Raw genomic sequence first — 55,830 nt, 5'->3', positions numbered from 1 at the left:
GGTCGGCGCCTGCGGGGTCTGCGGCACCGATCTGCATATCCTGAAGGGTCACTGGCCGAAGCCGCTGCCCTGGCCGTTCACGCTCGGCCACGAGCTCGGCGGCATCATCGTCGAATGCGGCGAGGAGTTCACCGAGGACTTCATGAGCAAGCCGCTCAAGGTCGGCTCGAAGGTGATGATCCCGCCGCTGATGCCGTGCGGGCGCTGCTACTACTGCGTCCACTATCCGCAGACCGCCAACAAATGCCTGACGCCCGTCTATTACGGCCGCTATCTCGGCTTCGACAAGGCGCCGCACATGTGGGGCGGCTGGGCCGAATATGTCTATGTCGATCTCGAGATGCTGCCGGGCACCAAGATCTACAAGCTGCCCGACGACATGTCCCTGCGACTCGGTGCATTGTCGGAGCCGCTGACGTCCTGCATCCGCGCCTTCAACCGCGCGACCCGGGCCGGTGGTTTTTCCTGGGGCGACACGGTGGTGATCCAGGGCTCGGGCCCGATCGGCATTCTCGCGGTCGCCGCCGCCAAGGAGATGGGAGCAGGGCGCGTGATCTGCGTCGGCGCGCCGGAAGAGCCGCGGCTCAAGCTCGCGCGCGAGTTCGGCGCAGAGGCGACTGTGAACATCGAGGAGCTCAAGTCGCCGCAGGAGCGCATCGATCGCGTGCGGAAAATCGTCGGCGGCTTCGGCGCTGACCTCGTGATGGATTGCTCGGGCCATCCCACGGCCGGCCCCGAAGGCATCGAGATGCTGCGCGACGGCGGCACCTATGTCGAGATGGGCCAGTTCACCGACGCCGGCTCGATCGACACGTCGTGGCATCGCATCTGTACCAAGGACCTCAACGTGCTGGGATCCTGGGGCTTTACCGGCAACGACCTGCCGCTCGGCGTCGACATGCTCTACCGTACGCGTGACAAATATCCGTGGCTGAAGATGCAGACGATCTATCCGTTCACGGAAGAGGGTGTCGCACAGGCCGTGAGGGACGCGATGGCGATGAAGACGGTGAAGTCGACCATCGTGCCGTGGCCGGAGCTGGTGGAGTGAGGGCGTGTAGCCCGGATGAGCGGAGCGATATCCGGGAAGCTTGTCGATGATTTCCCGCATGTCGCTTCGCTCATGCGGGCTACACGACGGAGTTTGGATTGAACGACGAAATGACAAACGCACAGACGACCGATCCGGGCCGGCGCTCACCCTTCGGCGCCATCCGCGCGATCGACTACACCGTCATCTTCGTCCGCGACATGGCGGCGATGCGGCACTTCTACGAGGGCGTGCTCGCCTTTCCACTGCTGCGCGAGCTTTCGCCGAACTGGATTGAGTACGGCATCGGCCCCAACACGCTGGCTTTGGCAAGACCGAGCCGGACCGCGACTGACGCGCCGATACCGGCGGGCAGCGCCTCGCTGCAACTGGCTTTCAAGGTCGCCGCAGCCGAGGTCGATCAATGCGCCGACGAGCTCGTGCGGCAGGGCGTGGCGCTGCTCTCGCCGCCGACGGACCAGTCCTTCGGACATCGCACACTGTTCTTTCGCGACCCTGACGGCAATCTTCTGGAGGTCTATGCCGAAATCTGAACCGCGGCAGAGCCGGCCGATGCCCAAAAAGTTCCACCAGGAATTCGCAAGTTATTCACGTCTGGGTGAAACTTAAGTCCCAGTTCCGGCTTTCAGTCCCCGGGAGAGGTATCGTGAAGCGAATCCTGAAACCCGTCACTTACATCCTGGCTGCGATCTACTTCCTGGTGGATGCGGTCTTCATGGCCGTGGCAAGGCCCATCGCGCGCTGGATCGGGCGGCATTTCGAATTCAGGCGGTTGCGCGCCTGGATCAGGTCGCTTCCGCCTTATCCGTCACTCGCCCTGTTTTCCGTGCCCGTCATCATTCTGGAGCCGATCAAGCCCTTGGCGGCTTACTTCGCCGCGACCGGTCAGTTCGTGAGCGGCGCGGCGACATTCATCGTCGGCGAATTGCTCAAGCTCGTGCTGGTCGAGCGCCTGTTCCATCTCACGCGCGACAAGCTGATGCGGATTCCGGCATTCGCCTGGGCGTACGGCAAATTCGCCGAGATGAAAGCGTGGCTGCAGGCAACCGAAGCCTGGCGGGCCATCCGGGCCCTGAGCCGCGCGGCGAAGGACATTGTTGCGCGGGCAAGGGCCAAGCTGGTCGGCAGCTTCAGCAGGCTGGCGACCTCGAGGGATTAGACCAGAGCCAACCGCGTTGCCTCTATGCGAGCTTGCGCGCTGCTGCCGTTGCCTTGTCACCCGTATTCGGCGTGCCGGTCGGCTCGATCAGCATCAGATGAACCTCCTCGCGCGCGACCGGTCGATGTTCGACCCCCTTAGGCACGACATAGAGCTCGCCCGGGCCGAGCGTCACCGTGCGGTCCCGCAGTTCGATGTCCAGATTGCCTTTCAGGACGAGAAAGAAATCGTCGGTGTCGTCGTGCTTGTGCCAGGTGAATTCGCCCTTCACCTTCACCACCATCACGTCGCAATCGTTGAAGGTCGTGATCGTACGCGGCGACCAATAATCCCCAAAGGTCGCGAGCTTGTCGGCAAGCGATATTCCGTCGGCCATGTTTCACCCGTCGCTCTTTCGCGAGGTACGATTTGGGATCGAATGTCCGACGCGACAAGGGCGCGCATCCCGTCAATCGTCCTCCTTCACCACCTTCGCGCCCTCGATCTCCCGTACGATCCGCTCGTCCGGCCCCACGATCCCGAGATCGAACTCGCGGTCCGGCGTGACGAGGATCAGGCGCTGACCGGCGATCACGACCACCGTCATGTCGTTGCGCTCGCCCTCCGCCGCCCATGCGCGGATGTCGCCGGCATAGGGCTCCCTGCGCCAGGCGTTGGGAGAGCCCGGGTCGCAGCGGACTTCGATGCCGTCCTCCGAGGTGGTCAGGACGAGCTTTGAACGGCTTGGCTTCCATCGTTCGTCGAGCAGATCGCTCGCCAGCCACAAGCAGGCGAAGTCCTCGCATTCACCCGGCCGCTCCGTGTAGATCGCGCAGCCGCGGCCGGGCCTGCAATTCCGGCACCAGCTGTTCGCGGGCTTGGCCAGCGCCTCGATGGCCATCACCTTGCAGCAGAGCGTGCAGTGGCCGCAGGCGCGTTTGACGGAGGACGTCACGCGGTCATTCCCATCCGATCCGGTGGGTGTCAGGTTAATGGAGGTGGCTGCGAAAATCCGCTGCAACCTTCAGGCGCGGTTCTATCCGCCAAGCCATGCATCACAGGGCATGGTACTTTGGCAGCACTTGGCGTAAAGAGCCCCCAATCAAATCGCCATCGTGCGGCCAGGCCCATTGCCGCGCACGCCAGCTCAGGTTCGCCGGGTTCATCGCTCCGCGCCTGAATTAACCAAGGTTTCCCATCTCGTGTCTCTTCCGGCCCTGATCCCGCCGCTCGCCCGAGCTTTGGCCGAGCGGAACTATGATTCACTGACCCCCGTCCAGCTCGCCGTGCTCGCCCACGAAGCGACCAGCCGCGACCTTCTGGTCTCGGCCCAAACCGGCTCCGGCAAGACCGTCGCCTATGGATTGGCGATTGCCAAAAATCTTCTCGATGATGCCGAGCAGTTCGAGCAGGCCGGTGCACCGCTCGCCCTGATCGTTGCGCCGACCCGCGAGCTCGCACTTCAGGTTCAGCGCGAGCTGGCCTGGCTGTATGGGCATGCAGGCGGGCGCGTCGTCTCCTGCGTCGGCGGCATGGATCCGCGGCGTGAGCAGCGCGAGCTGGCCGCCGGCGCGCATATCGTCGTCGGCACGCCCGGGCGCCTGTGCGATCACTTGCGGCGCGGCCGTCTCGACATCTCCGAACTCGCCGCCGTGGTGCTCGACGAGGCCGACGAGATGCTCAATCTCGGCTTTCGCGAGGACATGGAATTCATCCTCGAGACCACGCCGGAGACGCGCCGCACGCTGCTGTTCTCGGCGACGTTCCCGCGCGGCATTGTTGCGCTCGCCAGGCAGTATCAGCGCGACGCCTTCCGGATCGAGGTCGCCGGCGACGAGGGCGGTCACGCCGATATCGAGTACCGTGCGATCCGCATCGCGCCCGCCGACGTCGAGCACGCCGTCGTCAACGTGCTGCGCTTCTACGAGGCGCCGAGTGCGCTGGTGTTCTGCAGCACGCGTGACGCCGTCAGGCATTTGCAGGCAGCGCTGTTGGAGCGCGGTTTTGCCGTGGTCGCGCTGTCGGGCGAGCTGACGCAGAACGAGCGGACCCTGGCGCTGCAGTCGCTGCGCGACGGTCGCGCCCGGGTCTGTGTCGCAACCGACGTTGCCGCCCGCGGCATCGATCTGCCGAGCCTCGACCTCGTTATCCACGCCGATTTGCCCAACGACGCCGAGGTCATGCAGCATCGCTCGGGCCGAACGGGGCGCGCGGGCCGAAAGGGGACGAGCGTCCTCTTGGTGCCGCCCGCGCGGCGGCGGCGTGCGGAACTGTTGCTGAACCTCTCGGGCATCGATGCGGACTGGGGTACGGCGCCGCAGGCGGACGAAATCCGCAAGCTCGATCACGAGCGCATGAAGGACGTGCTGTTCACCGAGGAGACGACGCCTGATGATCTGGCGCTGGCGCAGGCATTGCTCGCCGAGCGGTCGGCCGAGGACATCGCCGCCGCGCTGGCGCGGCTTTATCGCGCGCGGCTGCCGTCGCCCGAAGACATCATCGATCCCGGCGAGCGGACCGGCCGGCCGCGCGAGGATCGCGGCCGCGACAGGTTTGAAGGCGGTGACGATCGTCCCGCAAAACCTCGGGCGAAATCCGGAAAAGCGTCGGCGAAGCACGCCATGGCGGAGGGCAGCGTCTGGTTCCGCGCCGCGATCGGACGGCGCAAGAATGCGGAGGCGCGCTGGCTGCTGCCGATGATCTGCCGCAGAGGCGGCATCGACAAGCGCGACATCGGCGCGATCAAGATCATGGACACCACCACCGAGTTCGAGATTTCCGAGCGGGTCGCGGAGTCCTTTGCCGTGAAGATCAAGCGTCCGGACAAGGAGGACAGCATCCGCATCGAGCCGATGACGGAGGCGCCGCAGCGAGAAGAGCGTTCGGAGGAGCGATCACACGCGCCTCGGCGTGAGCGTGGCGACAGCGACCATCGTGAACGTCGCGACGACCGCGTGCGTGAGGCAGGTGGCTTCAAGCAGCGGGACAAGGGACACGGCGAGCGCAGGCCGAAATTCGACGAGGCTCCTTCGTTCGGAAAGAAAAAGCAACACAAGAACAAGCCGGGCCACGCCGAGCCTTCGGTCACGCCTTGGCCGGTGAAGGGCGCGCCCGGAAAGAAATCAAAGAAGAAGCGTCGGGGCTGAGCGGCACCAGACCATGCAGACAGCAATGATGCCGCCGGATTGCGCCGGCGGCATCATCTGAAAAGCCTGTGTGAACTCAGCGGCCGCCGCCGCCACCACCACCACCTCCTCCGCCGCCACCACCGCCGGCGTCACGCAGCGCCGAATTGTAGCGCGGGTCGGTCTGCCTCATGTAAGCGGGCGAGATATCATGGGTGGGACGAACGACGCGACGTCCGCCGCCCTGGTTCGGCAGCTCGATCAGGCCGGCACAGCCTTCGAAGAAGGCGAACTCGCAGCCATAGGTGCGATGCTGCGCCGCGTTGGCGCTGGTCGCGCTGAACGCAGCCGTCGCAGCGAATGCAATCAAGGCAACTTTCGACAATGTGAGTTTCATGGAATTCTCCAGTCTCGGTTCGGCGAGACCGGAACGGCCCGCACAGTCCTTCGACGGGAGCTGGCCGAAAGCGGTTCGAAGGCGCGGTTTCACGCCCGCGTGAGCCGGGATTGACCGGCTGGGCCGTTACGTCGCGGCGAGGTCGCGGAGCATGTAGGTTGCGCCGTCGCCGTAGGATGCGAGTTTCGCGCGCAATTGCGCATCCGCCGGTACCGGCCGAAAGCCGAACCGCTCCCAGAGCGGCCGCGTGGCGTAGACTGAGACCAGCGCGAGCGCCGGGATGCCCGACGCACGAGCCAGCTTCTCGATATCGGCAACATAAGCGCGCGACGCGCCACCGCGGAAATCGGGCAGCACTGCGACGTCATGCACGTAGATGCAATCCGTTTCGTCCGGAAGCCGTTCGAGGAAAGCATCGAGCGGCGGAACCCAGTGCTGCTTCCAGGGATGCGCGAGGCCGTAGCCAACGATCTCGTCGTCCGCAATGAGCGCGCGGCAGCCATCGGGATAGAGCCGCATCTTTTCCGCGAACACCTCGGGGCGTTCGGGAAGGGCGGGATGGATGCGCGCCGCGATCGCGCTGATCCCAGGCAGGTCGGAGGCGCGTGCGGGACGCCAATGCGGCTTGCTCATGTCGGTCCGTCGTTCCGTCTCACTCATTCCAGTTTATTCCGCCGCGCCGGTGCGCGCAGCGAAAAATATCCTTGCCGCGCGCGCAGGAATACGGCGCCTCGCGCGGCGTCCTACCCATGCAAGCCAATTGCATGACAGGAGATACCATGACGTCCTCAATCCGCCTCGCGCTCACGCTCGCCGTGTCGCTCGCGATCGTTCCCGCCGCGTTTGCCGCGCCGCCGACCAAGACCGGCAAGACCGACAAGGGCAACGTGCTCACCGACGCGAAGGGTATGACGCTCTACACCTTCGACAAGGATGCCGACGGCAAGTCGGCCTGCAACGGGCCGTGTGCGACGAACTGGCCGGTGCTGAAGGCCGAGGCGAGCGACGCCCCCGGCGACGGCTACACCGTCATCACGCGCGACGACGGCTCGAAGCAATGGGCCTACAAGGGCAAGCCGCTCTACACCTTCGCCAAGGACCAGAAGCCCGGCGACATCACCGGCGATGGCTTCCTGAACGGTGCCTGGCATCTGGCGATGCCCTGACGGATCCGCGCACAGACCCGGTGCACCGTCTCACGGAGGCAGGCGCACCGGGCCGCACGCGGGCTGGAGCGGCCAGAAATGACGCAAGTCCGGCAAAAAAGATCATGTTGCTAGCGCGATCATTTGCCTCGCAGCATGGGCGCTGCTGCGCTCATTTCAAGTTGGTGCATGCGATCGCAACAACTTTAAAGATGTAAAACGCAGCCTGTGCCGCTTCGCCGCATCAATTGAACAAATTCGCGCTGAGAGTCTGAAAGCGAACCGAACCGGGCACTTTCTTCGGTCATAGTTGGTCCTGCAAGGGGACGGGGGCGGTTATCCGCAGCAACAATCCCACCGCGTTGAAAGTAGCAGTATTGGTGTCCTGGTGCGGCACGCACCTCGACGCTGCGGGGAGTCTTCAATCCGTGATCTAGTTTCGCTTGAAAGGATGAAAGCCCGTGAATGATGCCAATGTGAAAGTCGAGACCAATGCCGCTCCGCAAGACGTGGGGGCCAACGGAAGCGCAAAGCTCCAGTTCGACGTACCGTTCTTCAACATGCAGACGATGTTCGGCAGTTTCGCCGAGCAGGGCGCCACGCGGGCCCAGGCAAATTTTGCGAAGGTGAGGGCGACTTCGGAGGAAGTCACCGCAGCTCTCTGCGATGCCTGTTCGACCAATGCCAGGCGTGCCGCCGACTACGGCATCAAGCTCATCGAAATATCCCACACCAATACGACCTCCACGCTGGACTTCATTTCCCAGCTTGTCGATGCGAGGTCGTTTGCCGATCTCGTCAACCTCTCCACCGCCCACAGCCGCAAGACCTTTGAAGCAACTTCGGCTCAGAACCGCGAACTCTGGGATCTCGCCCAGAAGGTCGCAACCGAAACGGCCGAGCCGATCAAGCAGAGCTTCAACCGGGTATTGCGTAGCGCTGCTTGAATCGAAGCGGTTGGCCGCGCGGATCGGCTGGACGAGCGTCTCCGAAAGAAGAGCAGCCGTCCAGCCGATTGCGGCCTCCCTCACTGTTGACGTGATGCCAAGCTGGAGGAAATCACGATGGGTATGGTGATGATCAAGTGTCCGGAAACCGGAAACGCAATTCCGACGGGCATCGAGATGGATGGCGAGAGGTTTCGGTGCAGCGCGGTGTTCTTTTCGCGCACTTATTGCAGGATGTGCGCAGCGACGCACGAATGGTTCGCCAGAGAGGCGTGGGTCTACGAGACGGTCTTGGCGAACGGCGGGTCCGCGGGGAGGCAGCCAATCCGCGCCGGCGCGGTGTGAAGGACCCTTGGCGCATCCTGCAAAACGATCCGATCGATCCTGCGGCTCATCACCTTGTAGCACTCACAGGCGATGATCTCGAGCCGGTGCCTGTCGATCTCGAGCTGGCCGCGCCGGTTGGACTTGATTGCCCGTGATGAGCGCAACGCGCTCACCACGTGCGTGACCGTGGTGCGGCGGACGCCGAGCAATTCCGACAGCGTCTCCTGCGTCAAGGGCAGGATGTCACCACCATCCGTCCGGTCGTGGATATGCAGCAGCCAGCGGGCGAGGCGCGCCTCGACCGAATGCAGAGCATTGCAGGCTGCGACGTGCTGGAATTGCGTCATCAACGCCCGGGTGAGGATCTGAACCGCAGTTGCGAGAGCAGGACTGCGTTCGAGCGCAATGTGAAATCGTGCGGGCGAGATCTGCAGAGCCGTCCCGGCCACGCGGACGACTGCGGTCATGGGGGAGCGGGTCGGGCCGAGCGCCGTCATGAGTCCGACGGCGCCGTCGTTGCCGATCACGGCAGTTGCCGCCGTCTGTCCGTTCGGCAACTCCATGATGAGGGCGATCGCGCCGCTGCAGGGAAAGGAGAGATGATCGATCTTGTCGCCCGATCGAACCAGGACGGCGTCGTGCTGGAGCTCTACTTTTCGCAAATGGGGGGCAAGCAACGCGAAATCGGCCGGCGGTAACGCAGCTAACAACCGATTACCAACTTTGATCGCGTGCTCCATCACGGGAATCGTCCCTGGACGGACGCCCGGCAGACGCATCTTCACCAATCGAGCTGCGCTGCCGCTTGCCACGGCAAACGAATAAACTCGTCTTAAAAGCTAAGGTTCCTGTGACGTATTCGCAAGCCGGCACGCGAATGCGTTTGATCTTGATCAAACCTTCGAAGATCGGGCCGGCGTGTGCAAGGCTGCGCGTCTGACGCGAGGGCTGCTCCTAGCGCAGCCCCTCATACACCATCAGCCCGCGGGCGATCTGCAGTTTGCGGATCGCGCGCGGCAGCAGCTTCTCCGGCTGGTGCAGGTAGCGCCACGAGGTGAGGGTGAAGGCTGAAAGCGCGCCGCATTCGTCGTCGAACGGCGCGAGCACGCCGGTGACGCTCACCGGCGTATGCGGGCGGGCGTTGAAGGGCAGCAGCAGGAGCTCGAGATGCGCCTTGCTGCCGTCCTCGCGCGTGGCGGTGACGCCGGCAATCGCACCGAGCGTCTCATCGGCGACGATGGTCGCGATTTCCTCGATCTCGCTGCGGCTGGCCGCCGTGAACAGCGCCGCAAAGCTCTGGTCCTTGAGGTCGATCCCGGCCAGCGCGCAGACGCGGGTACCGGCGACGCGGAAGGGGAAGCCAAGATTGGGCTCGCAGGACAGCACGAAGATGTCACCGAGCAGGCCGCGAACCGCGGCCGGATCGATGTCGGCCCGGTCAGGGGCCCGCGCAGTCCCGCGCTTCTTGTCCCAATACGCGAAAAATGCGCGGCTCGACGGATGTTTCATGGCTGACGCTAATCCCGGGGCGCAACCGCGCGGGACAGATCTGTCCCGCTTCAGTGCACCCGCGATCCCTTCTGTTGTTGTGCAGGAGGGGATTTGCAGCGTCCATGCCGCGGGGGCGTTTTCGCAGCCCTTAATGCTGTCTTTGCGTCGTTAACGTTAAATTAACTATGCGCTTTGCGCCTCGCGCGGCCCTGTTATGGTGATCGCGGTCGCAAGCCTCGCCGCTTTTCTCCAGATTCTCGGCGGGGCCTGTACACAGGGCGTCAAACAGTTTGGCCGCGGGCCGGGGAGGGGTGGGGATACACCTTCATTCCCTAGGGCATCGGAAGGCCGACACGGACAGGCAGGGCTTTCCCAGGGCCCTGCCTTTTCCTTTTGTGCACTTGCGCAAGGCCGGCAAACGCGACTATCTCCAAGCCTGTCGCTCCGATCGCGCCTGAAAGCGAAGCTGCCTTGGATTCCCCGCCGCAAGATTCGTCGCCGCAAGGTCCTCAGCCGGCCGCGCCGGCCGTCCATGAGGAGGCTCCGCGCGAGCCGATCCTGACGCTGCCGGTGGCGCTGACCGCCTATATCGCGCTGCTGGCGCTGATCCATCTGCGGGTGCTGCTGCCGCCGGAGCTTGAGAACTGGACCATCGATGTCTTCGGCTTCATCCCGAAACGCTACGACTCCTCGTTGCTCAATCTGCAGATCCCCGGCGGTGCCGGCGCCAAGGTCTGGAGCTTCGTCACTTATTCGCTGCTGCACGCCAATCTGACCCATCTCGGCTTCAACGTGCTGTGGCTGCTGCCGTTCGGCAGCGCGCTGGCGCGGCGTTTCGGCGCGGTCAGGTTCTTCGTCTTCATGGCGGTGACGGCGGCGGCCGGCGCGCTTGCCCATCTCGTCACCCATGAGCATGCGGTGGCGCCGATGATCGGCGCTTCGGCCTCGGTGTCGGGCGCGATGGCAGCCGCGATCCGCTTTGCCTTCGCCCGCGGCAGCTTCCTGTCGTTCAGCCGATCGGATGCCGATACCGCCGCAAAAGTTCCCGCGCTGCCGCTGTCGCGTGCGCTGCGCGACGGGCGGGTGGTCGCCTTCCTCGCAGTGTGGTTCGGCGTCAACATCATCTTCGGCGTCGGCGCGATCGGCGTCGATGCCGAGACCACCAGCGTCGCATGGCAGGCGCATATCGGCGGCTTCTTCGCCGGCCTCCTGCTGTTCGCGTTGTTCGATCCTGTGCCGCGCGTGCGAAGCGATGCTGCGGATGCGTCATCACGGGACGTTTCCGACCGCGTTTGAAGCGGCGCTTGCGGCCCGGCCCGAATTCATCCATCATTCTCTGGAAGAATGTTCCGAAGCTGCAAGCCGCTAGCGGCAATGCTTCGCAAAGCGCGCGAGCGTGAAACCCGCGCCAAAACTGTTAGTTGAAGACTCGCGAACAAGTCCGGACCGCGAAACGCGGACGGATCCGATTCAGGGAGGCGACAATGACGGTACGTTCCATTCTCAACACCAAGGGCCACCAGATCATGAGCGTCGAGCCCGACGCCAAGCTGTCGGCCGTGGTCAGGCTGCTCGGTGAGAAGAAGATCGGCGCGGTGCTGGTGATGAACCAGAGCCGGCTGGAAGGCATCCTGTCCGAGCGCGACATCGTGCGCGTGCTCGGCGAGCGTGGCGCCGGCGTGCTGGAGGAGCCGGTCTCGGAGGTCATGACCCGCAAGGTTGTCACCTGCAAGGAGACCGACACGGTCGCCGAGCTCATGGAGGTGATGACGACAGGCAAGTTCCGCCATCTGCCCGTCATCGACAACGGCAAGGTGGTCGGCCTGATCTCGATCGGCGACATCGTCAAATGGCGTGTCCGCGAATACGAGACCGAGCAGGAAGCCCTGCGCGACTACATCAAGACGGCCTGACGGACCTCACGCGTCCGCCTTACTCGCCCGCTTTGGGCGCGTGGCCCGCGGGCGCCGGCGCGAGCACCTCGATCGCCTCCTGGATCGACGCCAGCGCGCGCTCGGCGGCGCGCGTGCCATGGGCGATCAGGTCCTCGGCGCGGTGGAAGTCGAACCAGCCGAAATGGCCGACCCGCGGCGTGATCAACAGATCGGGCGGATCGCCGGCAAGGCGCGCGCGGGTGATGCGGTCCTGCATGATGTTGAAGGCATCGACCATCACCGAGGAGATGCCGGGCCGTCCGCCACCGCCGAAGAACTCGCGCTTCATGGTCTTCTCGGGCGAGAACAGGCGCGGAAAGCGACGCTTGGTCGGCGTCGCCTCGACCTCGGGCGCGACCGGGGCGGGCGCCGCGCCGTGCGCGTGGATGGTCGTGGAATGGGTGAAGATGTCGCTGGAAAGATTTGCGGCGATGACGATTTCGGCGCCGAGCGCGCGGGCGGCCGAGACCGGCACCGGATTGACCAGCGTGCCGTCGACCAGCCAGCGGTCGCCGATCAGGACCGGTGAGAAGATGCCGGGCAGGGCGTAGGACGCCCGCATCGCGTCGACCATGCGGCCGCGCGTCAGCCAGATCTCGTGGCCGGTGCGGACCTCGGTCGCAACGGCGGCGAACTTGACGGGCAGGTCCTCGATCAGGGTCTGGCCGATCGCCTTCTCGAGCCGGGTTGCGAGCTTCTCGCCGCCGATCAGGCCGGAGCCGTTGAGGCGGATGTCGAGATAGCCGAGGATATTGCGCATGCCCTGCAGGCTGCGCCCCCACTCTTCGAACGTATCGAGCCGGCCGGCTGCGTGGAGGCCGCCGACCACGGCGCCGATGGAGGTGCCGACCACGACGTCGGGCACGATGCCGTTGGCAATCAGGGTCCTGACGATCCCGATATGGGCGAAGCCGCGGGCCGCGCCGCCGCCGAGTGCGAGGCCAATGACTGGCCGGCGGATGCTGCCCAAGCCGACTTTCTCGCCAACCTTTTCGCCGGCCTTCTCGCCGTTGGAGCCGTTCGCGCCGCGGCCCTTCAAGATCTCCAGCACTAAAACTCTCCTACGCTGGGCCACCCACCGCCAGACTAGGCACCCCATTTGCGCTTCGCCATATCAGGGCCGAAGCATGGTTTATGCCGCTTTGGGAAAGGCGCTGGGCAGGAATATGGCGAGGGACGGTTGCCTTAAGTCTAATCACGCAGGCGTCAGCCGGGTTCCATAGATTGCATCGGGGCCGTATTTCCTGGGATATCCGAGGCTTGAATTTGCCGCGTTTTCGGTGAAAAGCAGGGAACATGACACGCGGGGGTGACGGCATCATCGGATGGCGGCGCAGCGGCAGGCTGCTGCCGGCGCTGATCCTTGCCGCGTGCCTTATAACAGCAGGCCAAAACGCTGCGCAGGCGCAGCTTTTCTCCGACCGCCCGCCGCCGGTGCCCCCGGCCTCGGTGCCCGATCCGGGCGGTGCCGTCAGCCTGGCGCCGCCCTCCGGCCCGGGCGCCGGCCCCCCGAGCCTGCCGCCGACCCTGACCCAGCCGGTGACCCCCAGCATGCCGCCGCCCGCGGTCACGACCGTGCCGTCGGCAGCGCCGCTCAATGCGGCCGTGCCCGGCCAGGGCGTGCTGTCGCTGACGGCGAGATACGGCAAGGACTCGGCCCCGATCACCAGCGGCCTGGTCTGGCGCGTGTTCGCCGACCGTCCCGACGAGAACGGCACCTTCAAGCTGATCAAGGAGGACCGCAGCGCCACGCCGAACATCGTGCTGCCGCCCGGCAACTACGTCGTCCACGTCGCCTTCGGCCTCGTCAGCGCGGTGCGCACCGTCAGCCTGAAGGCCGAGACCGATCGCGAATCCTTCGTGCTGCCGGCCGGGGGCCTGCGCATCGAGGGCCGCGTCGGCACCAGCCGCATTCCGCAGAACCAGATCTCGTTCGCGATCTACAAGGGCAGCCAGTTCGAATCCGGCGAGCGTGCCTCGCTGGTGCCGAACGTCGCCGCCGGCGACGTCGTGCTGCTGCCGGAGGGCACCTACTACATTATCTCCAACTATGGCGATGCCAATTCGGTGGTGCGCTCGGACATCCGCGTCCAGGCCGGCAAGCTCACCGACGTCACCATCACCCATCGCGCCGCCGTGATCACGCTCAAGCTCGTCAGCGACCGAGGCGGCGAGGCGCTCGCCAACACCGCCTGGTCGGTGCTGACGCCCGGCGGCGACGTCATCAAGGAATCGATCGGCGCCTTCCCGCGCGTCGTGCTCTCCGAAGGCGAATACCGCGCCATCGCCAAGAACGAGGGCAAGGTCTACGAGCGCGGCTTCAACGTCGTGAACGGCGTCGACGGCGAAGTGGAAGTCGTGGCGCGCTAGTCGCGTGTCCCGGACGCGGTGCGCAGCGCCGCAGAGCCGGGACCCAGAAGGCCGCACGACACAACGCCGTGACATGGGCCCCGGCTCTGCAGCGCACCGCTGAAGGAGCGCAGCGCCGCGTCCGGGGCACGAGAGCGGAGCGCTCACCCTCACTTCCGATACCTCAGCGCCTCCACCAGCACGGCAAATGCCGGCGTCGGCTGCCGCCGGCTCGGGTAGTACAGGTGATAGCCGGCGAACGGCGCGCACCAGTCGGCGAGCACGCGGACCAGCCGGCCGTCAGCGATCTCGCGCTTGACGAGATCCTCCGGGATATAGGCAAGACCCAGCCCCGCCAGCACCGCATTCATCCGCAAGAGGCCGGTGTTGAACACGAGCCGGCCGTCGACGCGCACCTTCATGGCGCGGCCGCGCTTCTCGAACTCCCAGGCATAGATCCCGCCATAAGTCGGCAGGCGAAGGTTGATGCAATTGTGCTCGGTCAGATCCTGCGGCTGCTTCGGCTTGGCCCGTGCAGCGAAATAGGCCGGCGAGCCCACCACCGCCATGCGCATCTCCGGCCCGATCCGCACCGCGATCATGTCTTTCGCAACCTGCTCGCCGAGTCGCACGCCGGCATCGTAACGCTCGGCGACGATGTCGGTGAGGCCATAGTCGACGACCAGCTCGACCTTGATATCGGGATAGCGCGGCAGCAGCTTCGCGAGCGCCGGCCACAGGATGGTCTGTGCCGCATGCTCGCCGGTGGTGATGCGCACGGTGCCGGCCGGCGTGGCGCGCAGCGCGGTCAGCGCCGACAGCTCCGCGTCGATCTCGGCGAAGTGCGGCCCGATATTGCGCAGCAGGCGTTCACCGGCCTCCGTCGGCGCGACGCTGCGGGTGGTGCGGGTGAGCAGCCGCAAGCCGAGCCGCTCCTCGAGGCCGCGCACGGTGTGACTGAGCGCCGATTGCGATAGCCCGAGCTGGGCTGCAGCGCGGGTGAAGCTGCGTTCGCGCGCGACTGCGAGGAAGGCGAGGAGGTCGTTGACGTTGGTGCGGGCCATTCATGAATCCGGATCATGAGTACATGCCGCTTTTATCACCTAATCGCAGGCTTGCGCGCGACCTAGATTCGCAGCCGAACGCGATTTCGAAAGGAGAACATGAGATGCAGACGCGCAAACTGGGCAAGAGTGGTCTTGAAGTCTCGGCCCTCGGCCTCGGCTGCATGGGGTTGAGCTACGGTTATGGTCCCGCGACCGAGACGTCACAGGCGGTCACACTGATCAGGACTGCCTTCGAACGCGGCGTCACCTTCTTCGACACCGCCGAGGCCTACGGTCCCTTCGCCAACGAGGAGCTGCTCGGCGAGGCGCTGGCGCCGTTCCGCGACAAGGTCGTCATCGCCACCAAGTTCGGCTTCAGCAGCGGCAAGGTCGAGGCCGGGCTCGACAGCCGGCCCGCCAACGTCAAGGCGGTGGCGGAAGCCGCCTTGAAGCGGCTCAGGACCGACCGCATCGATCTGTTCTATCAGCACCGCGTCGATCCCGACGTGCCCGTCGAGGACACCGCCGGCGCGGTGAAGGAGTTGATCCAGGCCGGCAAGGTCCTGCATTTCGGCATGTCGGAGGCGGGCGCGCAAACCATCCGCCGCGCCCATGCGGTGCAGCCCGTGACCGCACTGCAAAGCGAATATTCGCTGTGGTGGCGCGAGCCGGAGCAGGAGATCATGCCGACGCTGGAAGAACTCGGCATCGGCTTCGTCCCGTTCAGCCCGCTGGGTAAAGGCTTTCTGACCGGTGCGATCACCGAGAGTACGACGTTCGACGCAAGCGACTTCCGCAATATCGTGCCGCGCTTCTCATCCAGCGCACGAAAGGCCAACCAGACGCTGGTCGAGCTGCTCGGTGAGATCGCTGCGGCGAAGCAGGCGACACCGGCGCAGATCGCATTGGCCTGGCTGCTAGCGCAGAAGCCGTGGATCGTGCCGATTCCCGGCACCACCAAGCTGCACCGGCTTGAGGAGAACCTTGGCGCGGCGGTGGTAACGTTGTCTGAGGCCGATCTCGCCGCGATTGCAGCGGTGCTGGCCAGGGTGGCGGTGCAAGGTGACCGCTATCCCGCCCATCTTCAAGCGCGGGTCGGCCGCTGACATATATTGCGTGCAGGCCCGGTGAGCGTTTGCTTACCGGGCTCCGCGTCTTGTGTTCTGGTTTGAATACGCATGCGAGCGCTATCATGCGGCGCGGAAAGCCAGTTAACACCGGTAGTGTCGGCTTATTCCACGGACGTCGCGACGTCGCCACGGCCGGTGGAAGACACGTAATTCCGATAATCAATTTTATTCTCTTTCCATCCTGCTGCGTTATATGTCGGGCATCCGTCCAATGGGGGACGCCGGAGCAGGCTGATGGCCTGCGAGACCGGAGGAGCAGGGACCAAGCCCGTCGGCATGTTCGAAGTGATCCTTACCAGGCGCAAACGGTTCGGTTGGCGGTGGCAGGTGTGCGACCAGTCCGGCAAGATCTTTGCCGACGGGTTCGAGCGCACCCGGCCGGCCGCCAAATATCATGGCGAGCGCGCGTTGTTCTTCCTGCTGTCGCAAGCCTATTTGCGTAATCCCTTTGCTGCGTCGAGCAAGGACTAGCCGCGCGTAGCTTCGTAGCCCGGGTGAGCGGCTTGTCCGCCGTAGCTCAACGAGCGAAGGCGGAAGCGATACCCGGGACAGCTCGTGTCGCGAATCCCCGATGTCGCTTCGCTCATCCAGGCTACAACACCTTGCGTTGCCTGCCGGGCAAAACACCCCATTTGTCGGTCAACGCCCGACAGCGAAAATATTCCACTTTACCGAAATTCGGAATTGACGGATAGTCCGCGCAACCCGGCCCGAGGAAGAGGGGCGTATCGCGATCGTCACGAACGCGGGCCGGGCGGCGGTGGACGTGAGCCACATCGGCGCGAAGAGCTTCGCAGGGCGGAGAGCCGTGAGCGAAGACCTCGTGCCAACGACAGGTGCGGTTCGCGTACGGCAAAATCGTGTGGTCCTGACGCCCGGGGTCTGTGCGTCAAGTCTTGCGGTGATGTTGCGGCCCGACCGGGCCCGCGCATCAGCTATCGGCAAGGCGACGGGGGCAATAGTGCATCGCTCCCCGGGGAGATCACGACATAAGCCGTAAAACCACTGCGCAGGGAAGGCCGGGATGTCTCCGGTTGCCCTGTTACCCGCTGTGCATCGTAGCGCAATCTACTTTTCGCATGGCGGTCAATGGGAGCCAGCCGGCTCCCGGTCTTCCCTGCGCCCTCTTTCATGTGAGGGTGAGACGACGAAGCAAAGCTCGGGCGGAAGATGCCGCGAGAATGCGAAGGTGTGTCTGCGAACCAGATGCGAATTGAAGAAGCGGCGCACTTGCTCACACTCCGTCATTGCGAGCGCAGCGAAGCAATCCAGAAGTGTATCCGTGAAAAGACTCTGGATTGCATCGCTGCGCTCGCAATGACGATGTGGAAACAGTCGCGCGCGAAAACTCAGGTCTCGTGCCCCGGACGCAGCGCAGCGTCCCCCCGGCGATGCGAAGCATCGTCCGGTGCGACGGCGCGCTGCAGAGCCGGGGCCCATGCAGCCACGAGTGCCTTGGCTTGCTGGGTCCCGGCTCTGCGCCGCACCGCTATGCGCTGCGTCGCGTCCGGGACACGAGAGAATCGCAGTTCAAACACCCGTCATAGTCTCTAACGGCCACTAACCAACACCTGACTTAAAACTGTCATAATCGCTGAATGGAACACGCGCCCGTGCGCTCTTTACACGCCATTAAGTGCACCTGCATTGGATGCGCCCGGAAAGTGCGTTGGGGACTGCGATGACTGCCGCGAAGAAGATGCCGGGAAAACCGGCCGCCGAAATGTTCGACGACATCCCGGTGCTTCAGCGCAAATGGCGTGCCGCGTTGAAGCCGGGTGAGCGGCTGCCGCGCTATGAGGACGTGATGCTCGGCAGCCTCGGCCGGCTCGCCGACCACATCGCGCTCTTGAAGAACGACGGTGCGCTCGAACTGTCGCGCAGCGGCCGTTACGTGCAGAAATGGCTCGGCGAGGAGCGCTGGGACATTCCCGTTGCCGATCTCTCGCCGGATTGCGCCACGGCGCTGGCGGAAGCGGCGGCGAGCGCGCTGGCGAACGGCCGGCCGCATCAGGCGAGCGCGCATTGCGTGCGCGACGGCATGGTCCGGAATTACGATGTGCTGGCGCTGCCGACCGCCTCGCGCTGGGGCGCCACGCTGGTCGGCGCCTATGTCAACGAGCGCGGCGCGCAATACAATCTGCTGGATGCGATCTTCTCCGCGACCGACGATGCGGTGATCTCGCTGGCGACGCTGCGCGACGCCGGTGGCAAGCCGTTCGATCTCCAGATCGTGCATCACAACAAGAGCGCAGGCGTGCTGCTGGAGGCCGCGGGCGCGAGCCTGTTGTGGCGCCGGATCGGCGAGGGCAGCACGCTGTTGGCATCGTCCGACATCATGGAATTCCTGCTCAGGACCGTCTCCGGCGGCCGCGGCGAACAGCTCGAGATCGAGCACGAGGGCCGCCATCTCCGCCTCAGCGCCACTGCCTTCGCCGACGTGGTCTCGCTGACGATCTCCGACGTCACCGCCTTGAAGCGGCGCGACGCCTCGTTCCGCCTGCTGTTCGACAACAACCCGATGCCGATGTGGGTGTTCGACGCCGAGAGCAAGGAGTTTCTCAGCGTCAACGACGCCGCAGTCCAGCATTACGGCTACAGCCGCGCCACCTTCCTGCGCATGAAGCTGCACGAGATCTGGCCGCAGGACGAGTGGGACAGTCACGCCGAGGCGCTCGAAAGCGTCGGCGACACCTATCACTCCTCACGCAACTGGCGCCATCTGCGCGCTGACGGCAGCGAGATCGAGGTGCTGACCTTCGGTCGCCGCGTCGCCTTCGACGACCGCGACGGCTATCTGGTCGCCGTGGTCGACATCACCGAGCGGCGCAAGGCCGAGGCACGCATCGCCCACATGGCGCACCATGACGGGCTCACCGATCTGCCGAACCGCGAATATTTCCAGGAGCGCCTGAAGCAGGCGCTGGACCAGGCGGGTGGCAAGCGCGTCGGCGTGCTCTACATCGACCTCGACCTGTTCAAGAACATCAACGATTCCTTCGGGCATCCCACCGGCGACCGCCTGCTCAAGGAGGTCGCCGGGCGCCTGACCACCGCGGTCCGCGGCGCCAATCTTGCGGCCCGGCTCGGCGGCGATGAGTTCGCCGTGATCCTGGCCGCGGACGTGTCGCCGAACGAGGCCAGTGCCTGCGCGAGCCTGCTGATCGACATGCTGAAGGCGCCCTATGAGATCGACGGGCAGGAGATGGTGATCGGCGCCAGCATCGGCATCGCGCTGTCGCCCGGTGACGGCGTGACGTCGGAGGAGTTGATGCGCAACGCCGATATGGCGCTGTACCGCGCCAAATCCGACGGCGGCGGCGTGCATCATTTCTTCGAGCGCGAGATGGACCTGCAGGCGCAGAAGCGCCGCGACATGGAGCTCGATCTGCGCCGTGCCTTCGTCAATGGCGAGTTCGAGCTGCACTATCAGCCGCTGGTGTCGATCGCCTCCGACCGCATCTCCGGCTTCGAGTCGCTGCTACGCTGGCGTCATCCCGACAAGGGCATGATCTCGCCTGCGGAGTTCATTCCGGTCGCCGAAGACATCGGCCTGATCACCCAGCTTGGCGAATGGGTGCTGCGTGAGGCCTGCGCCGAGGCGGTGAAATGGCCCGTCGACGTCAAGGTCGCGGTCAACCTGTCGCCGGCGCAATTCCGCAGCCGCAACCTGGTCCAGGTCGTGATCTCGGCCCTGGCGCAGTCCGGCCTGTCGCCGAAGCGGCTCGAGCTGGAGATCACCGAGTCGATCTTCCTGGCCGAGACCGATGCCAATCTCGCCATCCTGCATCAGCTGCGCGAGCTCGGCGTCGGCATCTCCATGGACGATTTCGGTACCGGCTATTCAAGCCTAAGCTATCTGCGCAGCTTCCCCTTCGACAAGATCAAGATTGACCGTTCCTTCGTCAAGGATCTGGCGCGGCGTCCCGATTGCGGCGCGATCGTGCGCGCGATCTCCGGGCTCGGCCGCAGCCTCAACATCACCACGACCGCGGAGGGCGTCGAGACCGAGGATCAGCTCGACTGGCTGCGCGCCGAGGGTTGCAACGAGGTGCAGGGCTTTCTGTTCAGCGCGGCGCGGCCCGCAGCCGAGATCGCAACCTTGCTGGCCGAGTTCGGCCAGCGCGCCTCACGGGCGGCGTAGCGCCTCGGGGAAGCAGCCGTAGACCAGCTCCTTGAAGGCGGGCGTGATGCGGCTGCGCTCGTTCTGGGTCTGCTGCATCATCAGGTAGACCATGTCGAGCTTGGGATCGACGCCGAAATAGGTGCCGCTGCCAGAATCCCATTTCAGCTCGCCGATCGAGCCCGCCGGCGGAGGCTTCGCATTGCCGGGATCGGTGCGCACACCAATGCCGTAGCCATAACCAAAACCGTCACCCGGGAAATAGAAATAGTCGCGCCCCACACCGGAGCCGGGGCCGATGTGATCGGTCGTCATGGCCTTGAACGCGGCGGGGCTGAGGTAGCGCTTGCCTTCGAACTCGCCGCCATTGAGCAGCATCTGCGAGAAGCGCTGATAATCGGTGATGGTCGAGAGCAGTCCGCCGCCGCCGGATTCCCATTCGGGATGGGCGAGGCGGTCCCGCTCGCCGGCGAGCAGAACCGGGTCGTTCGGCAGCGGCCGCGCCATCCGCGCGCGCTCCTCCGCAGTCGTCAGCACGAATTTGGTGCCGGTCATGCCGAGCGGATCGAGAATGCGCTGTTTGAGAAATTGGTACAGCGTCTGGCCGGAGATGATCTCGATGATGGCGCCGAGCACGTCGGTGGAATGACCGTAGCGCCACAGCGTCCCGGGCTGGCGCGTGAGCGGCAGCTTGGCGATGCGGTCGGCAAATTGTCGGTTGTTGAACGGGCCGTCGAAAATATTGGCGGCCTGGTAAACCTGCATCACCCAGGGGGCGCCGATATAGTCGTAGCTGATGCCCGATGTGTGCCGCAGCAGATCCTCGATGTTGACAGGACGGGTCGGCGGCTCGAGTTCGACCGTCGAGGTGCCGTCCGGCTCTATGCCAACCTTGGTGTCGGCAAAGAGCGGGACGTATTTCGATACGGGCTCGGTGAGCGCGAGCTTGCCCTCATCGATCAGCATCATCGCGCCGAGGCACGTGATCGGCTTGGTCATCGAGTGGATGGCGAAGATCGTGTCCGGCGTCATCGCGAGGCCGGTTCGCGTGTCGCGCACGCCAAACGTCTTGAGGTAGACCGGCTTGCTGTGCTGCTGCACCAGGATCACGGCGCCCGGCAACCGGCCGCTCCCCACCTCGTTATTGAAATAGGCGGTGATGCGGTCGAGCCCGTCGGGCGACGGGGCAGGGATGGCGGCAGCACGGCCTCGTGCCATCGTGCCGGCGAGCAATGCGGCTCCGACCAGAAATTCACGACGCTTCATCCCTAGCTTCCTCCCTCGGCGGGATCAAAGCCGCAAGATGCCGAAGGCGTCAACAAGCCATCGACCAAAAATCGCGTCACGATTTCCGAAAGGAACGGTCGCGGACGGTCCTCGCTGGGCTTCGTCCGCGTACCCGATAAGGCGCCGCTTCTCGTCCGGCTTGATGCCGTGTGGCGCAATTGGGCGGATTCGCCTACATGGCACGAACGCTCGCGAGGAATTTATCGACCTGGACTTCCAGCTCGGATGCATTCCTGGCGAGGCTGCCGGAGGCGGTCAGAACATTCCCCGCTGCGTCGCTGGTTTCGCCGACTGCCTGATTGGTGCTGCTGATGTTGGTCGTCACCTCCTTGGTGGCCGCGGCTTGCTCTTCAACGGCGCTGGCGATTGCCGTGCTGATCTCGCTGATCCGGTTGATGGTCTGGGAAATCGCCTTCAGCGCTCCGGCCGTGTTGCCTGTCGCGGATTGCATCTCGTTGATCTGGGCGCCGATGTCCTCCGTCGCCTTGGCCGTCTGGCTGGCCAGCGCCTTCACCTCGGATGCGACGACGGCGAAGCCCCTGCCGGCTTCGCCGGCGCGTGCGGATTCGATCGTTGCATTGAGTGCGAGAAGGTTGGTCTGACCGGCGATCTGGCTGATAAGCGCCACCACGTCGCCGATCTTCTGGGCCATTGTCACGAGGCCGGAGACCAGTCGATCGGACTTTTCGGCCTCCTCGACCGCGGCCCTTGCGACCTTGCTCGCCTCGGCGACTTGCCTGCTGATCTCGTTGACGGAGGAGCTGAGCTGCTCGGACGCCGATGCCGCCCCCGCGGATCGCTGGCTGACGAATTCGGCGGTGGAGGACAGCGACTGCGCGGTTGCCTGCATCTCGGAGGAGGCGGAAGCCAGTGTACCCACCAAACTCTTCACGTCTCGTTCAAAATCATCCGCAAGCCGCACATTGGCCGTGACGACCGACCAGTTCAGCATCGCTCCGGTGTAGCTGCCTTTCCTGTCGAACAGGGGCGAAACGCGCAGGTCGAGCGTCTCCGGTCCCAGCTTGATCTTGGCCGCGTGGGGCAGGCGGGTCGGGTCGCCGACGATACGGCGCTGGTGTTGTGGGTTCTTGTGGAAGATGTCGAAGGACTTGCCGACGAGTTCGTCCGGGGCGACTGGAAGCAGGTGCCTCAAAGGCGCGAGCGTCTTGACGCTGGTCTTGTTGACGTAGGTGATATTGAAATCGGTGTCGCACATCATGATATTGAGCGGCATGTTGTCGAGCATCTGCAATTGGCGTTCGGTCTCGGCTTCGAGCTTGGCTTTCTCCGTCGCAAGCTCCCAGGTCAGCATCGGGCCCGTATAGCGGCCGCGCGCATCGATCATGGCGGTGACGGTGAGATCGAGCGTCTCGCCGCCGATCGTGATACGGGCGCGGTGCGGGAGGTTTTTCGGATCGGACAGAAGTCGTCGCTGGTGCTGCGGGTTCTTGTGGAAGATGTCGATCGATTGGCCAATCAGGGCGTCGACCTTGACGGGCAGCACGTGTTCGATTTTCTTGAGGTTGTTCCTGGTCGATTCGTTCACATAGACGATCTTGAAATCGATCATCTCGCAGATCATCACGCTGATCGGCATCCGGTCCAGCAGACCAAACGAGCTGTCAGATTTGAAACGGGAAAGCATGCTAAGACCCCCAATTGAGAATGTTTAAAGTTAAGATGGCATCGGGCCAGGACTGACCCATTTCCGAAACGCGGAATGACTCAACACAACTTGCTACAATGATCGCGCGATCCCCTGAGGCGGGTCGCGACAACTGGACTAATTGACGAGCACTGCTCCGTCACATCGCACGCCGGAAACCCACACGTCCGCTTGCCCGATTCCGACGCCGAGTGCGGCAAGCGTGGCGGCGAGTACCTGGTCGATCGAGCCCGTAGCGCCGGAAAGGATATTGGCGACCGTCGAGCCGGCGCCGGGCAACGGCAGCGCGAGGGGGCCGGCGGTGACTGTCAAGCTCATGTCCCTGAGCAGGCTCGACATCAACGAAGAGGTGAAATTTGTCGTTGTGACTGTCTTGATTGTCTGTGCCTGAATGTCGGCGTAGCTGAAGTCGACCTGCCTTGCCGTGGTATTGCTGATCTCAGCATGAGCGCGGCCGGTGATGGTTACGCCGGATATGTTGACCAGTGTGGCGGGCGGGGGATTGGGCTTGGTCCTGAAATTGGTCATGTCGGCCATCGAGACGTTGCCGACCCAGGCGTCGACGACGCCCGGGGTGACGCCGAGCGTTACAGTTGAGGTGCTGATGTCGGGCCGCCCACAGGAGATGTTGGACAGCGTGGCCGTACCCGATGCCACCTCGACGTAAATCGGCAAATTGACAGACGGAATGCCGCCGCTGCCGGCGAGCTGGATCGTGATCAGAACGCGCGTCTGAGCCGTGTGGACGCTTGCGCCCGGCGCACCGACAGCGAACCAGCCCGAGCCCACGGGATGTTCCCCGACCGTGGCGACCACTGAAACCTGCGTGATCCCAGGCAGGTTGAGGTTCACGCTCGTTGCGATCTGATGATCTCCATTCGCAACGGCGGCGGTGCCGGCCAACAGGCTCAAGAGCGAAATGCTGACTCCGACCTTCGGCTTTTGGCCAAGGGCGAGGCTGCCGTAAGGCCCAAGATCGAGTATCGATCCCGGAGCAATCCGGGTTGTCTGTGCCGATGTGGCCTGCGCGATGCTCGACAAGGTGATCGTGGCCGCGTTGTTGCCATTGGCGGTCTGTTGGGTCGTCAGCATTGCCGCGACGAGATCGGCCACCTTGATGTTGCTGCTCAGGACATTGTCGTAAGTCGGGCCGGTCACATTGGCCCGCGTGGCAACCGCAGAGATGAAATCGAGCGAGTCGATGCGCGCGTTCGCGAGTGCCTGATAGTCCATGGCCGAAAGTGACAGGCTTGTTCCCAGCATTGACCCAAGCACGGCGTTGATCAGCCCGCCGTTGACCGCGAGGAGGCGGGAGCCGATCGCGAACGAAGCGAGGGCCGTGCTCGATGCCGTTGCCGTTGTCTTGATCGTGTATTGGCTCGAACCGGTGATGTAACGGGCGAAATAGAGCGGTGTCTTTGTTTCGAGGGTGACCCGCGCGGCCGTTGGCGTTCCGCTTGCCGGCGTGACGAAGCGCTTGTCCGGCGCTACCGCGGCATTGGCCGTGTAGTTGCCAAGCTCGACGCCGACCAGCGCGTTCGCCGGATAGTTATTGCGCACGACAGTCGCGGAGGCGGCATTGGTCGCGTTGTTGAGGTTGCCGGCAGCGACGATCGCTGCGAGGTCCGCTGCGCTCTGGGCCTTGCGCCTGTCGGCGAAGATCGCGCCGAGATCCACGCCGAGCGCGGCGAAGCCGATGACCAGGGTCATTACGATTGCGCCCATGATCGCAACGTTGCCACGATCGTCGGAGGCAAACCGGCGCGCGAGGTGCTGTGCCAATTTCATCCTAGAACCCTCCATAGGGAATCGCCGCAGAACGAACGATCGTGGACGAGGGAGCCGGTGCCAGTGGAAGCGCGAAGACGATGCTGCCGGACGCGTCATATGTCACGGTCACCACATACACGTTCGCGGAGTTGCTCGATGGAGCGGCGCTGACGACAATTTTGCCTGGATCCAGCAGCGGGTAGGTCGAGGCGTTTGCGGAGACGTAGCCGGTTGCGATCGTGTTGCGCTCGCCGTCGGAGATGCCGGCAACCGAAGAGCGGGCGGCTTCCGCGGCAAGCTGCTGGACCCCGTGAACCATCGTCAGATAGCCGCCGAAGATAACGATCCCAAACAGCATCAATAGAAAGAGAGGCGTGATCAGCGCGAATTCGACGGCGGAAGCACCGCGCAGACAGAGCACGAATCGAAGCATGTCGGACCTCAACCCCTTGTTGTGGCCGAGGATGCGGGCACGCTCGTTACGGCTTATTTTATGGATCGTTCCGTAAATTTGCGGGTGCCATTGCGGGCTCTGGGCCCCAAAAAATTTATGGGGCTATAGAAAGCTTGTTTTAGATCAACACTTCAGAGTTGTAGGGTGTCTCTAACGGAGACAACCTGTGGTTAGGTATTTTAAGGAGATTAATTAAATGAATCAACGCAGGGGGTACGTAAATATTCCTACGGAAATCGTGCGTACCGCGATTGCGATCTCCGAGACCGGGAGCCTGTCGAAGGCCGGTGAACTGTTGGGGCTGAGCCAGCCGGCGATCAGTTCACAGATGAAGAAGCTTCAGAATCTGGTGGGGGGACCGCTGTTTGAGCGGACCTCAACTGGTACGGCCCTCAGCGATCTCGGCAGGCTTGCCCTGCAACAAGCCAGGCGCATGATCGAGGCGAATGACCAGTTAATGAGACTGTCCGGCAATACCGATCGTTCGCAGCCGGTCAGACTGGGACTCAATTCGCTCTTCGCGACCAACTTCTTCAAGGCGCAACAATCTGCCGGCAGTCTTTCCGGCATTTTCGTCCAGGTCGATCAGTCCGGCACCCTCGCTAAAGCCTTGATCGAGGGGTATCTCGACATTGCCTGCATATTTGATCAACAGCGCATGGATAGCGATATCCGTCAAATGATCGTGGCGGGAATTGAAGAGCCGCTTGTCTGGGTCAGGGCGAAGCAGTTTGTGGTAAGTCCGGGATCTCCCATTCCGATCCTGACATGGCCCGGCGACGATTGGATGGTGCGAACGCTCGAACGTCACGAGATTTCATACAAGATCGTCTTCAACAGCCCCGATTTCGAGGTCAAGCTACGAGCCGTGGAAGCCGGCATGGGATTCACCGCCGTGCCGGCCAGCAAGGTGCCCGACACGGTGATCGTCGCCAGGGATTATTATCTTCCTGAATTGCCGACAATACGCCGGATCATGTGCGTTCGAGCGAGTCTCGGCAGCGCGCGTGTGGCTGAACTCACGAAGCAGCTAACATCATTGTTCTTCGAGCCAAGATGAGATCTTCGGCCTTGGAGGCGCGAGCTTTCCGGGCCTAGAATCTGGTCACGATATCGGACAGAGCAGGGCGTGGACGATCCTCGCTTGGCTTGGTCGGCGTGCCGATATGGACGAAGCCGGCGAGCTTTTCGTCCGGCTTGAGGCCGAGCCCGTCAAGCACGTCGCGATCGAAGGCGAACCAGCCGGTCAGCCAGCAGGCGCCGTAGCCGAGCGCGGTCGCAGCCGTGACGATGTTCATGGCGCTGGCACCCGCCGACAATTCCTGCTCGAACGCCGGTACCTTCGGATGCGGCCTGGTGAAGCTGACGATGCCGATCACCAGCGGCGCGTCCATGAGACGCTTGCGCTCGATCTCGACGTCGGCGGCCGGCGCGCCGGGATTCTTCCGCGCAAACACCTTCGCGATCACCTCGCCGGCGCGCTGGCGGGCGTCGCCCTCGAAGATGATGAAGCGCCAGGGCGTGAGCTTGCCGTGGTCGGGCACGCGCGCGCCGATGGTGAGGATCGTCTCGAGCTCGGCCGCCGACGGGCCGGGTCCGGTCATCTCGCGCGGCTTGACCGAGCGGCGGGTCTTCAGGAGTTCGATGGCGTCGGGCACGGGTAGGCTCTCTCATGGGTTCGGTTTGGGCCTCGCATTAGCATGCGATCTCCCCGGCCACGAGACTATACACCCTCGTTTAGACTGATTGTGATTGGCGACGGCCTGATTTCACCATGCGTAACGCACCGCGCCCTTGCCGGCATAGGCGCGCGTCAGGGCCGAGAACTCGCCCTCGAATGTCGCGACGGCCGACCAGCCGCTGGCCCATCGCATCTCGACCGACGTCGTGGTGAGCGCGGAATCGCGCGCCTGCGCGGCGCCAGTCACGGCAAAACTCGCGCCGGGCAGCACCACGAAACTCGCAGCCGCCGTGCGGTCGGGATTGAAATCATGGGTCCAGGCGAGGCGGCCGCGCAGGGTGAGGATGCCGTCCTGCATGGCGAAGGACTTGTCGCTGCGCAGGCCGAGCTCGCTGCGGCCGTCAGTCACGCGTTTGCCGGCGTAGCTCAGCGCAAAGGCCGACGTGCCGGAGACAGCCTGCTCGATATAGGCCGGTTGATCGAACAGGGCTGCTTGCGCGGCGGCGTAGGGCGTCAGGCCAATGCCGCCATTGATGGGCGCGACAAACCGGTAGCCGCCCTCGACGCGGCCCGCCCATGCATTGGCTTTGAAATTGGCGCGGAGGCGATCGACGCCGGAAATGGTCATGGTGCGGTCGGTGGTGATGTCCTGCCAGCCATAGGCCAGCGCAGCGGTGATGAAGGCAGGGCCGTCGGCATGGCGCAGGTAGATGCCGGCCTGGAACAGATCGGAGCGGCCGGAACCGAGATTATTGATGCCGAAACTCGTGCCGCCGCCGGCGAGTGCAAAGCCGGCCACGGTGCGCGGCGACAGCCAGTGCTCTGCACCAACAGCGGTGGCGTAAGTCCGGCTCGTGGCGTCGTTGGAGCCGACGGCTCCGTTGCCGGAGGTGGATTGAGAGCCGCCGAGGCCGGCCGCCCACACGTTCCAGCGCTGCTCGAAATTGCGGGGCGGGCTGTCTGCCAACATCGCGAAGGCGTCGGTCCGCCTGGCGGCGCGATCCTCGTCTGCAAAACCGGTCGCCGCGTTGGCGCCCGCAGCTCCGTGCGTGGCGGGATCGGTGAGCAGGCCCACGAACCGGCCCATCGCGTTGAACGTGGTCTGTTGTACGCCCGTTCCCGTCTCGCCGGATGCCTGGGTCAGGCCCGCCGGTGTCAACGCGCCGTAGACTGCGGGGATGCCGCCGGTGCGATTGAAGAAGCCCGTGAGCGCATTGCCGACGGCCTGCTGATTGCCGTTCAACCCGCCCGGAACCGCGAAATCGAGCACGAGGTTGAGATAGACGTCCTTGGTATCGTAGCTCAATGTCGTGTGAAAGTTGCTCGGCAGATTGGTATTGACGACATCAGGCGCGAACGAGCCGGAGACACCGCCGCTCGCGGTCAGGATCGTGTAGGTCTTGCTGACATAGCTGCCATTGGCGAACACCGCATTCACGGTCGCGCCGCCGAGTGTCGCCGTGCCGTTGACGGTTGCGAACGATGAGCTCGATGGATCGAGCTGCACCCGGTAGATCGCGCCGGATTGCATCACGAGATTGCCGTCGATCGTCATGGACGATCCGGCCGTGCCATTGCCGGGAGCCAGCACGGCACCCGCGTTGATCGTCACCGTCAGGGGATCGACGAGGCCGCTGCCGGTGAGGGTGGCGCCCGCGTTCACCGTGACCGCGGAAGTGGCGGTGATCGCGCCTTCGACGTCGAGCACACCGGCATTCACGATCGTCGCGCCGGTGTAGGAGCTGGTTCCCGTCAGCACCAGCGTTCCGCCGCCGACCTTGGTCAGCCCTCCGGCACCGCCAATGGCACCGGACAGCGTCACGCTGTAGCCGTTGGTATCGAAGGTGCCGCCGCCCGCGTTGAGCGTGATGGTTCGGGCGCTGGCGAAGTCGGCAAGGACCTGCAACGTGCCGCCGCCTAAGCTAAGCCCGCCGGATGCATCGCCAAGGCTGGCGTCAGAGCTGACGGCGAGGGTGCCCTGGTTGATGGTCCAGGGCGTCACCGCGGTCGTCGTGCCGGTCAGCGTCCACGTGCTGCTCCCGGTCTTCACGAAGCTGGAAAAGCCCTGATATTGCGCGCTTGCGCCGATGCTGGAGACATCGAACGTGCTGTCGGTCGATCCGCCGAGCCGGAACGTATCCGTGCCGGTGCCGACGACATTGCCTGTTATTGCCGAGCCGGCCCAGAGCTCCAGCACGTTGCTGCCACCGGTGAAGGTGATGGCATTGGCGCGGGTCGAACCGTCGTTCCATCCCCCGGAAATCGAACCGCTGTTGATAATGGTGAGGTCGGCGCCCACCACGCCGGCGCCGCCCAGGCCGTCACTTCCGTGCGTCGCCGAAGACGAGGCCGTGCCCGCACTGCCCGCATCGCCGCCGATGATGCTCCCCGAATTGATGAGCGTACCTCCGCCGGCGAAGTAGACGCCCGCACCTCCGTTGCCGCCGTCGCCCGCCGCGGATGTCTGGTTGCTGATGGGCGCGTTGCCGCCGTTGCCGCCATTGCCGCCGGCAATGCTGCCGGCATTGGTGAGGACGCCGCTGCCGGTCAGGAAGATGCCATAGCCTCCGTCGCCGCCGTCGCCGGCAAAGCCGTTCCCCGTCGTGGCCGCGCCGCCGTTGCCGCCGGTGCCGCCGTTGACGGTACCGGTGTTGGTATAGGCGAGACCGCTGCCGTTGACGACGACGCCATAGCCGCCGGCGCCGCCGCCGCCGGCGGCGAAGTTGCCGGTCGTCGAGCCGCCGCGCCCGCCGGTCCCGCCGGCGATCGTCGCGGCATTGGTGGTATCCGTGGTCACGACGGCGCCGTGTGCGCCGCCGCCGCCGCCCCCGCCGCCGTGGCTCGAGTCGCCATTGTTGCCGTTTCGGCCGTTGTCTCCTGGACCAGCGCCACCGGCGCCACCGCCGATAGTACCTGTGGAATCCGTCCCACCGGCACCGCCGGTGACCCCGGCGCCGCCGCCGCCGGCGCCACGGGTCCCCAAGGGCGCATCGCCGCCGTCGCCGCCCGTGCCTGTCGCGGAGCTGGTTCCTCCATTTGCGAAGCTGGTGCTTGAGCTGCCGCCGTCGCCGCCGCGCGTCGCCTGCGCGACGGCCGGGCTCGCAGCAGCAAGCGACAACGCCGCCGCAAGCCAGAACGACCGGGCGCGCATCTGCGGTTGTCTTAGAGGTCCGCGGCGGTCGGACCTAACAGCGAACGGCACCTCACCCCCTTCGTGCGAAATCGCATGCGACGCGCCGGTTCAATCGACGCGATTTGCGCAAGACCTACCGATGCGGCGGCGCCCCGAGAACTGCGACTTTTTGGGTGGATTGCGCGATCGGCCGCCACCTGAGGCTTGTGCGCAACACGCAGGTCGTGCCAACGGAGATACGCACACCTGTCCGGTTCGCCTGGAAATGTCCGTCTCGCCGCTCACCCCGTCACCGGATGCCGTCGCCGCGCTGCGTCGCCATCCCTATTTTTCGCGGGCCATGCGGTCGTCGGCGGAGGGGGCGGTCGCGATCTACCGGACCAACAAGCTGCTCAACCTGCTGCTGAGCGATCGGGCGCGGGCGCTGTTCACTCATGTCGCGCTCTATCTGCATTTTGGGGGGAGCGAACCCGGCCTGACCGTCGGTGCGATGAAGGATCTCTGTGTCGAGCTGGGCCTTTGCAGCCGCGGCCGCTGCGAGGCGTTGCTGGCCCTGATGCGCGCCGGCGGATTGTTGATGGCGACGCCAAGTCCCGATCGCCGAAAGCGCCTGCTGGCGCCGACCGAAAAGCTGCTCGCCCTGCATCGGGTACGCTGGGCGCGGCAGTTCGAGGCGATGCGACGCCTGTTTCCGGAAGCTGCGGACTATCTTGCCGCCGTGAGCAGCGACCCCGCGTTCACGAAAGCCTTCGCCGCAGCGCTCGGCCGGCGTTTCGTCGCGGGTCTTCGTGTCCTCGACAATGCCCCGGACCTCGAGCCGTTCGCGGAGCGCAACGCCGGTGTCGTGATCCTGTTCAGCTTGGCGCTGTCGGGGCGGGAGGACGACGCGTTTCCTCCGGCAAAGCCGGTCCAGCTCTCGATCAACGCGCTGGCGAAAACTTTCTCGGTGTCGCGCAAGCACGTCCAGTCGTTGTTGCGGGACGCCGAAGACAGGAAGCTGCTCGTGCGCAGCGGGGTTACGAATAACGAGGTCACGCTGTCGCGGCGCGGCCGCGAGACACTGGAGCAGATGCTCGCGACCATGTTTCTCTATCTCGCGCAATGCGCGGACGAGGCGCTCGGCGCTTGCACGGGAAGCGCCGAGCCGTCGTTGCAGGGTGCAACGGCCGGTTAGGCCGCCGCAGTCGCCCGCATCCGCTTCACATCCGGCGGTGTCGCCTCGTCGACCAGGGCGGCGATTGCCTCGGCGGTCGTCATCACCTTCTGGCCGTCGCTGCCGAGGCGGCGGACCGAGACCGAATGTGTCTCGGCCTCCTTCTTGCCGACCACGAGCAGGGCCGGGATCTTGGCCAGCGAATGCTCGCGGACCTTGTAGTTGATCTTCTCGTTGCGCAGGTCGATCTCGACCCGAAGTCCGGCGCGCCGCGCCTGCTCCAGCACCTGCTTGGCGTACTCGTCGCCTTCCGAGGTGATGGTCGTGACCACCGCCTGTACCGGCGAGAGCCAGAGCGGGAAGTTGCCGGCATAGTGCTCGATCAGGATGCCGATATAGCGCTCCATCGAGCCGCAGATCGCGCGGTGCACCATGACAGGCGGCTTCTTGCCGCCGTCATGGTCGATGTAGAACGCGCCAAACCGTTCCGGCAGGTTGAAGTCGACCTGCGTCGTGCCGCACTGCCAGTCGCGGCCGATGGCGTCGCGCAGCACATATTCGAACTTCGGCCCGTAGAAGGCGCCTTCGCCCGGATTGATCTCGGTCTTGATGTGATTGTTCTGCGTCTGGATTTCGCGCAGCACAGTCGCCATCACGCGTTCGGCGTGATCCCACATCGCATCGGTACCGACGCGCTTGTCGGGGCGGGTCGACAGCTTCACCGTGAGGTCGCCGGTGAAGCCGAAATCGGCGTAGGTCGACAGGATGAGGTCGTTGATCTTCAGGCACTCTTCGGCAAGCTGGTCCTCGGTGCAGAAGATGTGTGCGTCATCCTGGGTGAAGCCGCGCACGCGCATCAGGCCGTGCATGGCGCCCGACGGCTCGTAGCGATGCACCACGCCGAACTCGGCGAGGCGCAGCGGCAGGTCGCGGTAGCTCTTCAGGCCGTGCTTGAAGATCTGGACATGGCCCGGGCAGTTCATCGGCTTCAGCGCGAACCAGCGCTTGTCCTCGGCCTCGTCGCCGGCCGACTGCGCCGCGAACATGTTCTCGCGGTACCAGCCCCAATGGCCCGAGGTCTCCCACAGCACCTTGTCGAGGATCTGCGGCGCGTTGACCTCGCTGTAGTCGCCGGAGAGGCGCCGGCGCATATAGGCGATCAGCTGCTGGAAGATGGTCCAGCCCTTCGGATGCCAGAACACGACGCCCGGACCTTCCTCCTGGAAGTGGAAGAGGTCGAGCTCGCGCCCGAGCTTGCGATGGTCGCGCTTCTCGGCTTCCTCGATCTGCTTCAGATAAGCGTCGAGGTCCTCCTGCTTGGCGAAGGCCGTGCCGTAGATGCGGGTCAGCATCGGGTTGTTGCTGTCGCCGCGCCAATAGGCGCCGGCCACCTTCATCAGCTTGAAGGCATTGCCGACCTTGCCGGTCGAGGTCATGTGCGGGCCGCGGCAGAGATCGAACCAGTCGCCCTGATAGTAGATCTTGATCGGCTCGGTGCCGGGAATGGCGTCGACCAGCTCGACCTTGAAGGCCTCGCCCTTGTCGCGGAACACCTGCTTGGTCTTCTCGCGATCCCAGACTTCCTTCGTAAAAGGTTTGTCGCGCGCGATGATCTCGCGCATCTTCTTCTCGATCGCGGCAAAGTCTTCTGGCGTGAACGGCTCGTTGCGGAAGAAATCGTAGTAGAAGCCGTTCTCGATCACCGGACCGATCGTGACCTGGGTGCCCGGCCACAGCGTCTGCACGGCTTCCGCCAGCACGTGGGCGCAGTCGTGGCGGATCAATTCGAGCGCACGCGGGTCGTCGCGATTGACGAGCTCGATCTTGGCGTCGGCCTCGATGGGATCGTTGAGGTCGGCGAGCGCGCCGTCGAGCGCCATCGCAACCGTGCGCTTGGCCAGCGACGGCGAGATGCCCTTGGCGATATCGAGGCCGGTGATGCCCTTGTCGTACTCGCGACGGGCGCCGTCCGGGAAGGTGAGGGTGACTTTGGGAGCGGGGGTCACGGGCTTCAGGTTGGAGAGGCTGTACTGGAAGCCGGACTCGGATTTGGGCTGGTCGGTCATTGCTTTCTCCTGAGGCTCACTCCTGCGAACGAGCGCAGGTAAGCGGGAACGAGCGATATATCAGGGGATTCGGCCTGTGCAATCCGGCATTTCCAAGAAAGTGGCGCGCAAAACCCGCAGCGCAGCCTCAACTATTTGACGTTGTGCCCTTTAACTCGTCACATGCCACCGCTACATGCGTTTGCATGGAAAATGCCCCTGCCGCCGGCCGTTTCGCGCCAACTGCCCTGATGCTTGGCAATCTCGTCACCGGCTGCTCGGTGCTGGCGCCGGCGGGCATGCTGCCGGAACTGTCGACGGGGCTTGGGATCAGCATCCATGCGGCCGGGCTCCTGATCACCTTCGGTGCGGTGACGCTGTGCATCGGCTCGCCGCTGACGGCGTGGCTGACCAGCCGTATCGAGCGGCGGACTCTGCTCACCACGACGCTGGCGGTGCTCGCGCTGGGCAATCTCGCCTCGGCGTTTGCGCCCGACTATGCGAGCCTCCTCGTCATCCGCCTGGTCATGCTCGCGGTCGGCGCGCTCTACACGCCGCAGGCGGCGGGCACGGCCTCGCTGATCGTGCCGGCGGAGCGGCGCGGCAGCACGATCGCCTATATCTTCCTCGGCTGGTCGCTGGCGGCTGCCGTCGGTCTGCCGTTGATCACCTTCATCGCCAGCCGCTATGGCTGGCGCGCCGCCTATGCCGAGATCGGCGCGCTCGGCTGCATCAGCTTCCTGTTGCTGCTGTTGCGCCTGCCGGCGGGCTTGAAGGGTACGCCGGTGGATCTGAAGACCTGGAGCGCGGTCGGCCGCAGCAGGACGATTTTGCTGCTGCTGGCGATCACCATGCTGCAAATGTCCGGGCAGTTCGTGGCGTTCGCCTTCATGGGCCCGCTGCTGAAGAAGCTGACCGGGGCGAGCCCCGATACGGTCGGCATGGTGTTCGCCATCTATGGCATCTGCGGCTTCCTTGGGGTCGCCATCGCCACGCGTATCGTCGACACCTGGGGCCCTTACCGGACCTCGCTGCTGTTCACCTGTCTCGTGCTTGCGGGCATTGCCACCTGGGCGCTGAGCGCGGGCACCATCGCGTTGATGGCGATCGCGGTCGCGATCTGGGGCCTGGGCTTTGCCTCGACCAATTCGATGCAGCAGGTGCGGCTGGTCGCGGCCGCGCCGCCGCTGGCGCCGGCGACCGTCGCGCTCAACACCTCCGTCCTCTATATCGGCCAGGCCGTCGGGTCCGCCACGGGCGGACTGCTGTTCGCCCGCGAGCTCCTGCATACGATCGGCTTGGTGGCGGTCGGCTTCGTCGTGCTGGCGCTGATCCTGGTGATCCTGACCCGGCCCCGGCCGGCTGCGGCTGCGACGGCCTGAAATCCCGCGGTTTCGTGTGCGCAAGGTGCTTGGCAAACCGCGCGGGAGAGCGTTAGAAGGCCGGTCATGGGGACCAAAGAGAGTTGACTGAGATGAGGATGATTCTGGCGGTTGCCGCGGTGCTCTATTCAGCGTCCGCGTTCGCGCAAGCCGACAAGCCACCGATGGTCGGGGACAAGCCGTTGGTGCAGGTCAAGCCCAAGGGGACCAAAGAGGCGGCGGCCAAGCCGGCCGCGGCGCCAAAGGGCAAGCCGCAATCGATCGCGGCCCGCCTTCAGGCCTGCCTCGAGCTGGATGACGGCACCAAGGACCGGCTCAACTGCTACGACGCCATCATCCCGCCGACGCCGAAGCCGAAGCCGGCGAAGGCCAAGGGCTATGCCGATTGCAAATTCTTCAAGGAAGAGGACGAGCGGCTGGCCTGCTTCAACGGCTTTGCCGAGAGCATTCCGAAGCTGCCCAAGACCTGAACGTCAAGACCTGAAGGATCGGTTGACGTTCAGTCGCTGATCCAGCTCAGCACGGCCCTGAAGGCAACGCCTGGCACTTGCAGCGCGCTGCCTTCGAACTCCGCGGTGTCGCCGTCCTCCCGGCCGGCGAGCGTCAGCGTGACCCGGTCGATGCCGAACAACGCCTTGAAGGACGGATCGTCATTGTAGCGCTGGGTCGAGATCTTGACCTTGATGCTGTCGCCTTCACCCGTGTAGGTGCCGATGAAGGCGAAGGCGGAATTGCCGCCGCGCATCTTGCCATCCATCACATAGACGACGCCGCACCCGGTCCCGTGAACCGTGTGGAAGTCGGCCTTGTACAGTCCCTGACGCACCGCCTGTCCCCGCAGAATCCTATCGCAACCCGGCTGGCAAATTATGGTCGTTGGCAGCGGGCGCAATCCGTTGGCTCCCGGGGACGAAAGCGCATCAACATCACATTTTGATCAGCGGCTGAGACAATTGCAGGCAAGCGCGGGCAAATACCGGCCGGCGCAATATCCTAACGGCCTGACGCAACCCGCGTCAGCGCCAGCGCCGGCGTCGCCGACATCTTCACCAGCACGTCCTTGAGCGGATCCCGTGTCCAGGCGCGGGTCACGTAGTCACGATGGGTGATGCCGTCGCCGGTCTCGACGAACACCACGCTGCCGGGGCGCAAGGGTCCGTCCATGTCCTCGGAGACGCTGATGCCCTTCTGCCTGAGCATGCTCATCAGCTCGCGGTCACGCCGTGCGGTGTAACGGGTGTAGGAGCTGACGAAGAAGCCGGAGCGGTGGCTCTCGATCCAGGAGGCAAACTTGTCCATCTCGCCATAGACGGCGTCGAGCAGCACCACGCCGCGGACGCGATCGCTGATGCCGCCGACTTCGAGGCTCCAGGCCGTCGGCAGGAAGCCGCCGCTATAGCCGACGATGACGATCGGCATGTTGGCGAAGGCGCGCGCGCTGTTGGGATCGCCGGTGAGGCGGGCAAGGTGGTTCGCCGACTCCTCCATGAAGCGCTTGAGGCCGCCGGCCTGCCAGAATTTGCCGGCGCTGGAATCGGCGGCATCGACCGCCATCTGCGGCGCAAGCAGGATGGCATTGGCGCCGGAATCGGTGATCTGCTGCGGCACCAGCTGCCGGTCGCGCACGTCGCGCGCCAGCGTCGCGCCATTGCCGTGGAAGAACACCACGATCACGCCCGGCTTGCGCACGTCGAAATGCTCGGGCACGTGCACCAGCACGCGGCTGTCGCTGTAGGTCTCGTCCTGCCAGTAGACGCGCCCGGAATAGCTGCGGTGGCCGCGGCGGTCGCCCTTGGAGATATTGAGGAACGGCGCGTCGGAGGCGGGGTTGTTGCCGAAATAGGGGAAGGCCGACGACTTCATGCTGACGAGCGTCGTCAGGTCTTCACGCGGCGGACGCTGGTAGGGGACTTGCGGCGCGAGCGAGGCGACCTTGTAGGGCGCCTGTTCCGGTTGCTGCTGGACGGCGCGCTTGGGCGAGAAGTCCGACATCTGCCGTTGCAGGAAACTCTCGCTCGCAGAGGGGAAACGCTCCCTAAACTGCGGGGCGGGGAAGCGGTCCTCGAATGTGTCGGCGCCGGCAACTTGTTGGGTATTGGTCTTGGCGACCACCTGGACATTGGCCTGCGAGTTCGCCGCGAGCGCCGCCGGATCGGGCGCCTTGCCGCATTGAACCAGTGTCAGCGACAGCGGCACCAAGGCTGAGATCAGCCCGCCCCGGAGCGCACGACCGTGCCGACCGGACGACGTCCGATCGGCACGAATGTCAGCTCTCGTGTTTGGAACGGCCCCGACCATCCACCCATGACCCCAAAGTCACGTCCATCGGCAATCTCTAGACAATTGAGCCGACCGGCGTTTAGGCGACGTTAAGCGTCCGGAGAAACTTCCCCACATCCGGAACGTTCAAAAAGGACCATGCAATCGTGTCGTGATTGTGGGGAAGGGGGACGGGATACTCCGGTGCTGGCGCAGCTTTATTGCCCGGGAGCATGCATAAGAGGTGCTAAAATACCGATATCCTCTGCCTCATTTAGCCCTTGTTAACCCTGCTTGAATTGACTGGACCAAACTGCACGATGCTCCCCACGAGGCGAGACGCCTGAGGTTAAGGACCCCGATGACGGCATCAGATGCGGGTACCGAGCCCTGGACAGGCCGGCTGACCGGAGGTGGATCCGGGGTTTCCGTTCTGGTTGCGACCGCCATCGTCGTTGCCGACATGATCGGGGTCGGCGTCTTCACCAGCCTCGGCTTCCAGGTCAAGGACATCCCGTCCGGCTTCTCGATCCTCCTGCTCTGGACCGTTGGCGGCATCGTCGCGCTGTGCGGGGTGTTCTCCTACAGCGAGTTGGGCGCGATGTTTCCGCGCTCGAGCGGCGAGTACAATTTCCTTGGCCGTGCCTATCATCCCGCCTTCGGCTTTCTTGCCGGCTGGGTCTCGGCGACGGTGGGCTTTGCAGCGCCCGTCGCGCTCGCGGCGATGGCGTTCGGCGAATATGCAAAGTCGGTCATTCCCGATCTGCCGCCGATCCCGCTCGCCATCGGCGTGGTGTGGCTGGTCTCGATCGTGCAACTGACCGGCGTCAGGCACTCCTCGACTTTCCAGCTGATCTCGACCATTTTGAAGGTCGTGCTGATCGTCGCCTTCCTGGTCGCCGGCTTCATCATCGGCGTGCCGCAGCCGATCGCCTTCACGCCGCAGCCGGGCGACCTCGCGCATATCGTCAGCGCGCCCTTCGCGATTGGACTCGTCTTCGTGATGTATTCGTTCTCCGGGTGGAATGCCGCGACCTACATCATCGGCGAGATGAATACGCCCCAACAAAGCCTGCCGCGTGCGCTGCTCGCGGGCACGCTGATCGTGCTCGTGCTGTATGTGACGCTGAACGCGGTGTTCCTCTATTCCACGCCGGTCAGTGCGCTCGCCGGCCAGCTCGACGTTGCCAGCGTTGCCGGCACCGCCATCTTCGGCAGCCTCGGCGGCCGGATCGTCGGCGCCATGATCTGCGTCGGCCTGATCTCCTCGATCAGCGCGATGATGTGGATCGGCCCGCGCGTGATGATGACGATGGGGGAGGACATTCCCGCCTTGCGCGTGTTCTCGAAGCGGTCGGTCAGCGGTGCGCCGGCCTATGCCATCCTGTTTCAGCTTGGGGTCGCGACCCTGCTGCTGTTCACGCGCAGCTTCGAGGCCGTGCTCGACTTCATCCAGTTCGCGCTGTTGTTCTGCTCGTTCTTCACGGTCGCCGGCGTCATCAAGCTGCGCATCACCGATCCCGATCTGCCGCGGCCCTATCGCGCCTGGGGATACCCGGTCACGCCCCTCGTTTTCCTGCTCGTGACCGCGTTCATGATGTACTACCTCTTGACCGAGCGGCCGGTGCAGTCGCTCTCGGGGATGCTCGTCATGCTCTCGGGCCTGTTGATCTATGCTGTTTTCCGCAGGCGGCCGGTTGCCGCTGGCAATTCATCACACCGCGAATAGACATGTTTCGATCCATGAGAATTGCGGCCGTCGCTCTTGCCATGTTGGCCGCAGCCGTCTCGTCCGCACGTGCCGCCGACGTCACCTTTGACGATACCGCGCGCTTCCTCGCGGGTATGCCGCCTTCGGCGGACTCGCCGCTGGTGCCGCTGACCAGGGACCCCAACTGGCAGCATCACGCAAAATTCTTCGACAACGCCTTCGCCCAGCTCGAGCAGCGGCAAATATCGAAGATCCGCGCCTGGGCCGACGTCAACCTGGCCGCGCCGCGGCCGACCATGTTCTACATGTTCAGCGGCCCCGACTTCCTCTACGCCAATGCCTTCTATTCCAAGGCCAGCACCTATGTGCTCGGCGCGCTGGAGCCGGTCGGCGCCGTGCCCGACCTGACTCGGCTGCCGCGCGGTTCGGTCGGCGCCGCGCTCTACAATGTCGAGCGCTCGCTCGGCTCGATCCTGAGCTTCTCCTTCTTCATCACCAAGCAGATGAAGGTCGACCTGCACACCAACCAGGTCAACGGCACCTTGCCGATCCTCTATGTCTTCCTCGCCCGCTCCGGCAAGACCATCCGCAACGTCGAGATGGTCGCACTCGACAACAAGGGCGGGATGCATGTGGGGAACGACAATCCGGGACCGAACGCCACGCGCGGTGTCCGTATCACCTTCGCCGGCAGCGACGGTGAGGTGCGCACGCTTTATTATTTCTCGACCGATCTCTCGAATTCCGGCGCGCGCGCGACCGGTTTCCTGAAGTTCTGCGAGACGCTCGGCCCCGGCAACAGCCTGCTCAAGAGTGCGTCCTATCTCATGCACTCCGGCAACTTCACGGTCGTGCGCGACTGGCTGCTCGCCAACAGCGCCACCATCGTCCAGGACGATTCCGGCATTCCGCTCGCCAATTACAATGCGCGGCAATGGCGCTTCTTCCCGTTCGGTCGTTACCTCGGTCCGATCAGCGAATTCCCCGGACGCTACCAGGAGCGCTACGCCGAGCTGTTCACGCGCGCCCAGCCGATCGACTTCGGCGTCGGCTATCGCTGGCGCATGCATGAATCGAACTTGCTGCTGTCAGTGAAGGTGCCGGGGAGCGAGACTGCGCCGGCGGCGGAGACGATCTCGTCGGACGAGCCGGCGCCCAGGCCGCCGCGCCCGAAGCGCCCGCGTCCACCCGAGCCGATCCCGCCGCCGCCCGGGCGCTTCTTCTGGTTCCGCTAGCTACCAGTGCACGCTCTGGCTCGGCACGATGAACGCCGTCGTGCCGGGCGGCGTTGCAAGACTCGTCGCCAGATACCAGCCGGAGCCGGCCGCGAGCAGCAGCAGCGCGATGATGGCGAGCATGTCGAGGGTTCGGGGATCGTGAGGCCTCCTGGGACCCAGCTTGGACCCAGGCCTGACGTGGAGATGAGGGCTGATTTTCCAGCGCATTGTTGTTTCCTCCCGTGGGAGTATCACGACAACGCGAAGGGAAAGTTCCGGTTCCGCTCAGGGCAGCATGTCTAGGGCGCGTTGACGCCGCGCCAGCGGGCATACCGCCAGGGCAGATACCAGCGCGCGTTTTGCGGCGCGGCGAGCGGCACATTGTCGATGCCCGATGTCCCGTACGGATTGCAGCGGAGCAGACGCGCGAGCGTCATCCATCCGCCGGCCCAGAGCCCGAAGCGCTCGATCGCCTCGTCGCCATAGACGGAGCAAGTCGGCAGGTGTCGGCAATTGTACCCGACCAGCGGCGAGAGCGTGTGGCGATAGAGCCAGATCAGCGCACGGCCAAATCTCCGCGGAAGGCGAAGGAGGCCCTCGACGGGAGTGGAACAATGCTCGCAGGTTGAATGCTTCATGGGCGCGTTGCTGCAACGTTAAGCGAAGTATTGCGCGGTTCCGGCGCAGGGAACTGTAAGGTGTTGTTTGCGCGCCATATTTTGCCTGCTTTCTGGGAGCAGTGCAGCAAGTATCTGTGGACGATCTGTATTCGCCCGGATACCATTTTTATGACGCCCGTGTGTAGAAACATACGCCTGTATGATGGACTCAGCGGGCGCTACCGGGGATTGTTTGGCGAACCTCTGGGGCTTGGGGAAGGGAACAGTTTGAAACTCCTGAACTCGCTCAATCTTCGCGGCTGGCTGCTGGTGGGAACCGCCGTCTGTGGAGTCGCGCTGGCCGGTGCCGTCGCGACATTCGGGTCATCGGCCCGAGCGGGGAGCGCTCTCGAAGAGCGCAAGCTGCCGATGAAGTTCAGCTGGATCGCTTGCGAGCCGAACTGCCGCGGCTGGGTCAGCGCGGTCGGCATCATCACCGCTGATACCCCTAAGGATTTTGAGGAGTTTTCTCGCGGACGCCAGCTCGGCGGCGCCACCGTGGTGCTCGACTCCAGCGGCGGTTCCGTCAACGACGCGATCACGCTCGGCCGGCGCTTCCGCAATCTCGGGCTTCTGACCACAGTCGGCATCAGCCTTCAGAACCGCGGCGGGCAATCGGCCCGTCCGGCGGTCGCGCCCGAGGCCTATTGCGAATCCATGTGCGTGTTCCTGCTGCTGGCCGGCAAGAAGCGCTACGTGCCTGATGCCGCCCATGTCCGGGTCCATCAGATCTGGATGGGCGATCGCGCCGACGATGCCAAGGCCGCGAGCTACAGCGCACAGGACCTGATGATCGTGGAACGCGACATCGGCCGGCTCGCCAAATACACCTTCGACATGGGCGGCGCCGGCGATCTGCTGTCGCTCGCGCTCAGCGTGCCGCCCTGGGAAGATCTGCACGAGCTCGATGCCGGCGAGCTGAAGCTCACCAATCTGGTGACGACGGATCTCGTCGCCGACGTGCTGCCGCATGTGGACGTCACAGCGCCGGCCATGGCGGAACTCGCACCGAAGACGCAGGCAAGGTTCGGCGCGGAACCGGAGCCGGCCAAGTCGACCAAGACGGCGGAAGCCGTGGTGCCCACGGGCAGCGTGGCGGCGCCGGCTACGGCGGCGCAGAAGTAAGATTCCCGCACGGTCATTCCGGGGTGTCGCAAAGCGACGCACCCGGAATCCAGATGTTGTCGCGCGAGATTCTCAGGTGCGCACTTGCGCACCATAGTTTGCGCTGGCGCGCGCCCCGGAATGACATCGACGGGGTTTTCAGCCCTGGGCCGCGGCGGGCTGCTTGGCCTCGATCTGACCGATCGCGTCGACCACGGCATCGAAGGTCAGCAGCGTCGAGGCGTGCCGCGCCTTGTAGTCACGGACCGGCTCGAGGAACTTGATCTCCTCCCATTTGCCTTGAGGAGGCGTGCCGTTCTCCTTGAGCATCTTGCGAACGGTTTCGCGTAACTCACGGAGTTCGCTCGCAGTCGAGCCGACCACGTGACTTGCCATGATGGATGAAGAGGCCTGTCCCAGCGCGCAGGCCTTCACGTCATGGGCGAAGTCGGTGACGGTGTCGCCGCTCATCTTGAGATCGACCTTCACGGTCGAGCCGCACAACTTCGAGTGGGCGGTTGCGGTGGCATCGGGGTCCGAAAGCCGTCCGATGCGCGGAATATTCCCCGCCAGCTCGATGATCCGCTTGTTATAAATGTCGTTCAGCATGTGATGGGGTCCAACACGTCCACACCCACTTCCGGGCCGGATCGGCCTTGGCGGGCGCCGTCCACGGTCCTATATAGGGGCGGAACTGGTGGAAAAACAGTCCAGCGGTGCGGCGGCGGTGATCCCGATCTGCGTTATCGATGTTGTGACCGAAGGGCCTTTTCGCCAAAACTGTTCTCTTCAGGCGTCCGGCGGCTTGCCGCCCCGTCTGCCGGTGACACTCCGGCCACAAGGCCGTCGAACGGAGTAGACATGGACGCTACAATCAAGCCGATCCGCCCCAACAAGCAGGTCGAGAGCCGCCCGGCCGAGCTCGATCCTGCCGAATTCCTTGCGGCCGCCGTACGCGCCGACCAGCCGCGCCCCGCGCGCGCCGAGGCCGAACAAGCGGTGAAGACGCTGCTCGCCTATATCGGTGAGAACCCCCAGCGCGAGGGCCTCTTGGACACGCCGCGGCGCGTGGTCGAGGCCTTCGACGAGCTCTATCAGGGCTACCACCAGTGCCCGGCCGAGGTGCTCGACCGCACCTTCGGCGAGACGGCCGGCTATGACGATTTCGTGCTGGTGCGCGACATCGAGTTCACCTCGCAGTGCGAGCATCACATGATGCCGTTCTACGGCAAGGCGCATATCGCCTATACCCCAGTGGAGCGCGTCGTCGGCCTGTCCAAGCTCGCCCGCCTCACCGACATCTTCGCCCGCAGGCTCCAGACCCAGGAACATCTGACGGCGCAGATCGCGGCAGCCATCGACGAGATCCTCAAGCCGCGCGGCGTTGCGGTGCTGATCGAGGCCGAGCATACCTGCATGTCGGTGCGCGGCGTCGCCAAGCACGGCGCCTCCACCTTCACCAGCCGCTTCACCGGCATGTTCCGCGACAATCCGGCGGAGCAGGCCCGTTTCCTGTCCCTGGTGCGAGGCCTGCAGCGCTGACCTCGCGAACGCTCTAAGCGAGGAAGCCGTGTCCGCTCACTCCCATGAGATCGAGGAAGGCCTCGCCTTCCTGCCCAAGTTCGACGCGAACGGCCTCGTGACCTGCGTCGCGACCGACGTCGCCACCGGCGACGTGCTCATGGTCGCCCACATGAACGACGAGGCGCTGCGCAAGACCATCGCGACCGGCGAAGCCTGGTACTTCAGCCGCTCGCGCAATGCCTTGTGGCGAAAAGGTGAGACGTCAGGTCAGACCCAGCGCGTGGTCGAGATGCGCACCGATTGCGACCAAGACGCGGTCTGGATCCGTGTCGAGCAGATTGGCGCTGCCTGCCACACCGGGCGGCGGTCGTGCTTCTACCGCAAGGTCGAGGCTGAGGGTGGGGGAGCCAAGCTGGTCTTCACCGACGCGGACAGGCTGTTCGATCCGGACACGGTCTATAAGAAATAGCAACCTGTCATTCCGGGGCGCGCGAAAGCGCGAGCCCGGAATCCATCGCAAGGCATCACGCGCGGCTCAATGGATTCCGGGCTCGCACCTGCGGTGCGCCCCGGAATGACTCGGAGCGGGCGGCAAGGCCCGAATTAACCCCGCATTAACCATACCTGTCCCACGGTGAGACGACAGGGCGCCGAATTGCCGGCGTCGCTCAACGCCGCGCGGGGCGGGCACTCCATCATGTCGATCGACAATTCCAGTGCCTCACAGACGGCGGTTCTCGATCCGTCGCGGGCGCGTGTCGCCGGCGCGATCAAGCAGGCCTCGAACGTCTCCGGCGTCAGCTTCCAGTACATGCTGACCACCGCCAAGATGGAATCGGATTTCGATCCGACCGCGGGTGCCACCACGTCGTCCGCGCACGGCCTCTACCAGTTCATCGACCAGACCTGGCTCGGCACCGTGAAAGAGGCAGGGAGCCAGCTCGGCTACGGCAACTATGCCGACGCCATCACCAGGACGTCGTCCGGCACCTATACCGTTGACGACCCCGTCATGAAGCGGTCGATCATGAAGCTGCGCGACGATCCGGAGGCCGCATCCAGCATGGCGGCTGCGCTGACCCAGTCGAACAGTTTCAAGCTCACAGGCCTGCTCGGGCGCAGACCGAGCGACAGCGAGCTCTACATGGCCCATTTCATGGGCGTCGGCGGGGCCGCAAAACTCATCGCCAATGCCGAGGACAATCCGCAAGCGGTCGGTGCACGGCTGTTTCCAAATGCAGCCGCGGCCAACCGCTCGATCTTCTACGCCAAAGACGGCCGCGCCCGCAGCGTCTCCGAGGTCTATTCGGTGCTGGACGCCCGCTATGGCAGCGCGGCCAATTCGAAATTGACGCGCAGTGCGATGGCAATGTATGGCGGCTCGCCCTCGACCACGCAGGTTGCCAGCGCCAACGGCGTGCAGCCGACCGCGCCGATGATCGAGAACGCCGCTTATCTCCAGACCTTTCCCAATACGAACGCCGTGACGCCGGTGAGTGCGACGTCGTCCACGACGGTCGCGGACAATGCGCCAACCACGCCGGCATTCCGCTCGATCTATCAGCCGGGCGACACCACGCAGCCGGTCTCGACCACGGTGCAGAAATTGTGGGGCAACAACGCCTCGCTCACCTCGGCCGCCTCGGCAACGCCGGACGTACGTCCGCCGCAGCCGCTCGATCTCTTCAGCGATCGCAGCGGCACGTTCTCGAGCTAACACTCGCTCCTGTGTCCCGGACGCGCTGCAGCGTGCCTGGCGATGCGAAGCATCGTCCGGTGCGCTGTCGCGTGCGCCCGGGGTACGTGAGCAGGGGCGCCTCGGTTCCCTTAACAAAACGTCAATAAAACCAGCCAGTTATGGTGAACGCTTTGTTAAGCGTCGTGGTTTATTTTGTGTTGCAGGTGACGAGCCGTCACCATTTTCGTTTGTTGTGTAAGCCGGAAGCAGCATGATTGTTCGGCAGTTTATCAATTGGATCAGGACGGCCCCCGCCGGCGAGCGGGCCGAGGCGACACGGGCGTTGGCCCGGGCCTGGCTGATCTCAGATCTCTCCCATGACGACCGCATCGCCGCCGAAGGCGCGCTGCTGATGCTGCTCGACGATCCCTCGCCGCTGGTGCGGCAGGCGATGGCCGAGGCATTTGCGCGCAGCCCTGATGCCCCGGCGTCGATCGTGCGGGCGCTGTCGGGGGACCAGCCGACCGTCGCGCTGCCGGTGCTCGAACATTCTCCGCTGCTGATCGACGCCGATCTCGTCGACATCATCGCGACCGGCAATGACGAGGTGCAGTGCGCGGTCGCCCGCCGCATCGCGTTGCCGGTCTCGGTCTGCGCCGCCATCGCCGAGGTCGGCTGCGCGGCGTCAGCGCTCGAGCTGATCGAAAATCCGAATGCCGAGCTTGCGCCGTTCTCGTGGAATCGCATCGTCGAACGCCACGGCCATCTTGCCGCGATCCGCGAGGCGATGCTGGTGCTGGACGATCTGCCGGCCGCAACGCGCGCGGCGCTGGTCGCAAAGCTGTCGGAGACACTGGCGCAGTTCGTCGTGGCGCGGAACTGGCTCAGCGCCGACCGTGCCGAGCGCGTGACGATCGAGGCGCGCGATCGCTCCACCATCAACATTGCGGCGCGCTCGCGCGGCGAGGACATGCAGGGCCTGGTTCATCATCTGCGCGTCACCGGCCAGCTGACCGCCGGTCTGATCCTGCGCGCGCTGCTGTCGAGCAATCTCGACCTGTTCGACGCGGCGCTGGCCGAGCTCGCCGATGTGCCGCTGGCGCGCGTCACCGCGCTGCTGCACGATCGCGGCGGCAACAGCCTGCATGCGCTGCTCCGCCGCGCGGGCCTTCCCGAGGCGACGTTTGCGGCGTTCCAGGTGGCGCTCGATGCCTGCCACGAGCAGGGCTTTGTCGACAGCGACGACGGCGCGGCGCGGCTGCGCCGGCGCATGGTCGAGCGCGTGCTCACCCATTGCGAGACTGACCGCGGTGCCACCGAGCCGCTGATGGTCCTGCTCCGCCGCTTCGCCACCGAGTCCGCGCGCGAAGAGGCGCGGCTGTTCTGCGACGAGCTGGTCGCGGAAGATGCGATCGATCCGGTCTATGATGACCTGATTGCGGCCTAGCGAGATGCCGTAGGGTGGGTTAGCCGAAGGACTGCGCGAAGCGCGGTCCGTAGGCGTAACCCACCACTTCTGTCTCTGCGGCAATTGAAGAGGTGGATTACGCTACGCTAATCCACCCTACGATACTGATCGGCGATAGAGAGGAGAGAGTCTTACTCCGCCGGCACGATGCTGGGCGCGAGGATAGCTTCGAGATGCTCGGGGCGGTCGCGGTTGACCTGGGTGAGATAGTCGTCGGCGACCTTGCGCAGGCGACGGCTGAGCTCGGCGGAGACGCTGATGCTGTCGAGCCTGGTGTTCTCGTGCACGATGGCGAGGATGGCGTTGATGTGGTGCGTGAACAGCTCGGCCGGCACCTTCTCCAGATCAGGGGCGTGCTCAATGACGCGGCAGAGGCTCTCGGCGATTCCCGCCGCTGCCGGGAAGCCGAATGTCGCCGCGTCGCCCTTGATGTCGTGCGCGGCGCGGAACAGCTCGTCGCGCCGCTCCTTGGTGAAGCCGTCATTGCGGATGGCGACGTAGGCGGCCGACAGGCGGTTGACCTCGGTTGCCATCCAGTCCTTGAACTCGCCGGAGAGACCTGCGAGCGCCTGCTCGGCGCGGCTGACCGGATCGTCCATGTCCTTGTCTTCGACGCGGCGCAGAACCTTGCGCAGCGGATTGGGCTGCGTGATCAATTGATGCGTGGCGAAGGCTTTGACCTCGATGTCTTTTGCGCTGTTCTTCGCCATGATGCCTGCCTCGTCTAAGACGTTGCGCTAGATGGAGGAGCGGGCCTTGTCGAGCAGCGAGGGTTGCTGCAGCACCTCGTGCTTTTCGCCGACGCGGCGCTCGGGGCCCATATAGGCGGAGTTGGTGTTGCGGCGCCGGTCCGGGCCGAAATAGGTCTTGGTCTTGATGAAGGGGCGGGGATTGGCGACGACGTTGAGGATGCGCTGGTAGAGCCCCTTGGCCGAGATCGGCTTGGCCAGAAATTCGGTGACGCCGGCATCGCGCGCGACCGTGACGCGGCGCTTCTCGGAATGGCCGGTCAGCATGATGATCGGCGCGTAAGGGTTGCCCTTGGATTCCGGCTGCCGGATCATCTGCGCGAGCTCGAGCCCGTCGAAGATCGGCATCGCCCAGTCGGTGATGACGATGTCGGGCACGTAATGGCTGTACATTTCCAGCGCGGTGGCGCCGTCTTCGGCCTCATAGACCTCGCGTGCGCCAAACGAATGCAGCAGCGTCCGCAGGATGCGGCGCATGTGCGGATTGTCATCGCAGACGAGGAAGCGCAGCTTGTTGAAGTCGATGCGGAACATGGCGCCCGGGCTGAAGCGGTCAATCTTCGTTAACCATATCGCGGCGGCGGTTAACGAAGGGTTGCCGGCGGGCGCCCGACAGGAGGCTCAGTAGCCGAACTGCTCGCGCAAAATGCGCTCTTCCAGGCTGTGGCCGGGGTCGAACAGCATGCGCATCGAGATGCTCTTGTCCGAGAGCACCTCGACGCGCCGGACCCTGCGCACCTCCTCGTGGTCGGCGACCGCGGCAACGGGGCGCTTGTCGTCTTCCAGCACCTCGATCACGACATAGGCCGTGTTGGGCAGCAGGGCGCCGCGCCAGCGCCGCGGCCGGAAGGCGCTGATCGGTGTCAATGCCAGCAGGGCGGCGTTGATCGGCAGGATCGGTCCCTGGGCGGAGAGGTTGTAGGCAGTCGAGCCGGCCGGCGTCGCCACGATGATGCCGTCGGCGATCAGCTCCGGCATGCGCTCGCGCTCGTCGATCAGGATCCGCAAGCGCGCCGCCTGGGAGGTCTGGCGGAATAGGTAGACCTCGTTGATGGCGTGGTGCAGGTGGACGCGGTCGTTGACGTCGGTCGCGCGCATCAAGAGCGGATTGATCTCGGATTCATGCGCCGTCTCGAGCCGTTGGCGCAGATCATGCGTCGAGTACTCGTTCATCAGGAAGCCGACCGTGCCGCGGTGCATGCCGTAGATCGGCTTTCCCGTGTGCATGTTCTGGTGCAGCGTCTGCAGCATCAACCCGTCGCCGCCGAGCGCGACCACGACGTCGGCATCTTTCGGGTCGCAATTGCCATAGTCGCTGGTGAGCTGGCCAAACGCGGTCTGCGCCTCGCTGCTCGGGCTGGCGACGAAGGCGATCCGTTCGTATCGCGAGGGCTTGGTCATGGCTTTTCGGTCAGGCCTGCTGGCTCGAGAAAGTTCCGCCGGGCTCGTCTATACGAGGTGGGGCTCCATTGTCGAGGATGACCACCCTTCAAGGCAAACGACCGGCTGCCGGATTCGGGGCAAACCGGGTCGTTTCGAGCCCGATCGGCGGCTCAAGGGGGCGCCTCGTCAATGATCCCCCAAACCGTCGCAATTTCGCGCTAACCTTGCGGCCGCACCGGCTGTCACGGCCGGTCCGGGAGGACGAACATGGTGACGAGCCTGCCTGCGCTGCGTTGCACGGCCTTAGTGCTGGCGGTGTCGGCTTTCGCACTCGCAGGATTTGCGCGCGCGGATGATCCGCCGCAGCCGCGCTCCGAGACGACGGCGCCAGCCGGACAGAAGGGCGGGCGCGGTGGTGGCGCGCAAAGCGCGTCGCAGAATTCGCCGTCCGCCGAGCTGCACCGTCTCCCGCCGGATTCGACCACCAAGCAGACGCTCGATCTGCCCGGCCGCACCCTCAACTTCGCCGCGACCGCCGGCTCCATCCGCGTGTTCGACGGCAAGGGCGAGCCGCTGGCCGACATCGCCTGCACGTCCTACGAGCTCGACGGTGCCGACCGGGCGACGCGCCCGGTGACTTTCCTGTTCAACGGCGGACCCGGCGCGTCCTCGGCCTGGCTCCAGTTCGGCGCTGCTGGTCCGTGGCGGCTGCCGCTCGACGGCGAAGCGCTGTCGCCGTCGGCGTCACCCGAGGTGAAGCCGAATGCGGAGACCTGGCTCGACTTCACCGATCTCGTCTTCATCGACCCTGTCAGCACGGGCTACAGCCGGTTCGTTGCGAGCGGCGAGGACGCGCGAAAATCCTTCTACTCCGTCGACGGCGACGCCAATTCGATCGCGCTGGTGATCCGCCGCTGGCTCGAGAAACACGACCGGCTGACCTCACCGAAATACGTCGCGGGCGAAAGCTATGGCGGCATTCGCGGACCGAAGGTGGTGCGCCAGTTGCAGCTCCAGCACGGCGTCGGCGTCAGGGGATTGATCCTGGTGTCGCCGCTGCTCGACTTCCGCGAGTTCACCGGCACGAGCCTCCTGCAATATGTCGCGACGCTGCCGAGCTATGTGGCGGTGGCGCGCGAAGCCAAAGGCCCGGTCAAGCGCTCCGATCTCGCCGACGTCGAGGCTTATGCGCGCGGCGAATTCCTGGCTGACCTCGTCAAGGGCGAGGCCGACAAGGAAGCAACCACGCGCCTGGCCGACAAGGTCGCTGAGCTCACCGGCATCGACCAGGCGGTGAGCCGCAGGCTCTCGGGCCGCTTCGACGTCGGCGAATTCCGCCGCGAGTTCGACCGCAAGAACGGCAAGGTGACGGGACGCTATGATGCCTCGGTGCGCGGCTTCGATCCCTATCCGGATTCGGGCAACTCCCGTTTCGGTGATCCCTCGGGTGATGCGCTCCAGGCGCCGCTGACGAGCGCCGCGGTCGATGTCCTCACGCGCAAGCTCAACTGGCGGCCCGACGGCTCCTATGAGGTCCTGAACGGTAGCGTCGAGGGCAACTGGGATTTCGGCCGCGGCATCAACCCGCCGCAATCGGTGTCGGAGCTGCGCCAGATCCTCGCGACCGATGCGAAGCTGAACGTGCTGGTTGCGCACGGCCTGTTCGATCTCGCCACGCCCTATTTCGGAACGAAGCGGGTGCTCGATCAATTGCCGGCCTTCGCGAGCCGGCGCGTGAAATTCGCCGTCTATCCCGGCGGTCACATGTTCTATTCGCGCGACGGCTCACGGCAGGCGCTTCGCGGCGAGGTCGAGGGGCTCATTCGGGAGTAGGCCGCCGCTTGCGCGGCGGATAGCGGCGCGCGATCTCGCGTGCCACGACTTTTTCCGGCTTGACGTTGGCGCCCGCGAGCCAGATGTCGCTGATCCTCCCGCGCTTGTCGCGCACGCGGCGAACCGGCTCGCCGTGACTGGAATAGCCGGCGGCCCAGGCGAGCCTGCCAGTGTCGCGGCCGGTCACCTCGATCTCGCCGGCATCCATGAACGGATTGTTGAACTGCGGGTTGGCGAGCAGCACGCGGTTGCCGATCGGCACCAGATCGGTCGCGCCCCACATCGTCCACCATCGCCCTCGCCAGTCGCGCACGCGGCGGTCGGGTGCGCCGCGGGTCTTGAAGACGCGCAGGATCTGCATTGCGCCGTCCATCCAGAACGGCGCGGCGCCGTCGAGGGAGTTGCTGAGGATGCTGATCGCGAGCTCGCAGGCGGGAATCGTGCAGGTCCGCGAGATGTAGCCCTGGAAGCCGCCGCTATGGCCGAACCAGTCCCAGCCGTCGGTCTTGCCGGCGTTGACGCCGAGACCGTAATAGGCCTCGAAGCTTTGCGGGATGCGCCAATGATGCCGCGTCATCTCGCGGCGGCTCGCGACCGAGAGCACGCTCTTTTTCGCGTTGGGTGCGAGCTGCGCGAAGAAGCGGGCGGTGTCGGCGGCGGTGGCGACGAAGCCCGCGGCCGAGGCCATGGCGTATGCGGGATTGTCGCCGGGGATCACGCAGCGCTCGCCGAAGGGCAGTTTTCGCGTATGGCCGCGTGCGAACAGCGCGCCCTTGGGCAGCGGTGCATTCGGCTCGGTCTCGCGCAGCCCCGCGGGCTCGATGATCTCGCGCTTGATCCAGACGGAGTAGGGCTCTTTCGTCACCGCTTCGATGACGAGACCGATCAGGGCAAAGCCGTGATTGGAATATTTGAAGCGCGTGCCGGGCTCGATCGCGGTCGGCAGCTTCAGCTCTGCGAGCAGCTCTTTGGCGTCGAGATAGGAGCGGCTGTCGATGAACTGGCCGGAATCGGCGCCGTCGCGGGTCAGCCCCGCGCTGTGCGAGAGCACCTGTGCGATCGTCGTCTCGGCGACGCGCGGGTGCAGGCCGCCGACATATTGGCCGACCGCATCATCGAGCCGGAGCTTGCGTTGCTCGCGCAGCTTCATGATGCCGGCCGAGGTAAAGCTTTTCGAGTGCGAGGCGATGCGGAAGCGGTGGCGCGGAGTGAGCTTCTCGCCGGTGTCGAGATTGGCGAGGCCGAATGCGTGCTCGGCGACGATTTCGCCGCGATGGGCGAAGGCGACGATGACGCCGGGCTGCCCGATAGTCGTCTGCTGGAATTCGATCCAGGAGCCGATGTAGTCGATCGCGGATCGCAGCCACGTATCCATTGCGCACCAATTGTGAGGGGAGGATTCGTGCGCGAAGGCTAGCCGAGAAAGCGGAACGGGCACAACCCCTGGGTTGTGCCCGTTCGCTTCATTCGAAGATGCGCAGTCTTCAGTAGACGAGCGTCGCGCCGGTCGGCTTGTCGAGCGCTGCGGCAAGCGAGCGATACTCGGAGCTCTCGGTGCCGGCGAGCGAGGCGATCTTGTTCAGATGATACTGCGCCTGTTCGCGGTTGCCCTGCTCGAGCTGCCAGAGGCCGTAATACTGCCAGGTGCGAACGTGGTTCGGATCGTCCTTCAGCGCCAGCTCGTAATAGACCTTCGACGACTGGTAGTCGCCGAGCTTGCGATAGGAGTAACCGATCAGGTTGGCGACGTCGGCGACGTCGTCGCGCTTGAGCGACTTCAACTGATCGATCGCGCTGGTGTAGTCGTGATTGTCGTAGATCGCGGTGTAGGCGGTGCGATAGGCCGCGAGGAATTTGGGATCGCTGACGGAGGAGCTCTTCTTCTTGCCCTTCTTGCTCGAGGAGTCCGACTTCGGCGGCGAGGAGGGCTCGTCGCTGCCCGCGGCATAGGCGCTGGTCAGCACCGGCCCGGCCGCGAGCGCCATGGCAACGAGGCCCGGCAGCAGAAGCATTGAGAGTTTTCGCATCTAAGTTCTCCCGTATGGAACGTGGCGATCCTACACGATTGCCCGAAGACCGGAACACCCAGGAGCAGGAAACATTCCCGCTTCGCACGATCTATTCGCCCCGGCGCAGATGACAAACTTGTCATCCAGATGAACGGAAGCCTGCAATTGGCTTCAGAATGGGTTCAGCGCGCGGCGCCTAGGCTCTCACCTACGATCGAAGGGTTGGCGAGAGGGCGCCGCCTCAAGATCCTTCCAAGAGGAGACCACCATGTTGAAGACCATTTCTGCAGCCTTGCTTGCCGCCTCCGTGATCGCAGCCCCGGCCTTCGCCACTGAGCCCGCCAAGACCACCACGACCGCGCCGGTGATCAAGGCGGACCAGAGCCAGACCAAGGCGTCGACCGCCGTGAAACCGGATGCCGGCATCAAGGCCGATGCCAAGACGTCGGACGTGAAGACTTCAGGTGCCAAGGCTTCCGACGCGAAGGCTTCCGACGCGAAGGCTCCCGATGCCAAGGCGCCGGATGCAAAGGCCGACGTCAAGGCGGATGCCAAGGTCGACAGCAAGTCGAAGGCGATGAATGCGAATGCGGCGGTCACGCCCGACGAGCACAAGACCGTGCGGACGCATCGTCATCACCACAAGCATCTGTCGGCGAAGAAGTCGCTGAAGACGCAGCCGGACGTCACCAAGCCGGTGACGACCGAGAAGCGCAGCTAACGACTGATCCCGCGCGGCGGCATCCCTGGCATTGCCCTGCTGCCGCGCGGAGTTCAGGCCGGCCCGTCGTTTCGGTGCCTTTTGCGAAAGCGCAAGGCACCGGCGGCGGGCCGGTGCGCCTGCAAGCGAATTCCCTTCGCGCGGCCTTGGGGCTAGAACGTTCCCGAGTCTTGGCGAGTGGAGAGCGTGACCGGTGGGGCGATTGGCGAAACGTGCGGTGAGCTTGGCATTGGTCCTGGCATTGCCGCTGGCGCTCGCGGCGTGCTTCGGCAGCGATGGTGACCGTCCAAGCTTGATGGATGGGACCCAGGCCGGAGGACCGCAGCCCTTTCCCGACAATTTTCGCAGCGACACGCTGGCCTTGATGCGTGCGTATCTCAACAATCCGGTCGGCGTGCGCGAGGCCAGCATGGCCGAGCCGGTGCAGCGGCCGGTCGGTGGCCGGCAGTTCTATATCAGCTGCCTGCGCTTCAACCCGCGTGAGACCGACGGCAGCTACAAGGGTGCACGCGAGCGCGCGGTGATTTTCGTCAATGGACGGGCCGATCGCGTCGTGGACAAGGCCGGCGAGCTCTGCACCGGTGCGGTTTACGCACCCTTTCCGGAACTGGAAAAGATGACGCGGTAGCGCAAAGCCCGCCTTCATCGCCTGGTGCTAGGACAGGGACCGCCGGAGCCGCTGGATCACATTTCGGCGAGCTTTGAACGGGGCGGATTTGCCTTGCGACAGATCGTTACAGCCAACCTTGCGCAGGCGACAAAAACAGTCGGTGCAAGGACGCGTGACGGAACAAAATCGCGATGTTGCCACCCCGTCACAGTTACGAACGATCAACGTTCCGGCATCGCCGCCAAGCAACCAAATTCACGCCACGTTGTTTGCTGAGGGTCGATTTGAAAAGAACGGGGATGGACATGAAGACGATTTTGCTGGGCGCAGTCGCCTTGCTTGCGCTGGCAGGGCCGGCCGCAGCGGCCGACATGCAGCCGCGCCCCTACACCAAGGCGCCGGCCCCCACGCCGCCGCAGGTGATCTACAACTGGACCGGTTTCTACATTGGCGGCCACGTTGGCGGCGCGTTTGCCGGCGACAGCAGCTTCCAGTCGAGCGACGCCCGCTTCCTCGGCGGCGTGCAGGGCGGCTTCGATTACCAGTTCGCGCCCAACTGGGTCGTGGGTGTCGAGGCCCAGTACTCCTGGCTGCCGACCAACAACAACGGTGTCACGTTCCCGCTTGGAACGCAGGTGACCTCCAACACCGACCAACTCGGGTCGGTGACCGGCCGGGTCGGCTACACCTGGGGCCCGGCGCTGGTCTACGCCAAGGGCGGTTACGCTTGGCGCAATGGCGGCCTTGGCGTCAACGTCGCCGGCGTGCCGCAGGGCTTCACCGCCACCGGCAACAACAAGGACGGCTACACCGTCGGCGCTGGCCTCGAATACATGTTCGCGCCGAGCTGGTCGGCCAAGGCCGAGTACCAATACTACAACTTTGGCAGCACGACCTTCACCTCCGGGCCGGCCGACATCGTCGGCGTCCGCGGCCGGGAAGACGAGCATACCGTCAAGGTCGGTGTGAACTATCGCTTCGGCTGGGGCGGTCCGGCAGGCTCGCGCTACTGACCCGCCAAAGGCGATCCCCAGATCTGACAAAGGCCGGCGTCCCGCCGGCCTTTCGTTTGCCGGCTCCTGCGTGCCGGTCCGCTGTTTGCCTTGCGTGAACCATCTGGCGCGTCATTTGCAAGCAAACATTCCGGCACGCGCTTTCTCATGCGTGTCATGGGGCTGGCGTAAAGCAAAAATAATTTTTGCCGCTTACGGAACTCGCGCTCCGGAACGCGTTATTATGGGACTTCCCGGGCTGGTGGGACGACGGTCATGCGTATCTTGGTGTCGGCAGTAGCGCTCTCGTGCTTCGTCGCCTTGCCGTGCTCTGCTCAAACAATCCTCAAATCCGAGCCTCTGATGTTGGCACCCTATGAGGTGGCCTTCGTCAAGGACGCCTCCTGTCCATCCGGCAAGGTGCTGAAGGTGACCGGCGCAATCCGCGGGCTGCACCGCCGCAAGGCCTGCGTGGTTCTGGCTGGCGAGCAGGCCTCCCTCGCGACCGCGACGCCCTGAGATCTCCGCCGCGTTCGGGCCGGACCTCAGGGATTCAGCTCAAGCTCCATCCTGGACTCGCGCTCGGCCTCGGCCTTGTTCCTGGCGGGGTCCTCGCCTTGGGCTGCCCGGCAGGGCTTGATCTCGTAGTCGTTGTCGAGCACCCGGCGTGGTCCGGCACGCTCGTCGTCTGCGCTGATGTCCACGACCAAGCCGCTCCGCTGTGCCAATTTCCAGACGTCGGACTCATCAGGATAGGCTTTGCTGATTTGGGCGTCGTTGCAGAACAGGGCGTACGGCATTCTTTCCGCTCCGGGAAAGCGCGTTAACGACTTTGCCGGCGAGGGGTTCCGGCCTGCGGTGCGATCACGGGGCCGTGATCAGGGCCTCCGGGGCCTTGAGTCGTAAACGAGTCCTGAATCCCCAAAAAAAGAATCCCTGGGACTCTCCGGCCGGAATCAGCGGATGTTTTGGCCATGACGAGCGACCTGAAAACCTCCTGCGGGCACATGCTCCTGCCGCTGACGCTGGCGTTGTTCGGCGCCTGCGCGGCCAATCTCTGGCTGGTGTGGTCCTGGCTGTAAGTCCCTGACGGACGGGCGCTGCCCTACTTTTTGGCCGGCGGAGAAGGGCCGACGTCG

55 protein-coding genes (2 of these 55 running past the window's edge) are annotated in these 55,830 nt (G+C 64.7%); 28 read left to right on the top strand and 27 right to left on the bottom strand.

Going from position 1 to position 55,830, the window contains the following annotated elements; translation table 11 throughout:
- The 3 genes from JQ635_RS26815 to JQ635_RS26805 form a co-directional block, all read left to right on the top strand.
- A protein-coding gene (locus tag JQ635_RS26815) for a zinc-binding dehydrogenase (protein ID WP_211412772.1) crosses the window boundary here: on the top strand, positions 1-1,051 show its 3' portion. Its footprint begins 101 nt before the window's first position; only the last 1,051 of its 1,152 coding nucleotides appear in the window; its start codon lies off the left edge, out of view; its stop codon occupies positions 1,049-1,051.
- A gap of 110 nt (positions 1,052-1,161) precedes the next feature.
- The gene (locus JQ635_RS26810) at positions 1,162-1,584 is read left to right on the top strand and encodes a VOC family protein (RefSeq protein ID WP_211412771.1); all 423 of its coding nucleotides are present in this window, start codon (positions 1,162-1,164) and stop codon (positions 1,582-1,584) included.
- A gap of 113 nt (positions 1,585-1,697) precedes the next feature.
- Positions 1,698-2,210, top strand: coding sequence for a hypothetical protein (locus JQ635_RS26805; protein ID WP_211412770.1), 513 nt, complete (start codon positions 1,698-1,700; stop codon positions 2,208-2,210).
- A 22-nt stretch (positions 2,211-2,232) separates the two neighbouring features.
- Here the strand turns inward: JQ635_RS26805 and JQ635_RS26800 are convergent, their stop codons facing one another.
- On the bottom strand, positions 2,233-2,586 hold the full coding sequence (locus JQ635_RS26800) for a cupin domain-containing protein (protein ID WP_211412769.1): 354 nt from the start codon (positions 2,584-2,586) through the stop codon (positions 2,233-2,235).
- A gap of 72 nt (positions 2,587-2,658) precedes the next feature.
- The gene (locus JQ635_RS26795; RefSeq protein WP_211412768.1) at positions 2,659-3,144 is read right to left on the bottom strand and encodes a hypothetical protein; all 486 of its coding nucleotides are present in this window, start codon (positions 3,142-3,144) and stop codon (positions 2,659-2,661) included.
- Positions 3,145-3,391: 247 nt separating this feature from the next.
- Between JQ635_RS26795 and JQ635_RS26790 the strand changes: the two genes are divergently transcribed.
- Positions 3,392-5,335, top strand: a complete 1,944-nt coding sequence (locus tag JQ635_RS26790; protein ID WP_211412767.1) for a DEAD/DEAH box helicase — start codon at positions 3,392-3,394, stop codon at positions 5,333-5,335.
- Positions 5,336-5,411: 76 nt separating this feature from the next.
- Here JQ635_RS26790 and JQ635_RS26785 read toward each other — a convergent pair whose 3' ends face one another.
- Both JQ635_RS26785 and JQ635_RS26780 read right to left on the bottom strand, forming a co-directional pair.
- Positions 5,412-5,711, bottom strand: coding sequence for a hypothetical protein (locus tag JQ635_RS26785; RefSeq protein ID WP_211412766.1), 300 nt, complete (start codon positions 5,709-5,711; stop codon positions 5,412-5,414).
- 126 nt (positions 5,712-5,837) lie between these two features.
- Positions 5,838-6,344, bottom strand: coding sequence for a GNAT family N-acetyltransferase (locus JQ635_RS26780; RefSeq protein ID WP_211412805.1), 507 nt, complete (start codon positions 6,342-6,344; stop codon positions 5,838-5,840).
- A 146-nt stretch (positions 6,345-6,490) separates the two neighbouring features.
- Here JQ635_RS26780 and JQ635_RS26775 point away from each other — a divergent pair, with 146 nt between their 5' ends.
- Positions 6,491-6,877: a COG4315 family predicted lipoprotein gene (locus JQ635_RS26775; protein ID WP_211412765.1), complete on the top strand. Its 387-nt coding sequence runs from the start codon at positions 6,491-6,493 to the stop codon at positions 6,875-6,877.
- A 440-nt stretch (positions 6,878-7,317) separates the two neighbouring features.
- Entirely contained in the window at positions 7,318-7,803 is a 486-nt protein-coding gene (locus JQ635_RS26770; RefSeq protein WP_211412764.1) for a phasin, read from the top strand.
- Between the two features lie 278 nt (positions 7,804-8,081).
- On the opposite strand, the gene JQ635_RS26765 is transcribed toward JQ635_RS26770, so the two are convergent.
- Both JQ635_RS26765 and JQ635_RS26760 read right to left on the bottom strand, forming a co-directional pair.
- Positions 8,082-8,873 carry a Crp/Fnr family transcriptional regulator gene (locus JQ635_RS26765; protein ID WP_433996578.1) on the bottom strand — a complete coding sequence of 264 codons (792 nt, stop codon included), beginning with the start codon at positions 8,871-8,873 and terminating at the stop codon, positions 8,082-8,084.
- Positions 8,874-9,084: 211 nt separating this feature from the next.
- Positions 9,085-9,639, bottom strand: coding sequence for a PAS domain-containing protein (locus JQ635_RS26760; RefSeq protein WP_211412762.1), 555 nt, complete (start codon positions 9,637-9,639; stop codon positions 9,085-9,087).
- Between the two features lie 453 nt (positions 9,640-10,092).
- Between JQ635_RS26760 and JQ635_RS26755 the strand changes: the two genes are divergently transcribed.
- Both JQ635_RS26755 and JQ635_RS26750 read left to right on the top strand, forming a co-directional pair.
- Complete coding sequence (locus JQ635_RS26755; RefSeq protein WP_211412761.1) at positions 10,093-10,917, top strand: rhomboid family intramembrane serine protease; 825 nt, start codon at positions 10,093-10,095, stop codon at positions 10,915-10,917.
- A gap of 188 nt (positions 10,918-11,105) precedes the next feature.
- A complete protein-coding gene (locus JQ635_RS26750) occupies positions 11,106-11,534 on the top strand; it encodes a CBS domain-containing protein (RefSeq protein WP_211412760.1) in 429 nt (142 codons plus the stop codon).
- Between the two features lie 19 nt (positions 11,535-11,553).
- Here JQ635_RS26750 and JQ635_RS26745 read toward each other — a convergent pair whose 3' ends face one another.
- Positions 11,554-12,606: a patatin-like phospholipase family protein gene (locus JQ635_RS26745; protein WP_211412759.1), complete on the bottom strand. Its 1,053-nt coding sequence runs from the start codon at positions 12,604-12,606 to the stop codon at positions 11,554-11,556.
- A gap of 245 nt (positions 12,607-12,851) precedes the next feature.
- Here JQ635_RS26745 and JQ635_RS26740 point away from each other — a divergent pair, with 245 nt between their 5' ends.
- Positions 12,852-13,925, top strand: coding sequence for a hypothetical protein (locus JQ635_RS26740; protein WP_211412758.1), 1,074 nt, complete (start codon positions 12,852-12,854; stop codon positions 13,923-13,925).
- A gap of 149 nt (positions 13,926-14,074) precedes the next feature.
- On the opposite strand, the gene JQ635_RS26735 is transcribed toward JQ635_RS26740, so the two are convergent.
- The gene (locus tag JQ635_RS26735; protein ID WP_211412757.1) at positions 14,075-14,968 is read right to left on the bottom strand and encodes a LysR family transcriptional regulator; all 894 of its coding nucleotides are present in this window, start codon (positions 14,966-14,968) and stop codon (positions 14,075-14,077) included.
- 104 nt (positions 14,969-15,072) lie between these two features.
- On the opposite strand from JQ635_RS26735, the gene JQ635_RS26730 reads away from it, so the two are divergent.
- The 3 genes from JQ635_RS26730 (at position 15,073) to JQ635_RS26720 (ending at position 20,224) form a co-directional block, all read left to right on the top strand.
- The gene (locus tag JQ635_RS26730) at positions 15,073-16,056 is read left to right on the top strand and encodes an aldo/keto reductase (protein ID WP_211412756.1); all 984 of its coding nucleotides are present in this window, start codon (positions 15,073-15,075) and stop codon (positions 16,054-16,056) included.
- A gap of 258 nt (positions 16,057-16,314) precedes the next feature.
- A complete protein-coding gene (locus JQ635_RS26725) occupies positions 16,315-16,551 on the top strand; it encodes a hypothetical protein (protein ID WP_211412755.1) in 237 nt (78 codons plus the stop codon).
- 1,210 nt (positions 16,552-17,761) lie between these two features.
- Complete coding sequence (locus tag JQ635_RS26720; protein ID WP_211412754.1) at positions 17,762-20,224, top strand: putative bifunctional diguanylate cyclase/phosphodiesterase; 2,463 nt, start codon at positions 17,762-17,764, stop codon at positions 20,222-20,224.
- On the opposite strand, the gene JQ635_RS26715 is transcribed toward JQ635_RS26720, so the two are convergent.
- The 4 genes from JQ635_RS26715 to JQ635_RS26700 all read right to left on the bottom strand — a co-directional run bounded on the left by JQ635_RS26715 (position 20,210) and on the right by JQ635_RS26700 (position 25,359).
- Positions 20,210-21,469: a serine hydrolase domain-containing protein gene (locus JQ635_RS26715; RefSeq protein ID WP_211412753.1), complete on the bottom strand. Its 1,260-nt coding sequence runs from the start codon at positions 21,467-21,469 to the stop codon at positions 20,210-20,212. The two genes, JQ635_RS26720 and JQ635_RS26715, sit on opposite strands and share 15 nt — an antisense overlap.
- 193 nt (positions 21,470-21,662) lie before the next feature.
- Positions 21,663-23,135 carry a methyl-accepting chemotaxis protein gene (locus JQ635_RS26710; RefSeq protein WP_211412752.1) on the bottom strand — a complete coding sequence of 491 codons (1,473 nt, stop codon included), beginning with the start codon at positions 23,133-23,135 and terminating at the stop codon, positions 21,663-21,665.
- Between the two features lie 138 nt (positions 23,136-23,273).
- Positions 23,274-24,944 (bottom strand): pilus assembly protein TadG-related protein, encoded by a 1,671-nt coding sequence (locus JQ635_RS26705; RefSeq protein ID WP_211412751.1) that lies wholly within the window; start codon positions 24,942-24,944, stop codon positions 23,274-23,276.
- 1 nt (position 24,945) lies between these two features.
- A complete protein-coding gene (locus JQ635_RS26700; protein ID WP_211402421.1) occupies positions 24,946-25,359 on the bottom strand; it encodes a TadE/TadG family type IV pilus assembly protein in 414 nt (137 codons plus the stop codon).
- Positions 25,360-25,576: 217 nt separating this feature from the next.
- Here JQ635_RS26700 and JQ635_RS26695 point away from each other — a divergent pair, with 217 nt between their 5' ends.
- A complete protein-coding gene (locus JQ635_RS26695) occupies positions 25,577-26,440 on the top strand; it encodes a LysR family transcriptional regulator (RefSeq protein ID WP_246583782.1) in 864 nt (287 codons plus the stop codon).
- Positions 26,441-26,474: 34 nt separating this feature from the next.
- Here JQ635_RS26695 and JQ635_RS26690 read toward each other — a convergent pair whose 3' ends face one another.
- Together JQ635_RS26690 and JQ635_RS26685 are read right to left on the bottom strand one after the other, a co-directional pair.
- Complete coding sequence (locus tag JQ635_RS26690) at positions 26,475-27,038, bottom strand: nitroreductase family protein (RefSeq protein ID WP_211412750.1); 564 nt, start codon at positions 27,036-27,038, stop codon at positions 26,475-26,477.
- Positions 27,039-27,149: 111 nt separating this feature from the next.
- Complete coding sequence (locus tag JQ635_RS26685) at positions 27,150-30,212, bottom strand: autotransporter outer membrane beta-barrel domain-containing protein (protein WP_211412749.1); 3,063 nt, start codon at positions 30,210-30,212, stop codon at positions 27,150-27,152.
- A gap of 247 nt (positions 30,213-30,459) precedes the next feature.
- Here JQ635_RS26685 and JQ635_RS26680 point away from each other — a divergent pair, with 247 nt between their 5' ends.
- Entirely contained in the window at positions 30,460-31,368 is a 909-nt protein-coding gene (locus tag JQ635_RS26680; RefSeq protein WP_211412748.1) for a hypothetical protein, read from the top strand.
- On the opposite strand, the gene thrS is transcribed toward JQ635_RS26680, so the two are convergent.
- Entirely contained in the window at positions 31,365-33,413 is a 2,049-nt protein-coding gene (gene thrS / locus JQ635_RS26675; RefSeq protein WP_211412747.1) for a threonine--tRNA ligase, read from the bottom strand. The two genes, JQ635_RS26680 and thrS, sit on opposite strands and share 4 nt — an antisense overlap.
- Before the next feature lie 185 nt (positions 33,414-33,598).
- On the opposite strand from thrS, the gene JQ635_RS26670 reads away from it, so the two are divergent.
- Entirely contained in the window at positions 33,599-34,774 is a 1,176-nt protein-coding gene (locus JQ635_RS26670) for an MFS transporter (protein WP_211412746.1), read from the top strand.
- Positions 34,775-34,866: 92 nt separating this feature from the next.
- A complete protein-coding gene (locus JQ635_RS26665) occupies positions 34,867-35,244 on the top strand; it encodes a hypothetical protein (RefSeq protein WP_211412745.1) in 378 nt (125 codons plus the stop codon).
- Between the two features lie 29 nt (positions 35,245-35,273).
- Here the strand turns inward: JQ635_RS26665 and JQ635_RS26660 are convergent, their stop codons facing one another.
- Together JQ635_RS26660 and JQ635_RS26655 are read right to left on the bottom strand one after the other, a co-directional pair.
- The gene (locus tag JQ635_RS26660) at positions 35,274-35,600 is read right to left on the bottom strand and encodes a GrlR family regulatory protein (protein ID WP_211412744.1); all 327 of its coding nucleotides are present in this window, start codon (positions 35,598-35,600) and stop codon (positions 35,274-35,276) included.
- 167 nt (positions 35,601-35,767) lie between these two features.
- On the bottom strand, positions 35,768-37,072 hold the full coding sequence (locus tag JQ635_RS26655; RefSeq protein ID WP_211412743.1) for an alpha/beta hydrolase: 1,305 nt from the start codon (positions 37,070-37,072) through the stop codon (positions 35,768-35,770).
- 322 nt (positions 37,073-37,394) lie between these two features.
- On the opposite strand from JQ635_RS26655, the gene JQ635_RS26650 reads away from it, so the two are divergent.
- Together JQ635_RS26650 and JQ635_RS26645 are read left to right on the top strand one after the other, a co-directional pair.
- Positions 37,395-38,762, top strand: coding sequence for an APC family permease (locus tag JQ635_RS26650; RefSeq protein ID WP_211412742.1), 1,368 nt, complete (start codon positions 37,395-37,397; stop codon positions 38,760-38,762).
- Between the two features lie 2 nt (positions 38,763-38,764).
- Positions 38,765-39,979, top strand: coding sequence for a hypothetical protein (locus JQ635_RS26645; RefSeq protein ID WP_211412741.1), 1,215 nt, complete (start codon positions 38,765-38,767; stop codon positions 39,977-39,979).
- Here JQ635_RS26645 and JQ635_RS39355 read toward each other — a convergent pair whose 3' ends face one another.
- Positions 39,980-40,189 (bottom strand): hypothetical protein, encoded by a 210-nt coding sequence (locus JQ635_RS39355; protein WP_211412740.1) that lies wholly within the window; start codon positions 40,187-40,189, stop codon positions 39,980-39,982. It abuts the gene before it with no gap.
- Positions 40,190-40,260: 71 nt separating this feature from the next.
- Positions 40,261-40,599 (bottom strand): membrane protein insertion efficiency factor YidD, encoded by a 339-nt coding sequence (gene yidD, locus JQ635_RS26635; protein ID WP_211412739.1) that lies wholly within the window; start codon positions 40,597-40,599, stop codon positions 40,261-40,263.
- 249 nt (positions 40,600-40,848) lie between these two features.
- Between yidD and JQ635_RS26630 the strand changes: the two genes are divergently transcribed.
- Entirely contained in the window at positions 40,849-41,745 is an 897-nt protein-coding gene (locus tag JQ635_RS26630; RefSeq protein WP_211412738.1) for a hypothetical protein, read from the top strand.
- Between the two features lie 138 nt (positions 41,746-41,883).
- On the opposite strand, the gene JQ635_RS26625 is transcribed toward JQ635_RS26630, so the two are convergent.
- The gene (locus JQ635_RS26625; protein ID WP_211412737.1) at positions 41,884-42,333 is read right to left on the bottom strand and encodes an iron-sulfur cluster assembly scaffold protein; all 450 of its coding nucleotides are present in this window, start codon (positions 42,331-42,333) and stop codon (positions 41,884-41,886) included.
- Positions 42,334-42,585: 252 nt separating this feature from the next.
- On the opposite strand from JQ635_RS26625, the gene folE reads away from it, so the two are divergent.
- The 4 genes from folE to JQ635_RS26605 all read left to right on the top strand — a co-directional run bounded on the left by folE (position 42,586) and on the right by JQ635_RS26605 (position 46,373).
- Positions 42,586-43,266 carry a GTP cyclohydrolase I FolE gene (gene folE, locus JQ635_RS26620; RefSeq protein ID WP_211412736.1) on the top strand — a complete coding sequence of 227 codons (681 nt, stop codon included), beginning with the start codon at positions 42,586-42,588 and terminating at the stop codon, positions 43,264-43,266.
- A gap of 28 nt (positions 43,267-43,294) precedes the next feature.
- The gene (gene hisI, locus JQ635_RS26615; protein WP_211412735.1) at positions 43,295-43,717 is read left to right on the top strand and encodes a phosphoribosyl-AMP cyclohydrolase; all 423 of its coding nucleotides are present in this window, start codon (positions 43,295-43,297) and stop codon (positions 43,715-43,717) included.
- Positions 43,718-43,903: 186 nt separating this feature from the next.
- Positions 43,904-44,965 (top strand): lytic transglycosylase domain-containing protein, encoded by a 1,062-nt coding sequence (locus JQ635_RS26610; RefSeq protein WP_211412803.1) that lies wholly within the window; start codon positions 43,904-43,906, stop codon positions 44,963-44,965.
- Between the two features lie 232 nt (positions 44,966-45,197).
- The gene (locus JQ635_RS26605) at positions 45,198-46,373 is read left to right on the top strand and encodes a DUF2336 domain-containing protein (protein ID WP_211412734.1); all 1,176 of its coding nucleotides are present in this window, start codon (positions 45,198-45,200) and stop codon (positions 46,371-46,373) included.
- Between the two features lie 152 nt (positions 46,374-46,525).
- Here JQ635_RS26605 and JQ635_RS26600 read toward each other — a convergent pair whose 3' ends face one another.
- The 3 genes from JQ635_RS26600 to JQ635_RS26590 form a co-directional block, all read right to left on the bottom strand.
- Entirely contained in the window at positions 46,526-47,104 is a 579-nt protein-coding gene (locus JQ635_RS26600; protein WP_211412733.1) for an Hpt domain-containing protein, read from the bottom strand.
- 27 nt (positions 47,105-47,131) lie between these two features.
- Complete coding sequence (locus JQ635_RS26595; RefSeq protein WP_008549760.1) at positions 47,132-47,677, bottom strand: response regulator; 546 nt, start codon at positions 47,675-47,677, stop codon at positions 47,132-47,134.
- A gap of 87 nt (positions 47,678-47,764) precedes the next feature.
- Positions 47,765-48,544 carry an NAD kinase gene (locus JQ635_RS26590; RefSeq protein ID WP_211402441.1) on the bottom strand — a complete coding sequence of 260 codons (780 nt, stop codon included), beginning with the start codon at positions 48,542-48,544 and terminating at the stop codon, positions 47,765-47,767.
- Positions 48,545-48,793: 249 nt separating this feature from the next.
- Here JQ635_RS26590 and JQ635_RS26585 point away from each other — a divergent pair, with 249 nt between their 5' ends.
- Positions 48,794-50,359, top strand: a complete 1,566-nt coding sequence (locus JQ635_RS26585) for a S10 family peptidase (protein WP_211412732.1) — start codon at positions 48,794-48,796, stop codon at positions 50,357-50,359.
- Here the strand turns inward: JQ635_RS26585 and JQ635_RS26580 are convergent.
- Both JQ635_RS26580 and JQ635_RS26575 read right to left on the bottom strand, forming a co-directional pair.
- Positions 50,346-51,734, bottom strand: coding sequence for a serine hydrolase domain-containing protein (locus JQ635_RS26580; protein WP_211412731.1), 1,389 nt, complete (start codon positions 51,732-51,734; stop codon positions 50,346-50,348). The genes JQ635_RS26585 and JQ635_RS26580 overlap by 14 nt on opposite strands.
- Positions 51,735-51,843: 109 nt before the next feature.
- Positions 51,844-52,386 (bottom strand): tetratricopeptide repeat protein, encoded by a 543-nt coding sequence (locus JQ635_RS26575; protein WP_211412730.1) that lies wholly within the window; start codon positions 52,384-52,386, stop codon positions 51,844-51,846.
- A gap of 250 nt (positions 52,387-52,636) precedes the next feature.
- Here JQ635_RS26575 and JQ635_RS26570 point away from each other — a divergent pair, with 250 nt between their 5' ends.
- The 4 genes from JQ635_RS26570 (at position 52,637) to JQ635_RS39350 (ending at position 55,210) form a co-directional block, all read left to right on the top strand.
- Complete coding sequence (locus JQ635_RS26570) at positions 52,637-53,089, top strand: His-rich protein BRANT (protein ID WP_211412729.1); 453 nt, start codon at positions 52,637-52,639, stop codon at positions 53,087-53,089.
- 193 nt (positions 53,090-53,282) lie between these two features.
- Positions 53,283-53,717, top strand: a complete 435-nt coding sequence (locus JQ635_RS26565; RefSeq protein ID WP_211412728.1) for a hypothetical protein — start codon at positions 53,283-53,285, stop codon at positions 53,715-53,717.
- Between the two features lie 287 nt (positions 53,718-54,004).
- Entirely contained in the window at positions 54,005-54,712 is a 708-nt protein-coding gene (locus JQ635_RS26560; RefSeq protein WP_211412727.1) for an outer membrane protein, read from the top strand.
- 255 nt (positions 54,713-54,967) lie between these two features.
- Entirely contained in the window at positions 54,968-55,210 is a 243-nt protein-coding gene (locus JQ635_RS39350) for a DUF6719 family protein (protein WP_211412726.1), read from the top strand.
- Between the two features lie 26 nt (positions 55,211-55,236).
- On the opposite strand, the gene JQ635_RS26550 is transcribed toward JQ635_RS39350, so the two are convergent.
- Both JQ635_RS26550 and JQ635_RS26545 read right to left on the bottom strand, forming a co-directional pair.
- On the bottom strand, positions 55,237-55,491 hold the full coding sequence (locus JQ635_RS26550) for a hypothetical protein (RefSeq protein WP_211412725.1): 255 nt from the start codon (positions 55,489-55,491) through the stop codon (positions 55,237-55,239).
- 305 nt (positions 55,492-55,796) lie between these two features.
- Positions 55,797-55,830, bottom strand: partial view of a hypothetical protein gene (locus tag JQ635_RS26545; RefSeq protein ID WP_211412724.1) — the final stretch only. Its footprint extends 356 nt past the window's final position; only the last 34 of its 390 coding nucleotides appear in the window; its start codon lies beyond the right edge, outside the window; it ends in the stop codon at positions 55,797-55,799.

Source organism: Bradyrhizobium iriomotense (genome assembly GCF_018130765.1).
Taxonomy (GTDB): domain Bacteria; phylum Pseudomonadota; class Alphaproteobacteria; order Rhizobiales; family Xanthobacteraceae; genus Bradyrhizobium; species Bradyrhizobium iriomotense_A.
This window is presented reverse-complemented; position numbering and strand designations above follow the sequence as displayed.

Bases quoted from the DNA above. Each gene is read 5' to 3' on its own strand.
- JQ635_RS26810 (WP_211412771.1), top strand. From the start codon at position 1,162: ATGACAAACGCACAGACGACCGATCCGGGCCGGCGCTCACCCTTCGGC.
- JQ635_RS26800 (WP_211412769.1), bottom strand. From the start codon at position 2,586: ATGGCCGACGGAATATCGCTTGCCGACAAGCTCGCGACCTTTGGGGAT.
- JQ635_RS26785 (WP_211412766.1), bottom strand. From the start codon at position 5,711: ATGAAACTCACATTGTCGAAAGTTGCCTTGATTGCATTCGCTGCGACG.
- JQ635_RS26780 (WP_211412805.1), bottom strand. From the start codon at position 6,344: ATGAGCAAGCCGCATTGGCGTCCCGCACGCGCCTCCGACCTGCCTGGG.
- JQ635_RS26775 (WP_211412765.1), top strand. From the start codon at position 6,491: ATGACGTCCTCAATCCGCCTCGCGCTCACGCTCGCCGTGTCGCTCGCG.
- JQ635_RS26760 (WP_211412762.1), bottom strand. From the start codon at position 9,639: ATGAAACATCCGTCGAGCCGCGCATTTTTCGCGTATTGGGACAAGAAG.
- JQ635_RS26750 (WP_211412760.1), top strand. From the start codon at position 11,106: ATGACGGTACGTTCCATTCTCAACACCAAGGGCCACCAGATCATGAGC.
- JQ635_RS26740 (WP_211412758.1), top strand. From the start codon at position 12,852: ATGACACGCGGGGGTGACGGCATCATCGGATGGCGGCGCAGCGGCAGG.
- JQ635_RS26735 (WP_211412757.1), bottom strand. From the start codon at position 14,968: ATGGCCCGCACCAACGTCAACGACCTCCTCGCCTTCCTCGCAGTCGCG.
- JQ635_RS26730 (WP_211412756.1), top strand. From the start codon at position 15,073: ATGCAGACGCGCAAACTGGGCAAGAGTGGTCTTGAAGTCTCGGCCCTC.
- JQ635_RS26725 (WP_211412755.1), top strand. From the start codon at position 16,315: ATGGCCTGCGAGACCGGAGGAGCAGGGACCAAGCCCGTCGGCATGTTC.
- JQ635_RS26720 (WP_211412754.1), top strand. From the start codon at position 17,762: ATGACTGCCGCGAAGAAGATGCCGGGAAAACCGGCCGCCGAAATGTTC.
- JQ635_RS26715 (WP_211412753.1), bottom strand. From the start codon at position 21,469: ATGAAGCGTCGTGAATTTCTGGTCGGAGCCGCATTGCTCGCCGGCACG.
- JQ635_RS26710 (WP_211412752.1), bottom strand. From the start codon at position 23,135: ATGCTTTCCCGTTTCAAATCTGACAGCTCGTTTGGTCTGCTGGACCGG.
- JQ635_RS26705 (WP_211412751.1), bottom strand. From the start codon at position 24,944: ATGAAATTGGCACAGCACCTCGCGCGCCGGTTTGCCTCCGACGATCGT.
- JQ635_RS26700 (WP_211402421.1), bottom strand. From the start codon at position 25,359: ATGCTTCGATTCGTGCTCTGTCTGCGCGGTGCTTCCGCCGTCGAATTC.
- JQ635_RS26695 (WP_246583782.1), top strand. From the start codon at position 25,577: ATGAATCAACGCAGGGGGTACGTAAATATTCCTACGGAAATCGTGCGT.
- JQ635_RS26685 (WP_211412749.1), bottom strand. From the start codon at position 30,212: ATGCGCGCCCGGTCGTTCTGGCTTGCGGCGGCGTTGTCGCTTGCTGCT.
- JQ635_RS26680 (WP_211412748.1), top strand. From the start codon at position 30,460: ATGTCCGTCTCGCCGCTCACCCCGTCACCGGATGCCGTCGCCGCGCTG.
- thrS (WP_211412747.1), bottom strand. From the start codon at position 33,413: ATGACCGACCAGCCCAAATCCGAGTCCGGCTTCCAGTACAGCCTCTCC.
- JQ635_RS26670 (WP_211412746.1), top strand. From the start codon at position 33,599: ATGGAAAATGCCCCTGCCGCCGGCCGTTTCGCGCCAACTGCCCTGATG.
- JQ635_RS26665 (WP_211412745.1), top strand. From the start codon at position 34,867: ATGAGGATGATTCTGGCGGTTGCCGCGGTGCTCTATTCAGCGTCCGCG.
- JQ635_RS26655 (WP_211412743.1), bottom strand. From the start codon at position 37,072: ATGGTCGGGGCCGTTCCAAACACGAGAGCTGACATTCGTGCCGATCGG.
- JQ635_RS26650 (WP_211412742.1), top strand. From the start codon at position 37,395: ATGACGGCATCAGATGCGGGTACCGAGCCCTGGACAGGCCGGCTGACC.
- JQ635_RS26645 (WP_211412741.1), top strand. From the start codon at position 38,765: ATGTTTCGATCCATGAGAATTGCGGCCGTCGCTCTTGCCATGTTGGCC.
- JQ635_RS39355 (WP_211412740.1), bottom strand. From the start codon at position 40,189: ATGCGCTGGAAAATCAGCCCTCATCTCCACGTCAGGCCTGGGTCCAAG.
- yidD (WP_211412739.1), bottom strand. From the start codon at position 40,599: ATGAAGCATTCAACCTGCGAGCATTGTTCCACTCCCGTCGAGGGCCTC.
- JQ635_RS26625 (WP_211412737.1), bottom strand. From the start codon at position 42,333: ATGCTGAACGACATTTATAACAAGCGGATCATCGAGCTGGCGGGGAAT.
- folE (WP_211412736.1), top strand. From the start codon at position 42,586: ATGGACGCTACAATCAAGCCGATCCGCCCCAACAAGCAGGTCGAGAGC.
- JQ635_RS26605 (WP_211412734.1), top strand. From the start codon at position 45,198: ATGATTGTTCGGCAGTTTATCAATTGGATCAGGACGGCCCCCGCCGGC.
- JQ635_RS26600 (WP_211412733.1), bottom strand. From the start codon at position 47,104: ATGGCGAAGAACAGCGCAAAAGACATCGAGGTCAAAGCCTTCGCCACG.
- JQ635_RS26595 (WP_008549760.1), bottom strand. From the start codon at position 47,677: ATGTTCCGCATCGACTTCAACAAGCTGCGCTTCCTCGTCTGCGATGAC.
- JQ635_RS26590 (WP_211402441.1), bottom strand. From the start codon at position 48,544: ATGACCAAGCCCTCGCGATACGAACGGATCGCCTTCGTCGCCAGCCCG.
- JQ635_RS26585 (WP_211412732.1), top strand. From the start codon at position 48,794: ATGGTGACGAGCCTGCCTGCGCTGCGTTGCACGGCCTTAGTGCTGGCG.
- JQ635_RS26580 (WP_211412731.1), bottom strand. From the start codon at position 51,734: ATGGATACGTGGCTGCGATCCGCGATCGACTACATCGGCTCCTGGATC.
- JQ635_RS26575 (WP_211412730.1), bottom strand. From the start codon at position 52,386: ATGCGAAAACTCTCAATGCTTCTGCTGCCGGGCCTCGTTGCCATGGCG.
- JQ635_RS26570 (WP_211412729.1), top strand. From the start codon at position 52,637: ATGTTGAAGACCATTTCTGCAGCCTTGCTTGCCGCCTCCGTGATCGCA.
- JQ635_RS26560 (WP_211412727.1), top strand. From the start codon at position 54,005: ATGAAGACGATTTTGCTGGGCGCAGTCGCCTTGCTTGCGCTGGCAGGG.
- JQ635_RS39350 (WP_211412726.1), top strand. From the start codon at position 54,968: ATGCGTATCTTGGTGTCGGCAGTAGCGCTCTCGTGCTTCGTCGCCTTG.
- JQ635_RS26550 (WP_211412725.1), bottom strand. From the start codon at position 55,491: ATGCCGTACGCCCTGTTCTGCAACGACGCCCAAATCAGCAAAGCCTAT.